Raw genomic sequence first — 57,671 nt, forward strand, 5'->3', positions numbered from 1 at the left:
CGGTCAGGCTCGTCTCTGCGACGTTGGTCGCGAGGATCACGCGCCGGCGGACGCCGGCCACGCGGCTGGGCTCGAACACGCGGTGCTGGTCGGCGGCGGAGAGGCGTCCGAACAGCGGCAGGACCTCGGTGGGAAAACGGTGCGACGCGTAGGCGCCGCGCACCGCGTCGGCCGCGTCGCGGATCTCGGCCTCGCCCGGCAGGAAGACGAGCACGTCGCCCGGCTCCTCGCGGTCGAGTTCGCGCAGCGCCGCGACGATGGCCGAGACCTCGTCCTGCTCCTCCGCCTCGGCGGTGTTGCCCGCGGCGGCGTCGTCGTCGTCACCGGTGGCCTCGTCGATCTGCGGCCGGTACCGGATCTCCACCGGATACGTACGGCCCGAGACCTCGATCACGGGGGCCGGTGTCGGCTCAGCCCCGCTTCCGTTCCCGGGGCTGGCGAAGTGTCGGGCGAAGCTCGCGGGATCGATGGTCGCCGAGGTGACGATGACCTTCAGGTCAGGACGCTCGGGCAGGATGCGGGCGAGATAGCCCAGCAGGAAGTCGACGTTGAGCGAACGCTCGTGCGCCTCGTCGATGATGATCGTGTCGTAGCGGCGCAGCAGCCGGTCGCGGTGGATCTCGTTGAGCAGGATGCCGTCGGTCATCAGCGCGATGCGCGTGGTGTCCGACACCTTGTCGGTGAAGCGCACCTTGTAGCCGACGAGTCCGCCGAGCTCGACTTCCAGCTCCTCGGCGATGCGCTCGGCGATCGTGCGGGCGGCCAGTCGGCGGGGCTGCGTGTGCGCGATGTTCGTGCGCCCGAGTTCGAGCGCGATCTTGGGCAGCTGCGTGGTCTTCCCCGACCCGGTCGCACCCGCCACGATGACGACCTGGTTGTCGCGGATGGCGTCGGCGATCTCCGCACGAGCGGCGCTGACCGGCAGCTCCGGGGGGTACGAGATCACGGGGGAAGACATAGCCCTCCATCGTATGCCGGTATTCGAGCCGTACGCACGAGACGCTGACCTACGATCGACGGATGAGCGATCCCCTCCCCGCCCTGCGCTGGTTCCACGAGTTCGGACGGGCACCGCGGATCCTCGGTCTCGACGTCGCCCGCGGGCTCGCGGTCCTCGGCATGGCGGGCGCGCACATCGGTGAGACCGAGACGTTCACCTGGTCGGATCCGACGAACTGGACCGAGGTGGTGCACGGGCGCCCCTCCATCCTGTTCGCCGTGCTGGCCGGCATCTCGATCGCGCTGATGACCGGTCGCAGCACCATCCCCGGCCCCGAGCGGATGCCGAGCATCCGGCTGAACCTGGTGGGGCGCGGCGCCGTCATCTTCGTGATCGGGCTCGCGCTCGAGATGCTGGGCACCTCGATCGCCGTCATCCTCACCCTCTACGGCTTGCTGTACGTCGCCGTCATCCCGTTCCTGCGGTGGCGTCCGCGGCAGCTCCTCATCGCGGCCGCGGTGCTCGCGCTGACCGGGCCGGCCCTGCTGGCGGTGATCGGCGCACTGGCGCTGTATCCGTACGGTGCGGGTGTGGGGTTCGCGCTGTACGGCAGCTACCCGATCACGGCGTGGTTGGCGATCGTGCTGGCCGGCATGGCGCTCGGGCGCCTGCACGTCGAGACGATGCGCACCGCCGCGGTGACGCTCGGGGTCGGCGTGGTGCTCGCGGTCACCGGCTACGGGCTGGGCGCGCTCGGGCAGGCGATCGGCATCGGAGACGCCGGGTCGGCGGAGAAGGGCATCAGCGCCGCCGGATGGGCGGGTTACCCCGAGGCGCTCGCGGCGACCGATCCGCTGGGCTCAGCAGTCGTCGCGTTCTTCGCCGTCGAGGCCCACAGCGGTGGCACCGCCGAGATCCTGGGGTCGGGCGGCTTCGCGCTCATCGTGATCGCCCTGTGTCTGCTGCTCAGCAGGCCGCTGCGCTGGGTGTTCCTCCCGCTCGGCGCGCTGGGCTCCATGCCGCTGACGGCATACACCGCGCACATCGTCGCGCTCGCCCTGATCTGGGGGCCAGCGACATCCTTCGTGAACAACGGGGTCTGGGCAGGGCTCTCGCTGATGCTGATCGTGGGCTGCACCGTGTGGTCGGCGTTCATCGGCCGGGGGCCGCTGGAGCGACTGGTCGGGCACGCCGCGTCGGCCATGGCGGCGACCCCGCGTGTCGGCAGCCGGTCGTAGGCTGGACGACATGACCACTCCTGCACTTGAACTCAACGACGGAAATTCGATCCCCCAGCTGGGCTACGGCGTCTTCAAGGTGCCCGCAGAAGAGACCGAGCGGGCGGTCAGCCAGGCGCTGGAGATCGGCTACCGCCACATCGACACCGCGGCCATCTACGGCAACGAAGAGGGCGTCGGCGCGGCCATCGCCTCGTCGGGCATCGCGCGCGACGAGCTGTTCATCACCACCAAGCTCTGGAACGACCGCCACCACGGCGACGAGCCGAACGCCGCGATGAGCGAGAGCCTGGGCAAGCTCGGCCTCGACGCGGTCGACCTCTACCTCGTGCACTGGCCCGCGCCCGAGATCGGCGACTACCTGCACGCGTTCACGAAGCTGATCGAACTGCGTGACGCGGGGCTGACGCGCAGCATCGGCGTCTCGAACTTCCTCGTGCCGCACCTCGAGCGCGTGGTGGCCGAGACCGGCGTCACGCCGGCGATCAACCAGATCGAGCTGCACCCGGCGTACCAGCAGCGCGACGTGGTCGCCTGGGCCACCGAGCACGGCATCAAGATCGAGTCCTGGGGCCCGCTCGGCCAGGGCAAGTACGACCTCTTCGGCACGCCCGCCGTCGCCGCGGCGGCTGAGGCGCACGGCGTCACGCCCGCACAGGCGGTGCTGCGCTGGCACCTGCAGAAGGGCATCATCGTCTTCCCGAAGTCGGTGCGCCCGGAGCGTCTGCGCGAGAACCTCGACGTCTTCGGCTTCACGCTGACCGACGCCGAGATCGCCGCGATCGACGCGCTCGACCCCCTCGACGGCTCGGGTCGTGTGGGCTCGCACCCCGACGACGTGAACTGACCTCCGGTCCACATGACGCCCCGTGTCGCTCTCCGCGACACGGGGCGTCGTCGTGAGTACGTTCAAGGCATGACAGCTCGCTACCGCGTCGTGGCCGTGTCAGGATCCCTGCACGAGCCGAGCAAGACCACCGCCCTCGTCCGCGCCATCGCGGCGGCCGTCGCCGAGCGCGCCGAGGTCGATCTCGAGGTGATCGAGCTCACGCAGATCGGTCCTCAGCTCTCCGGCGCGCTGCGTCGCGACCAGCTGCCGCCGTCGATCGAGGAGAAGCTGCGCGCGATCGAGACCGCCGACCTGCTGATCGTCGGCAGCCCCGTGTACCGCGCGTCCTTCACCGGGCTCTTCAAGCATCTGTTCGACTTCGTGGGTCAGTACGACCTGGTCGGCAAGCCCGTGCTGCTGGCCGCGACCGGCGGCGGCGAACGCCATGCCCTCATCATCGAGCACCAGCTGCGCCCGCTGTTCGCGTTCTTCCAGGCGCTCACGCTGCCGATCGGCGTGTACGCCAGCGACACCGACTTCGCCGGCTACGTAATCGAATCCGAGGTGCTGCACGCACGCATCGCCCTCGCCGCCGAGCGGGCACTGCCCCTGGTCGGCTACGCCGCGTCGCGCCCCGTGGATCTGCTCGTCGGCTGAGCCCGCGCCCGCTGGCTCACCAGCCGCCCGGGGCGTAGCGTTGAGGGATGACCAATCGACTCGGCGACACGCTCAGTCCCTACCTCCGCGCACACGCCGACAACCCGGTGGACTGGTTCCCGTGGGGTCCGGAGGCCTTCGCCGAGGCGCAGCGCCGCGACGTGCCGCTGCTGATCTCGATCGGCTACTCCACGTGCCACTGGTGCCATGTGATGGCGCGCGAGTCGTTCGCCGATCCGGCGACCGCGGCGGTCATCAACGCCGGCTTCGTGGCCGTGAAGGTCGATCGCGAGGAGCACCCTGACGTCGACGGCGCCTACATGGCCGCGGCCTCCGCCTTCACGCAGAATCTCGGATGGCCGCTGACGGTGTTCGCGACGCCGCGGGGTCGCACGTTCTACGCCGGCACCTACTTCCCTCCGGTGGCGCGCGCCCCGCTGCCGTCCTTCGGTGAGGTGCTGGCCGCGGTGGGCGAGGCATGGACGCTACGCCGTGCGCAGGCCGAGGAGTCGGCGGACGCAGTGACCGAAGCGCTGTCGCGCGCGGCCGAATCGACGCCGTCCGAGCTGCCAGCCGCATCGGTGATCGCCGCCGCAGCCCAGGCGATCGCCGCGCGGGAAGACGCGCAGTACGGCGGCTTCGGCGGTGCGCCGAAGTTCCCGGTGGCCTCCAGCCTGCGCTTCCTGCAGACCCCGCTCGTGCGACGCGAGGCTCCGGATGCCGCGGCATCCGCCCACCGTGCACTCGCGGCCATGGCGCACTCCGCCCTGCTCGACGACGTCGACGGCGGCTTCTTCCGCTACGCGACCCAGCGCGACTGGTCGGTGCCGCACTACGAACGCATGCTCACCGACAACGCCCAGCTGCTCGATGCGGCGCTCGCCGACGGCGATGACGACACCGCTCGGGGCATCGCCCGCTTCCTGCTGGCGGTGCTGCAGCGCGAGGGCGGCGGCTTCGGCGCGGCCCAGGACTCGGAGTCGTGGATCGACGGTGAGCGCAGCGAGGGCGGCTACTACCTGCGCTCGTCCGACGACCGTGCGGCGCTTGCGCCCCCGGCCGTCGACGGCAAGGTGATCACCGCGTGGAACGGCCTGGCGATCGGCGCGCTCGCGCGGGCAGGGTCGGCGCTCGGTCGGCCCGAGTGGATCGATGCCGCGGCATCCGCCGCCGAGGCGGTGCTGCGACACAACCGGGGACCCGACGGCACACTCGTGCGCGCATCGCTCGACGGCGCGGCATCGACCGCCATCGCGACCGCCGCTGACCTCGGGCTGCTGGCCGACGGCCTGTTCGCGCTCGCGGTGGCCACCGGCGGATCCGCGTGGGCGTCGACCGCCCGCGACCTCCTCGACGAAGCGCTGCAGGGTGGCCGCCTCGATCCGCTGTTGACGCAGCACGGCATCGCCGCGTCGCCGGATCAGACCGACGGCGATCTGCCTTCCGGGGCCTCGGCCCTGGCCGCCGCCGCGCTCGCCGCCTGGCGCCTGGGCGCGGGGGAGCAGTATCGCGACACCGCCGTGCGGATCGTGCGCCAGCACGCCACGCGGGCATCCGAGCAGCCCTTCGCCCACGGCACCCTGCTCCAGGTCGCGGCCGGACTCGTCGACCCGCCACGGCAGCTCGTGGTGGTGACCGATGCCCCGCGCGGAGCCCTCGCCGCCGCGGCCCGCCGTGCCGACACCGATGTGACGGCCGTGGTGACTCCCGCGCAGGCGCGCGACTTCGCCGCCGCCGGTTTCGAGCTCTTCGAAGGCAAGGCCGAGGCGTCGGAGCGGGCGTTCGACTGCCGGGCCTTCGTCTGCCACCTGCCGGTGAGCGACCCCGCAGCCGTTCCGGTCCAGCGATGACGGGTCCAGCGATATCGGCGGAGTCGACCGCCACCGCCACCACCCGGGGGCTGCACCCGGGGCTGACGCGTCGCCAGATCTCGATGATGGGCCTGGGCGGGGCGATCGGCGCCGGGCTGTTCGTCGGCTCGGGTCAGGCGATCGCCCTCGCGGGCCCTGCGGTGCTGGTCTCGTACCTCGTCGCGGGCGTCATCGTCATCCTCGTGATGGCGATGCTGGCCGAGATGGTGGCCGCTCGTCCCAGCTCCGGGGCGTTCAGCTCCTATGCGCAGAAGGCGATGGGGCGCAGCGTCGGCAGCGCGGTCGGGTGGCTGTACTGGATCCAGCTGGTCGTGGTGATCGCCGCGGAGGCGACGGGTGCCGCCGGCATCATCGCCGGCTGGGTGCCCGGGGTGCCGGCGTGGCTCTGGGTGCTGGTCTTCGTGGTGGCGCTCACGGCGGTGAACCTGTTCGGGGTGCGCAACTACGGCCGTTTCGAGTTCTGGTTCGCGGCGATCAAGGTCGCGGCGATCATCGCCTTCCTTGTCGTCGGCGTGTGTGCGATCGTCGGTCTGATCCCCGGCGTGCCCGCGAGCGGGATCGGCAACCTTGTCGACAACGGCGGCTTCGCCCCGAACGGCATCACGGGTGTCGCGGCGGCGCTGTTGATCGTGATGTTCGCGTTCGGGGGCACCGAGGTCGTCGCGATCGCGGCGGCCGAGTCCGATGACCCCGCCCGCAACATCCGCCGCATCGTGCGCGAGGTGCTCGTGCGCATCCTGGTGTTCTACCTCGGCTCGATCTTCGTGATCGTGGCCGTGCTCCCGTGGGATGCCCCGGCCGTGCAGGACGGCCCGTTCTCGGCCGTGCTCGCCACGCTCCGGCTGCCCGGCGTCGATCTGGTGATGTCGCTCATCGTGGTGATCGCGTTGCTCTCGGCGATGAACGCGAACATCTACGGGGCATCGCGCATGGCCTTCTCGCTGGGTGAGCGTCGGCTCGCACCGCAGCTCATCACGCGCACGAGCGGCGCGGGCGTGCCGTCTGTGGCCGTGCTGTCGTCGGTCTCGTTCGGCTTCGTCGCCGTCGGGCTCAACGGGGCGTTCCCCGACGTGGTGCTGCCGGCGCTCCTCAACGTCGTCGGGTCGACGATCCTCATCATCTGGGCGGCCACCGCGGTGTCGCAGCTGATCCTTCGTCGGAGTGCCGACCGGGCGGGGGAGTCCCTGCCGATGCGCATGTGGGGGTTCCCCTGGCTGTCGTGGCTGTGTCTCGCCCTGCTGGCCGGAGTGATGACGCTGGCGATGATGGACCCGGGCGCCCGTGTGCAGCTGCTGCTCACGCTCGGACTCACGGCGGCGCTGGTCGTGGTCGCGCGCCTCACTCGGCCCGCCGAGCACTGACCGCACGCGATCACAACGCTGATCCGCGAGGTCAGATCCAGCCCGGCAGCCAGTTGTGCAGGCGCCAGAAGTCGTACGGCACGCTCATCCCGGTCCACAGCGGCAGATAGAACGCCGAGACCAGCAGCACGACCGCGAGGAAGATCATCACGGTGCGCTCGCCGGCCTGTCGCCGGGGCAGCGGATCCTCGCGACGCCCGGCGATGATTCGCAGCGCCAGGGCGAGGGCGATGACGAGGAACGGCATCATCGCCACCGTGTAGAACTGGAAGATCGTGCGCTCGGGGAACAGCAGCCACGGCACGTAGGTGGCGGCGAGGCCGACCAGCGGCAGGCTGACCTCGGGGCCGACCGGGCGTCGCACCACCCATCCCCGCACGAGCAGGTACAGAAGGAACACGGCGGCGGCGACGCCGAAGTACCAGATCAACGGGTTCGGCACGCTGGTGATCACGGCGATGCAGTGGTCCACGCCGCAGTCCTTCGCATCGGACCCGACCCAGATCGCGGTGGGGCGCAGCAGGAACGGCCACTCCCAGGCCGCGCTGGCGTAGGGGTGCCCGCTGTTGAGGCCGACGTGGAAGCCGAGCATCGACTGGTGGTACTTCCAGAGCGCCACCAGCGGATTCGGGTCGCTCTGCCGGTCGTAGCCGCCGGCGGTCACGAACCATCCGGTCCAGCTGATCACGTACACCGCGAGCGCCGGAAAGACCAGCAGCACGAACGAGACCGGACCCTGGCGGAACGCCGCATCGGTGGGCCAGAGCGTCACTCCGCGCCGACGCCGTGCCAGCGCATCGGTCACCACGACGTACAGGCCGAAGACGGCGAGCGCATACAGCCCCGACCACTTGACCGCGCAGGCTGCACCGAGTGCGAGGCCTGCGGCGAGCAGCCACGGGCGTCGCCAGAGCACCGGACCCCAGAGCGGGTCGGGGGAGTCGGGGTCGAGACGCTCGAGCAGCGGGAGGGTGCGCCGACGGTCGAGCAGCAGGAACAGCACGCCCAGCAGGAGGAAGAAGGTCAGGATGCCGTCGAGCAGGGCGATCCGGCTCAGGACGATGCTGAGCCCGTCGACGGCCAGCAGCGTGCTCGCGACGGTCGCGGTGACGATCGATCCGGTGAGCAGGCGCGTGATGACGAACACCAACAGCACCGATGCGGTTCCGAGCAGCCCGGTCGCCAGCCGCCATCCCATGCTGTCGTCGGGTCCGCCGACGGCCATGCCCAGCGCGATCAGCCACTTGCCGAGCGGCGGATGCGCGATGAACGATCCCGTCTCCGACAGTGGCAGGTCGCGCAGGGTGATGAAGGCCTCGTTGGCGTTCTCGCCCCACGTGCCCTCGTAGCCGAGCGTCCACAGCGACCACGCGTCTTTGACGTAGTAGGTCTCGTCGAAGGCGAGCTGATGCGGGTGGCCGATGTTCACCAGGCGCAGGACCGCAGCCAGCGCCGTGACCAGAAGCGGAGCCAGCCAGCGGATGACGCGGCTTGACCGCGCGTCGTCGACGAGTCGATCCCGCCACTGTCCGTACCGTGTCAGCCGTGCGTCAGGAGCGGGCAGCAGAGGCACGGGAGCGGTCACCGGTCCAGCCTAGACAACGCGCATAAGCTGAGCGGGTGATCATCCTCGCTGCCACCCCGATCGGCAATCTCGGCGATGCGTCTCGCCGCCTGATCGAGGTGCTCGAGAACGCCGAGATCGTCGTCGCCGAAGACACCCGCACCACGCAGCGGCTCCTGCAGGCGCTGCAGATCAGCAACCGCCCCCGCCTGATCGCCCTGCACGATCACAACGAGAAGCAGAAGGCCGCGGAACTCGCCGCGCTCGCGGCCGAGAACGACATCATCGTGATGAGCGACGCCGGCATGCCGACCGTGAGCGACCCGGGCTACGGTCTCGTCGCCGAAGCCGTCGCGCAGGGCGTCACGGTGACCGCGATCCCCGGTCCGAGCGCGGTGCTGATGGCGCTGGCGATCTCGGGGCTGCCGACCGACCGCTTCACGTTCGAGGGGTTCCTTCCGCGCAAGCCGGGGGAGCGGCGCACGGCGCTGCGCGCACTCGCGGGCGAGCCCCGCACGATGGTCTTCTTCGAGTCGCCCGGACGCCTGGCCTCGACCCTCGCCGACATGGGAGGGGCGTTCGGAGACGAGCGCCGCATCGCGGTGTGCCGCGAGCTGACCAAGTTCTACGAGGAGGTGCGTCGCGGCACGGCATCCGAGCTCGTCGCGTGGGCCTCGGAGGGCGTCAAGGGAGAGATCGTGGTCGTCGTCGAGGGCGCCCCGCGCCGGGAGTACTCGGCCGAGGATGCTCTGACGCAGGTGCAGGCGCTCGTCGCCGACGGCATCCGGCTGAAGGACGCCAGCGCCGAGGTCGCCGCCGCGACCGGACTCTCCTCCCGTGATCTGTATCAGGCCGCCCTCGCGGCCCGCCCCCGGAGGGAGGGCCGCGCGTGACGAAGCGAGCGACGGTGTACGACGTCGCCGAGCGCGCCGGCGTCTCGATCGCGACGGTCTCGCGCGTGCTGCGCCAGCCCGACGCCGTGCGCCCGGCGACGCGCGAACGCGTGCTGCAGGAGGTCGCCGAGCTCGGCTACGTGCCCAGCGGCAGCGCCCGTGGCCTGGCTGAGCGGCGCACCGGCGTGCTGGGGCTGTACTTTCCCGCGTTCGATGCGGCCGAGGAGGCGCCCGACCTCGACGTGCTCGCCCCCGAGCACGCGGCGAGGGCTCCGTTCACGATCGTGCGCGATGCGGACGAGTCGGGTGAGGGGCATCCGACCCTGCTCTTCCTCGACGAGGTGCTGCGCGGTGCGGAGCTCGAGGCCTGGAAGCAGAGTTTCGTACTCATGATCGGCGTGGGGCGCGACGACCCCACGCGCTCGACGGTGCGCGACATGGCCGGCCGGGTCGACGGGCTGATCGTGCTCGCCGAGAGCGTGCCCGACGACGTGCTCGCCCGCCTCGCGCAGCGCATCCCGGTCGTGGTGCTGTCGGGTCCGCCCCGCGGCGACCGCTACGACCACGTCACGGTGAGCAACGCCGAGGCGATGGCCGAGCTCACACGGCAGGTGCTGGCGCAGTCCGATGCCGCGCGTCTCGCCTTTCTCGCGGGGCCTGCGAACTCGCCCGACGGGGTGCAGCGCCGCGAGGGATTCTCGGCGGCGGTGGTCGCCGCGGGCATCCCGCTGGAGTCGGTGACGATGCTGCAGGGCGACTTCACCCGCGCGTCCGGGCGCCGAGCGGTGCAGTCGCTGATCGCGTCGGGGGCGCCGTCCGCGCTGATCGCCGCGAACGATCAGATGGCTTTGGGCGCGCTCGACGCGTTCCGCTCCGCCGGGGTGCGTGTGCCCGAGGACGTACTCGTGACGGGCTTCGACGGCATCGAGGCGGCGGCGCTGTCGCAGCCGGCACTGACCACGGTGCGCCAGCCGATGATCGACCTCGGTCGGGCGGCGGTGCAGCTGCTGGCGCGGCGGCTGGAGCACCCCGACGCCGAGCCCGAGACCGTGCGTCTGCCGCTCGAGCTGCTCATCCGCGAGAGCTCCCAGCGCCCCGCGTGAGCTCTCCCCAGCCTCGGCGACGGGGTTGCGGACCCGGAATGTATGCGCTTACAATCGGATCACGGCCCCGGCCGCAGAGCGCCCCGAACACGTGGTGCTCTTTCATGACAGAGACGACATGAGGTGGCAGTGTGGCGAAGACGCACATGCTCCGACGCTGGCGGAGAGCCGCGATCGTGGGGTTGGCGGCTGCGGCCGTCGTGCTCAGCGGATGCAGCATCCAGATCACGTCGCAGCCCGATCCCTCGATCGGCGGTGACACGATGCTCATCAACGCGGACAAGGGAAACCCCTTCTTCACGCGGAACTTCAATCCCTATCTCACCAACACGCGCACCGCGTCACGGTGGATCTACGAGCCGCTGATCCTGGTCAATCCGCTCGACGGCACGCTCAACCCGTGGCTGGCGACGGAGTGGGCCCAGCCCGACGCCCGGACGATCATCATGACGATCCGCGACGACGTCGAGTGGAGCGACGGCGAGAGCCTGACGCCCGACGACGTCGCCTTCACGTTCCAGCTGCTCAAGGACAACCCCTCGCTCGACATCAAGGGCGCCTGGCAGCACCTCGCGAGCGTCGCGACCGAGGGCGACGACGTCATCCTGACGCTCCAGACCGACGACGCGCCGTCGCTGTCGATCCTCGGCCAGACGATGATCGTGCCCGAGCACCTGTGGTCCGGCGTGGGCGACCCCGGCACGTTCCGCAACGAGGAGCCGGTGGGTACCGGACCGTTCGTCCTGGGCAACTACAACGACCAGCAGTACTCGATGGACAGGAATCCCGAGTACTGGCAGGCCGACTCGATCGAGATCGAGCACATCATCCTCCCCGCGACGAACTCGCAGCTCGACACCGTCAGCCGCGGCTACGACTGGGCGTACTCCTTCATCTCCGACGTCGAGGGCACCTGGGGCGCCGCCAACGAGCACAACTCCTGGTGGTTCCCGCCGGGCGGCGTGATCGGTCTGATGCCCAACCTCGAAGTCGCCCCCTTCGACGACGTGAACGTGCGCCGCGGCATCGCGCTCTCGCTCGATCGCGAGGAGATCGCCGAGACCGCCTCCGAGGGATACATGGAGCCGGCCGGACAGACGGGCCTGGTCCTTCCCAACCAGGAGGAGTACCTCGACCCGAGTATCCCCGACCAGGGCATGATCACGCAGGACACGGATGCCGCGCTCGCGGCCTTCGGCGAGGCCGGATACACCCTTGACGGAGATCGCCTGGTCGGTCCCGACGGGCAGCAGCTCGAATTCGCCCTCACCACCGCGAACGGCTTCACCGACTGGACGCGCGCCGCCCAGACCGTGCGGAGTCAGCTCGCCGCCGTCGGCGTGAAGGTCACCCTCAAGCTCCCGCAGCCGGCGGGGTACCAGAGCGCGATCAGCAACGGCGACTTCGAGATGGCGATCGGCGGCATGGGCAACGGCGACGTCTACCAGGCGTACAACAACCTGCTCTCGAGCGAGTTCTACGTGCCGTCGGGGGAGGCGACCTCGAACAACTTCCAGCGCTACCGCTCCGACGAGGCCGATGCGCTGCTGGCGGAGTACCGCGAGACCGTGGACCCCGCCCGTCAGACCGAGATCGTGCAGGCGCTGCAGGGCATCGTCTACGACGACCTGCCCGTGATCGGCATGTACTACGGCGGCATCTGGGGTCTTTTCAGCGATGCGAAGTTCACCGGGTGGCCCACCGAGGACGACCCGTACATGATCCCGCAGAACTACGACTCGGCGCCGCTGATGATCTTCACGCGGCTCGAACGGGCGACGGGAGACGACCGATGAAATACGTCCTGCAGAAGGTCGGCCTCTTCGTGCTCACGCTGTGGGCGGCGATCACGCTGAACTTCTTCCTGCCGCGGCTGATGCCCGGCTCGCCGGCCGACGCCGCGATTGCGAAGCTGTCGCAGAACGGCCCGGTGTCCGATGCGACGCGTCGGGCGATCGAGGCCCAGCTCGGGGTGCCGACGGGATCGATGTGGGACCAGTACGTGTCGTACCTCGGTCAGGTCGCCCGGCTCGACTTCGGCGTCTCGTACACGTTCTACCCGCAGAGCGTCTCGAGCATGGTCTCGACCGCCCTGCCCTACACGATCGGCCTGGTCGGCATCGTCACCGTGCTGGCGTTCGTGATCGGCACACTCATCGGTGTCGCGGCCGCCTGGCGCCGCGGCACCTGGCTCGACTCGCTGCCGACGCTGACCGGATCGTTCCTCAGCACGTTCCCGTACTTCTGGACCGCACTCCTGCTGCTGTTCTTCCTGGGCTACGTGCTGCACTGGTTCCCGACGACCGGCGCCTACGCCGCGACGACCACACCCGGCTTCACGGGCGAGTTCATCGCGGACCTCGCCCGGCACGCGGTGCTTCCGGCGCTGACGATCCTGCTGACGTCGCTGGGCGGATGGATCATCGGCATGCGCAACGCGATGATCAACACGCTCGGCGAGGACTACGTGACCTTCGCCGAGGCGAACGGCCTGCACGGGCGCACCATCGCCCTCCGGTATGCCGCGCGCAACGCGATCCTGCCGAACCTCACCGGCTTCGGGCTGACGCTCGGCGGCGTGGTCGGCGGGTCGATCCTCGTGGAACAGGTGTTCGGCTATCCCGGCATCGGATACCTGCTCTTCAACGCCGTGATCGGGCAGGACTACCCGCTCATGCAGGCGCTCTTCCTGATGATCACCGTGAGCGTGCTCATCGCCAACTTCCTCGTCGACATCCTGTACGGCGTGCTGGATCCAAGGACCCGCCGATGACCTCCACGCAGAACGTCAAGATCCCCACCGACCGCATCGCAGCGCCCAGCCCGTGGCGCGCGTTCGCCCGCATGGTCGGCACCCTCTGGTCGAACGGCAAGGCGCGACTGGGGCTCTGCATCCTCGGCCTGTTCGTGCTCGTGGCGGTGTTCGCTCCGCTGCTGGCGCCGTACGGCCCGAAGGACAACAGCTTCGAGCGCAACGCCGACGCCTCCTGGGCGCACTGGCTCGGCACCACCGCCGCCGGTGAAGACGTGCTCAGCCAGCTGATCTTCGGCGCGCAGATCAGTCTGCTGGTCGGCTTCGCCGCCGGCATCCTCTCGACGATCGTCGCGGTGCTCATCGGCCTCAGTTGGGGGTACATGCGCGGCTTCGCGGGCGAGGTCGTCGGCTTCATCGTCAACCTCTTCCTGGTCATCCCCGGACTGCCCCTGATGATCGTCATCGCCGCGTACCTGCAGAACGGCGGCATCCTGATGATCATCGCCGTGATCGTGGTCACCGGCTGGGCGTGGGGAGCGCGCGTTCTGCGCAGTCAGACCCAGTCGCTCCGGGGCAACGACTTCGTCACCTCGGCGCAGTTCTCGGGCGACAGCCGGGCGCGCATCGTGTTCCGCGAGATCCTGCCGAACATGACCTCGATCATCGCCGGCACGCTCTTCGGGGCGGCGACCGCGGCGATCCTGGCCGAGGCCGGGCTCGAGTTCCTGGGCCTCGGCGACTCCAGCATCGTCAGCTGGGGCACGATGCTCTACTGGGCGCAGAACTCCAACTCGCTGCTCACCGGCCAGTGGCTGCTGCTGTTCGCCCCCGGTCTGTGCATCGCGCTGCTCGCGCTGAGCCTGACGCTGATCAACTTCGGTGTGGATGGGATCTCCAATCCGCGCCTGCGCGAAGGGAAGGGCCGATGAACGCCATGGAATCCCCCGAGATCCTCCTCGACGTGCAGGGGCTGTCGGTCGAGTACGCCTCGCCCGGCACGACCCCGGTCACCGCCGTGCACGACGTGTCGTTCACCCTGCGCCGCGGAGAGTTCGTCGGCCTGGTCGGCGAGTCCGGATCGGGCAAGTCGACGCTCGGGTTCGCGCTCACGCGGCTGCAGAAGCCGCCGGCGCGGATCAGCGGCGGACGCATCCTGTTTTCCGGACGCGACATCCGCGAGCTCGACGCCGAGGAGCTGCGACGACAGCGCCAGGGCGGGTTCGCGATGGTGCTGCAGTCGGGCATGAACGCGCTGAACCCGGTGCGCACGGTCGGCGCGCACTTCCAGGACATCTTCGCCGCGCACGGGCACGTGCCCCGCGATGCCCGAGATGCCAGGGCGCGGGAGCTGATCGGCAAGGTCGGACTCGATGCCGCGGTGCTGGCCCGCTATCCCAGTGAGCTGTCGGGCGGCATGCGCCAGCGCGCGTCGATCGCACTGGCGCTGTCGCTCGAACCGCAGCTGATGGTGTTCGACGAGCCGACGACCGCGCTCGACGTGCTCGTGCAGCACGCGGTGATGGACACGATCCGTGACCTGCAGCGTGCCGAGCACTTCACGGCGATCCTGATCAGTCACGACCTCGGCATCGTCCTCGAGGCCACCGACCGCGTGATGGTGATGCACGAGGGCCGCATCGTGGAAGACGCCGCGAGCCGCGACATCCTCGAGCGTCCGCAGGACGAGTACACGCAGATGCTGCTGAGCCACTACGCCGATCCGCGGGCCGAGACGATCTCGATCCCGGGCTTCGTCGACCTGGGCACCCGTCGCCGCGAGGGGCGCTCGCGCACGGACGTGACCGAGACGATGCCCACGGTCTCGCAGCGCGACACCCGCCGTGCCGACGCCGCGATCGTGGTCGAGGGCGTCTCGAAGCGCTATCCGGCCCCGCGTCGGGGCGAGCAGCCGGTGACCGCGGTCGACGACGTCTCGTTCCGCCTCGAGCCGGGTGAGGCGCTCGCGCTGGTCGGGGCCTCCGGCTCGGGCAAGTCGACCATCGCGAAGCTGATCACCGGGGTCGAGAAGCCCACGGACGGCACGGTGCGATTCGGCGACGTCGACGTCGCCTCGCTTCGCCGGAAGGGCCTGCGCGATCTGCGCAAGGACGTGCAGATGGTGTTCCAGGATCCGTATGCGGCGCTGAACCCGCTGCACACGGTCGAGTACGCGCTCAGCCGCCCGATTCGCAACTACACGCCGTTGCGCGGAGCGGAGGCCCGCGCGCGGGTGCTCGAGCTGCTCGAGACGGTGGGCCTGACGCCGGTCGAGCAGTTCGCGGCGAAGCTGCCGCACCAGCTCTCGGGTGGCCAGCGCCAGCGCGTGGTCATCGCCCGGGCGCTGGCGAGCGACCCGCAGGTGCTGATCGCCGACGAGCCGGTGTCGATGCTCGACGTCTCGCTGCGCGCCGGCGTGCTGGCGCTGCTGGAGGACCTGCGCGAGCGGTGGGGCATCAGCATGCTCTACATCACGCACGACCTGCTCAGCGCCCGCCTGGTGACCGAGAACATCCTGGTGCTCAACAGCGGACGCGTGGTCGAGCGCGGCGAGACCTCGGCGGTGCTCCAGCATCCCGAAGACCCGTACACCGTCCAGCTGCTGGATGCCGTTCCCAACCCGGCCCGGCTCCGATAGCCGCATCCGACTTTCACCCGACCTCGAGAGAGAGGAGCATTCGTGCTCACATTCCCTGACGGCTTCCTCTGGGGCGCCGCGACCGCAGCCCACCAGGTGGAGGGCAACAACACGACCAGCAACTGGTGGACCATGGAGCACGCTCCGGGGTCGTCGATGGTCGAGCCCTCCGGTGACGCGGCCGACCATTTCCACCGCTACCCAGAGGACATGCGGCTGCTGGCCGACGCCGGGCTCAACTCGTACCGCTTCTCGCTGGAGTGGGCGCGCATCGAGCCCGAGCGCGGCTTCGTCTCGCGGGCCATGCTCGACCACTACCGCCGCATGATCGACACCGCGCGCGAGAACGGTCTCGACCCGACGGTCACGCTGATGCACTTCACCGTGCCGCAGTGGTTCCAGAAGGACGGATTCTGGCGGGCGGATGACGCGGTCGACCTGTTCTCGCGCTATGTCGAGACCGTGCTGCCGATCCTCGACGGCGTCACCTACGTCTGCACGATCAACGAGCCGAACATCGCCGCCATGCTCGCCGGGGGAGAGGATGCCGCCAACCTCGTCGCCTTCGGCCTGCCCAACCCCGACCTCGCGGTGGCCGACACCTTGCTCGAGGCGCACCACCGGGCCTCCGACATCCTGCACTCCGTGCCGGGGGTTCAGGCCGGCTGGACGATCGCGACGCAGGCCTTCCACTCCACCGGCGAGCCCGGTGCCGACGAGATGCTGGCCGCGTACGGTGATCCGCGCGACCACTGGTACCTCGACCAGTCCGCCGGCGACGACTTCGTGGGCGTGCAGGCGTACACCCGCACCTTCATCGGTCCCCAGGGCCCGATCCCGGTGTCCGACGACGTCGAGACCACGCTCACCGGGTGGGAGTTCTTCCCCGACGCTCTCGAGCTCGGCGTGCGCAGCGCGTGGGAGCGCAGCGGCGGGGTGCCGGTGCTCGTGACCGAGAACGGCATCGCGACCGCCGACGACACCCGCCGCATCGCCTACACCCAGGGCGCGCTCGAGGGCCTGCACCGCGCGATCTCCGACGGCGTCGACGTGCGGGCGTACCAGCACTGGAGCGCGCTCGACAATTACGAGTGGGCGAGCGGATTCGCCCCCACGTTCGGCCTGATCGGGTTCGACCACGAGACCTTCGCGCGCTCGCCGAAGCCGTCTCTGGCGTGGCTGGGAGAGGTGGCTCGCCGCAACGGGCTCTGACACCGCCTCCGACCCCCTGCCGCGGCGTACGCTCAGAAGATGGAGCACGTCGAACGCACGCCGCGGCAGGACCGAGTCCGGGCCGCGGCGGCAGGACTGGCCGCGGCGACCGCGGGGGTGGGCGTCTCCGAGCTCGCCGCCTCCCTGATCGCGCCGGGCGCGAGCCCGTTCGCTGTCATCGGCGGCGGACTGATCGACCTGGCGCCCGCGTGGGCGAAGGACACCGCGATCGCGCTGTTCGGCACGGCCGACAAGGTGGCCCTGCTCGTCGGCATCGGCGTGGTGCTCGCGGCGGTGTCCGCGCTCGCCGGGGTGCTGGAGCTGCGCCGCCCCGGGCTCGGCGCGGCGCTCTTCGGCCTGCTGGGTGCCGTCGCCGTCGTGGCCGCGCTCACCCGCGCCGACTCCGGCCCCTACGCCTGGGCTCCCGGCATCCTCGCCGGTGGGCTGTCGGTGATCTTCGTGCGGATGCTGACGCGACGACTCCGTCCGATCGCCGGATTCGCGCCGGACGGCGACGACCGCCGACGCTTCCTGCTGTGGACCGTCGGCACCGCGGCGGCCGGGCTGATCGCACTGGCGGCCGGCAACATCGCCCGCGGCGCGAGCCAGTCGATCGAGACGGTGCGCACGGCGCTGCGGCTCCCGAAGCCGGTCCGTGCCGCAGCGGCCGTCCCGCGCGCCGCCGAGCTCGACATCCGCGGTCTCGCGCCCGTCGTCACCCCGACGACGGACTTCTACCGCATCGACACCGCTCTGGTGATCCCGCGCGTCGACCCGGCCGACTGGTCGCTGCGCATCCACGGCATGGTGGATCGCGAGGTGGTGATCACCTGGGACGACCTGCTGGCTCTGCCGATGACCGAGGCGTACGTCACGCTCGCGTGCGTGTCGAACGAGGTCGGCGGGTCGCTGATCGGCAACGCCCGCTGGTTGGGGCATCCGATCCGCGAGCTGCTGGCCCGCGCGGGCGTGCAGGCCGATGCCGACATGGTGCTCTCGACCTCGGCCGACGGGTTCACCGCCTCGTCGCCGCTGGAGGCGCTGACCGACGACCGCGACGCGCTGCTGGCGGTCGGCATGAACGGTGAGCCGCTGACCCTCGAGCATGGGTTCCCGGTGCGCATGGTCGTGCCCGGACTCTACGGCTATGTCTCGGCGACGAAGTGGGTGACCCAGCTCGAGGTGACGCGCTTCGATCGGGCGCAGGCGTACTGGACCCCCCGCGGGTGGTCCGAGCGCGGACCGATCAAGCTGCAGTCACGCATCGACGTGCCGCGGAGAGGCCGTGCGGTCGAGGCCGGCGACACGGTGATCGCGGGCATGGCGTGGCATCAGCAGACCGGTGTCGCCGGCGTCGAGGTACGCATCGACGACGGGCCGTGGCGGGCGGCCGAACTCGCCGACGCCATCTCCGCCGACACCTGGGTGCAGTGGAGCCTGCCGTGGACGGCTGAGAGCGGGTCGCACTCGATCGAGTGCCGGGCGCTCAGCGTCGACGGCGACACGCAGACGGATCGGCCCGCGGCCCCCGCGCCCGACGGTGCGCAGGGCTGGCATCGCATCGACGTCTCGGTCAGCTGATCCGGCGCGATCACGCCCCGCATCGCGCCTAGAATCGTACGCATGCCCGCAGGCGAATCGTTCTACATCACCACGCCCATCTACTACCCCTCCGACGTGCCCCACATCGGTCACGGGTACACCTCGGTGGCGGTCGACACGCTCGCGCGCTGGCACCGCCAGGGGGGCGATGACACGTGGATGCTCACGGGCACCGACGAGCACGGCCAGAAGATGCTGCGCGCCGCCGCCGCGAACAGCGTCACGCCGCAGGAGTGGGTCGACAAGCTGGTCACCGAGGCGTGGTTCCCGCTGCTGAAGACGCTCGACGTCGCGAACGACGACTTCATCCGCACGACGCAGGAGCGTCATGAGGAGCGCGTGAAGAAGTTCGTGCAGGCGATCTACGACCGCGGCTACATCTACGCCGGCGAGTACGAGGCGCTGTACTGCGTGGGCTGCGAGGAGTTCAAGCCCGAGTCCGAGATCCTCGACGGCACCGGCGCGTTCGAGGGCCTCAAGGTCTGCGCGATCCATTCGAAGCCCCTCGAGCTGCTGCAGGAGAAGAACTACTTCTTCAAGCTGAGCGAGTTCCAGGACCGCCTGCTCGACCTCTACAAGACGCAGCCCGACTTCATCCGTCCCGAGTCCGCCCGCAACGAGGTCGTCTCGTTCGTGCGGCAGGGCCTGAAGGATCTGTCGATCTCGCGGTCGGCGTTCGACTGGGGCATCCCGCTGCCGTGGGACGAGTCGCACGTCATCTACGTGTGGGTCGACGCACTGCTCAACTACGCCACCGCGGTCGGCTACGGCGACGACGACGAGACGTTCGCGCGCCGCTGGCCCGCGTACCACGTGGTCGGCAAGGACATCCTGCGGTTCCACGCGGTGATCTGGCCCGCGATGCTGATGGCCGCGGGCGTCGAGGTGCCGAAGGGCATCTTCGCGCACGGCTGGCTGCTGGTCGGCGGCGAGAAGATGTCGAAGTCGAAGCTCACCGGCATCGCGCCCACCGAGATCACCGATGTCTTCGGATCCGACGCATACCGCTACTACTTCCTCTCGGCGATCGCCTTCGGGCAGGACGGCTCGTTCTCGTGGGAGGACCTGTCGGCCCGCTACCAGGCCGAGCTCGCCAACGGATTCGGCAACCTCGCCTCGCGCACGATCGCGATGATCGAGAAGTACTTCGACGGCGTCGTGCCCGAGGCGGCCGAGTACAGCGAGAAGGACCTTGTGATCCAGAAGCTCGTCGCGGATGCCGCCACGAATGCGGATGCCGCGATCGAGCAGTTCCGCATCGACGAGGCGATCTCGTCGATCTGGACGGTCGTCGACGCGCTCAACGGATACATCACCGAGAACGAGCCGTGGGCGCTGGCGCGCGACGAGGAGCAGCGGGGCCGCCTGGGCACCGTGCTCTACACCTGCGCCGAGGGTCTGCGTGCTCTCGCGGTGCTGCTGTCGCCGGTCATGCCGCAGTCGACCGAGAAGCTGTGGGGCGCGCTCGGCGCCGCCGACGCTCTCGGCGTCCTGCAGGAGCAGCCGGTCCGCGAGGCGGGAGTGTGGGGCGTGCTGCGCCCCGGCACCCGGGTGAGCGCGCTCGCGCCGCTGTTCCCCCGCGTGGAGTCGACCGTCTGAGTCATGCCCGAGAACACGGCCGGCACTTACGTTCAGGGGCGCTCCGGAGACGGACGCAAGGATCTGCGCTACCCGGCGGCTCCCGAGCCGCTGGCCGTGTCGGTCTATGACAATCACGCGCATCTCGAGATCCTCGACGGCGACCAGCCGCTTTCGCTGACCGAGCAGCTCGATCGGGCGCAGGCCGTGGGCATCGCCGGTGTGGTGCAGGCGTCGGGAGATATCGAGTCGTCGCGGTGGGCGGTCGAGGCCGCGGCATCCGACGCGCGAGTGCTCGCGGCCGTCGCCATCCACCCGAACGACGCGCCGGCGTACGCCGAGGCCGGCCGTCTGGATGAGGCCATTGCGGTGATCGACGAGCTCGCCGCCCACCCGCGCACCCGCGCGGTGGGGGAGACGGGGCTCGACTTCTTCCGCACGGAGCCTGCGCGGCGCGGTCCGCAGTTCACGTCGTTCGAGGCGCACATCGCGATCGCGAAGAAGCACGGCATCGCGATGCAGATTCACGATCGCGACGCCCACGACGCCGTCCTCGAGACGCTGACCCGCGTGGGTGCTCCCGAGACGACGGTCTTCCACTGCTTCTCCGGTGACGACGTGATGGCGCGGATCTGCGCAGATGCCGGATACCACCTGTCGTTCGCCGGCAACGTCACGTTCAAGAACGCGCAGAACCTGCGCGATGCGCTGAAGGTCACGCCGCTGGATCGGATCCTGGTCGAGACCGACGCGCCGTTCCTCACGCCGGTGCCGCTGCGCGGTCGTCCGAACGCGCCGTATCTCGTGCCCCTCACGGTGCGCTTCATGGCCGCCGAGCTGGAGCTCGAGGTCGACGAGTTGTGCGCGCAGCTGGCCGCGAACACCCTGCGGGTCTACGGCTCCTTCGACGCCTGATCGCCCGACGCCTGATCGCCCGGGCTGGCGTTCACGATCTGCGAGATCGGCTTCCACACCACCAGCAGCGTCAGGGCGGCGCCGACGAAGGCGAACCACCAGGGCGCCGTCAGCCCCCAGATCTCGGCGATCACGCCGCCCAGCGCCTGGCCGATCACCATGCCGCCGAAGACGCCCACCATGTTCACCGACGCCACGCGGCCCTGCAGTTCGGCGGGCACGAGCCGCTGCCGCACGGTGGTCGAGATCGTGCCCCAGACGAACGCGTACGCGCCGAAGAAGAACATGATCACCAGAGCGACCCAGCCCGCCGTGGTCAGCGCGAAGGCCAGGTGCATCAGCACCTCGAGCGACAGCACCACCCGCATGAGCGTGGCGAACGACACGTGCCGCTCGAGCCAGCCGAAGCTCAGCGTGGCGAGGATCCCGCCGGCGGCCGACGCCGTGGTGAGCGCGCCGTAGCCGACGGCCCCCATGTTCAGATGCTCGGTCGCGTAGAGCACGAGCACGCCCCACGGCGCCGCCCAGGTCACGTTGAAGACGAGGATGATCAGCACCAGCATCCGCACCGGGGGATTGCGCCACAGCCACCGGAGCCCCTCGGCGATGTCGGTGTGGACCGGGGTGCGCTCGGTTGTCTCCCGGGGCGGAACCGGCGTCTTCGCCATCTTCGAGATCAGCACGATCGCGAGACTCACGCACACGACCTCGAGCAGGAACGGCCAGGCCGTGCCCGCGGCGAAGAGGAAGGCGCCCAATGGGGGGCCGGCGAACTGATTCGCCACCAGATACCCGGCCTGCAGCCGCGCATTGCCGATGCCGAGATCGGCGGGCTTCACGAGCATCGGCAGCAGCGTGCTGCCCGCCGTGTCGACGAACACCTCGGCGGTGCCGTAGAGGAAGGCGACGGCCAGCACGATCCCGATGTTCGCCGTGCCCGTGACCAGGAACACGCACAGGGCCAGGAGCACGACCGCGCGGGCGGCGTTCGCGAACATCACCAGGCGGCGGCGGTCGAACCGATCAGCGATCGCGCCGGCGTGCAGCCCGAACAGCAGCCAGGGCAGAAACTGCAGGATCGCGCCCGCGGCGACCAGGATCGGCGACGACGTCATCGACGCGATCAGCAGCGGTGCGGCGGCCAGAGCGACGCCGTCGCCGACGTTGCTGGTCCACGACGAGGCCAGCAGCCACCGGAAGTCGGTTCCCATCCGCCGCGGAGCGACGAGTTCACCGAGGGAGGGCATCACAGCAGACTAGTGACAGTAGGGGACAATGGAGCAATGACTGTCACCCTGCTCGGCGCCTCCGAGATCCGCCGCCTCGCCGCCGAGCTCGACGTCACCCCCACGAAGAAGCTCGGACAGAACTTCGTGGTCGACGCGAACACCGTCCGTAAGATCGTCCACGCCGCCCGCGTGCAGCCGGGAGAGCGCGTGGTCGAGGTCGGACCGGGGCTCGGCTCTCTCACGCTCGCGATCCTCGAGGCCGGGGCATCGGTCACCGCCGTCGAGATCGACCACCGCCTCGCCGCTCGCCTCGCGCAGACCGCCGCGGAGCATGGGGCGGCCGACGGACAGCTCACCGTGGTCGACGCCGACGCCCTGCGCATCACCGAACTGCCGGGCGACCCGACCGTGCTCGTCGCGAACCTGCCGTACAACGTCTCGGTGCCGGTGCTGCTGCACTTCCTCGAGAACTTCGACCACCTGCAGCGTGGTGTCGTGATGGTGCAGGCCGAGGTGGCCGAGCGGATCGCAGCGAAGCCCGGGTCGAAGATCTACGGCTCCCCGAGCGTCAAGGCCGCCTGGTACGGAAAGTGGCGGCTGTGCGGCACCGTGTCGCGCCAGGTGTTCTGGCCGGTACCGAACGTCGACAGCCTGCTGGTGGGCTTCGACCGCTCCGCGGGGGAGCGCGGGCCCGAAGACGAGCGGCGCCGGACGTTCCAGATCGTCGATGCCGCGTTCAACCAGCGCCGCAAGATGCTGCGCCAGGCCCTGTCGGGACTGTTCGGCACGTCTGCCGCGGCATCCGAGATCCTGACCGCCGCCGGTGTCGCCCCGACCGCACGCGGCGAGGACCTCACCGTGGAGGACTACCACCGCATCGCCCAGCACGCCAGGGCTCTGAGCGAGATCGCCGCCAGGGACTAACCTGGCACGGTGACCGACTCTTCGCGCTTCCGCCCCGACGTCCCCGAGCTGCACCGTCCGTACACCGCGGACGAGAGCCGTTACCAGCAGTTCGCCTACCGCCAGGTCGGCTCGTCCGGCCTGTTCCTTCCGCCGATCTCCCTCGGGCTGTGGTGGAACTTCGGCGACAACATCCCGCTCGACGACCAGCGCGCACTGCTGCGCCACGCGTTCGACCGCGGAATCACGCACTTCGATCTGGCCAACAACTACGGCCCGCCCTACGGCTCGGCCGAGAAGAACTTCGGGCGCATCTTCGCCGAGGACTTCCGCCCGTACCGCGACGAGCTGATCATCTCGTCCAAGGCCGGGTGGGACATGTGGCCCGGGCCTTACGGCGACTTCGCGAGCCGCAAGTACATCCTCGCCAGCGCCGAGCAGTCGCTCACGCGGATGGGCCTGGACTACGTCGACATCTTCTACTCGCACCGGGTCGACCCGGTCACGCCCATCGCCGAGACCGTCGGCGCGCTCGACACGCTCGTGCGTCAGGGCAAGGCCCTCTACGTGGGCATCTCGTCGTACAGCGCCGAGCGCACGCAAGAGGCGGTGGCCGTCGCGAAGGAGCTGGGCACGCCGCTGGTCATCCATCAGCCCGCGTACTCGATCCTCAACCGCTGGGTCGAGGACGGACTGACCGACACCCTGCGCGACCACGGGCTCGGCGCGATCGCGTTCACGCCGCTCGCGCAGGGGCTCCTCACCGACAAGTACCTCGGCGACGGGACGGCCGACCGTGCGCAGCAGCGCGGCTCGCTGCCCGACGGTCCGCTCGCCCCCGAGGCCGTCGAGACGCTGCGCTCGCTGAACGAGGTGGCCCGTGAGCGCGGACAGTCCCTCGCGCAGCTCGCCCTGCAGTGGACGCTGCGCAACCCGGTCGTGGCATCGGCGCTCATCGGTGCCTCTCGGCCCTCGCAGCTCGACGAGAACATCGCCGCCGTGAACGGCCCCGAGCTGACGTCGGAGGAGCTGGCACGCATCGACGAGCTCGCGGGAGCCATCGACGTCAACATCTGGGCGCAGTCCTCGGAGTTGTGACGGTTCTCGGATCATGAGCGTCTCCGCCACGAACGAGTCCGTGCACGTGCGGGCGCCCGGCAAGATCAATCTGTACCTGGGCGTCGGCGGTCGGCACGATGACGGCTATCACGCGCTCGCCACGGTCTTCCAGGCGGTCTCATTGTACGAGGACGTGATCGCCCGTCCGGCGCACGATTTCTCGCTCACGGTCTCAGGAGTCGATGACGCCGACTCGGTGCCGCTCGACGACCGCAACCTCGCGATGCGCGCGGCCAAGCTGCTTGCCGCGGCCGCGGAGTACGACGGAGGAGTGGCGCTCGAGATCCGCAAGAGCGTGCCCGTGGCCGGCGGCATGGGCGGCGGGTCGGCTGATGCCGCGGCCGCGCTCGTGGCGTGCGACGCGCTCTGGGGCACGGCGCTCTCGTCGACCCGGATGCACGACCTGGCAGCGCGCCTGGGCGCCGACGTGCCGTTCGCGCTGCACGGCGGCACCGCGGTCGGCACCGGGCGGGGCGATCAGCTGAGCCCGGCGCTCGCGCGGGGGCGCTTCGACTGGGTCCTCGTCACCAGCCCGCACGGCCTGTCCACGCCCACCGTCTACGGCCGGCTCGATGCACTGCGCGACGCCGAGGGCGTCCTCGCCGACGATCCGCCGCTGTCGCTCGACGTGCCGATCCCTCTGCTGCAGGCGCTTCGAGCCGGAGACCCGGCGCGGCTGGCCGACAGCCTCTCGAACGATCTCCAGGTGGCCGCCGTGTTCGAGCGTCCCGACCTGGAGGAGACCATTCGGATCGGCGTCGACGCCGGCGCGCTGCACGGAATCGTCTCGGGCTCCGGCCCCACCGTCGCCCTGCTGTGCGCCGACCCCGAGGCGGCGCAGGATGTGCAGTCCGTCCTCCAGCGTTCCGGTCGAGAGGCCCTCCATGTGCACGGGCCGGTGCCGGGCGCGCGCATCATGTCGTGACAGCCGACCGCTGAGAAGCGGACAGGTGAGAAGCGGACAGGTGAGAATCGGACAGGTGAGAAGCGGGCAGCCCCTCCCGAGATCTCCGGTTCCCCAACCGGCTCTCGAGAGGGAGCTCGCCACAAGGAACGTGGCAGTCTGCCTCACATCAGTGGGTCAGCGCCCCAGACGCTTCCCCGTGTAGCCCCAGCTACTGAAATGACAATACAGACACTTTGCTTGTCCCCCAAATGGGGGACACGGAAAGTCGCTGGGAGTTTGCTGGACGTTTCCAGGCGAGGGTCGGAGAGAGGCGCTTGAGGTGGGTTTCCAGAAGATGGACCCAGGTCAGGATCGCCGAGAACCCGATCGCCTCGAAGACCGTGAGGTTGATCAGGCCGGAGGCCATGGCCCCCATGGCGACGATCATGCTGGATCCGGCGACGATCGCGAGGATGTTCAGCGCGCGCGACAGCGACCGCAGGAACATGCGGTGCACGATCAGCAGAGCGGCGAAGGAGAGCAGCATTCCGTTGGCCGCGGTGTCGTGCACGACCTTGTCGAGCGACAGCGGGAACACGCCGATGCCGGTGAGGCTGAGCCCCAGAAGTGCGACGAAGAGCGGAACCACGCGAGCTGCGTGGCGCTGTCGTACGTCATCGACGGAGAGGGAGCGCATCAGCCAGAGCCGCATCATCACGCTGGACACGGTGATCATCGCGCCTGCGGCGATCACTCCGGCGTTGAAGAGCACAGCGGAGAAGTCGTCTGTCATGCCGAGGCGGCTGAAGTACAGCTCCCACCATCGGGGGTCGGTGGTCGTCACGGTCGCAGCGATGATGCCTGCACAGAGCAGGGTCGCTGCGGTGAATGTCAAAAACGCTCTTCGGGGGGCGCTCATGGCTTGTCCTGTCGCCATACGCTCGACGGCCGGCCAGGACGAGGGAGAGAAAGTCCGCTACGGGCGAGCGTGTCATCGGGTGCGGAGCTGAAACAGACCGCTTCTTACCGGCCAGTCTAGCGATAACCTCCGGGTCGCACCCGATTTCTCTTTTCGTTGGACATGCGCCGACAGGCCCGTGATCACGCGCATCCGCGCCCGTCGAGCACACCGGTGGTGTGCATCACGACGATCCGGCGTACATAATGAGTGACAGATGTGACCGTGCACATGCGAGGAGGCTGCGATGTCCAGCGGCTCCGACCGTGCCCGGCTGCCGAGCATCCGCGATGTCGCGAGATTGGCGGGCGTCTCGCACCAGACGGTCTCGCGGGTGCTGAACGATCACGCCAGCATCCGTCCCGAGACGAAGGCGAAGGTCCTCGACGCGATCTCGGTACTGGACTACCGGCCCAACCTCGCCGCCCGCGCTCTGGTCACCAGCCGGTCGAACATGCTGGGCATCCTCTCGGCCACCATCGGGGAGTTCGGGCCCACCTCGTCGATCGCCAGCATCGAGGATGCCGCGCGCGAGGAGGGCTACTCGGTCTCGACGCTCAACCTCTCGGCGACGACTCCCGAGGCGATCGGCAACGCGGTCCGCCAGCTCGCGCGAGAGCACGTCGACGGAATCGTGGTGCTCGCACCGCAGGTCCGCGTCTTCCATGTCCTGCGCGGCATGGACGTCTCGATGCCGTTCGTGACACTCCAGACGGCGGCGGGCTCAGACGGCCTCAGCCTCTCGGCCGACCAGGTGGCGGGCGCCCGAGCGGCCACCGAGCACCTGATCGGCCTGGGGCACAGCGACATCCTGCACCTGGCCGGACCACAGGACTGGATCGAGGCGGAGTCGCGCATGCGCGGCTATCTGGACGCGCTCCGCGAGGCGGATCTGCCCACGTTCCCGCCCATCCGCGGCGACTGGACGGCCGACTTCGGCTACTTCGCGGGTCAGGAGCTGTCGCGTCGGCGGGACTTCACCGCGGTGTTCGCCGCGAACGACCTGATGGCGATCGGCCTGCTGCACGGCTTCCGTGACGCGGGGGTGCGCGTGCCGGATGACGTGAGCGTCGTGGGCTTCGATGACGTGCCGGTGGCAGCCCATGTGGCGCCCACCCTGACGACCGTGCACCAGGAGTTCCCGGAGCTCGGGCGTCGAGCCGTCACGATTCTGCTCGCGCAGATCCGCGGGGAGGCGGTGCCGACGTTCGGCCCGCTGCAGACGACGCTGCGCCTGCGCGAGTCGTCCGGATCACGGTAACGACACGAAAACTGGGAGCGGACTTGACAGAGCCCGTTTCCCATTGGACGATGTAATCCAATGTGAACGGTCACATCGAAGGTGACCGCACGTCGCGAGGAAGATCCGTGAGCACCACTGCAACGTTGCCGACTGTGTCAGGCCCGATCCTGGAGATGCGCAGCATCACCAAGGAGTTCCCGGGGGTGAAAGCCCTCTCCGACGTCTCGATCACCGTGCGCGCCGGCGAGATCCACGCGATCTGCGGGGAGAACGGCGCTGGCAAGTCGACCCTGATGAAGGTCCTGTCCGGCGTGTATCCCGCCGGCACCTACGAGGGCGACATCCTCCTGTACGGCCAGGAGCAGCGCTTCAAGGACATCGCGGCCAGTGAGCAGGCCGGCATCGTGATCATCCACCAGGAGCTCGCGCTGATCCCCGAGCTGTCCGTCACCGAGAACATCTTCCTCGGCAACGAGATCCGCCGCTTCGGTCGTATCGACTGGCAGGCGCAGAAGCAGCGGGCGCTCGAGCTCCTCGCCCGCGTCGGGCTGAACGAAGACCCCGACGTCGCGATCAAGACGCTCGGTGTCGGCAAGCAGCAGCTGATCGAGATCGCCAAGGCCCTGAACAAGGACGTCAAGCTCCTGATCCTCGACGAGCCCACCGCGGCGCTCAACGAGAACGACTCGCAGCACCTGCTCGACCTGATCCTCGGGCTCAAGGCCAAGGGCATCGCGTCGATCATCATCAGCCACAAGCTAAACGAGATCGAGCAGATCGCCGACGAGATCACCATCATCCGCGACGGCCGCACGGTCGAGACCCTCGACATCTCCCGCGGGGAGATCAACGAGGACCGCATCATCCGCGGCATGGTCGGGCGTTCGCTCGAGAGCCGGTACCCCGACCGCACCCCCGAGATCGGCGAGGTGTTCTTCGAGGTCAAGGACTGGTGGGTGCAGCACCCCACCGTGTCGGAGCGCATGGTGGTCAAGGGCTCGAGCCTCAACGTGCGTCGCGGCGAGGTCGTCGGCATCGCCGGGCTGATGGGCGCCGGTCGCACCGAGTTCGCGATGAGCATGTTCGGTCGCTCCTACGGCACCTTCCTCTCGGGGACGATGACCAAGGACGGCCAGGAGATCTCCCTGCCCGACGTCGCCGCGGCCATCAGGCACGGCCTCGCGTACGTGAGTGAGGACCGCAAGGTTCTCGGGCTCAACCTGCTCGACACGATCAAGCGCGCGACGGTGTCGGCGAAGCTCTCCAAGATCGCTCGCCGTGGTGTCGTCGACCCGCGCGCCGAGTACGCGATCGCGGAGCAGTACCGCAAGGCGCTGCGCATCAAGACCCCCACGGTCGAAGAGGGCGTCGGCAAGCTCTCCGGCGGCAACCAGCAGAAGGTCGTGCTGGCGAAGTGGATGTTCACCGACCCCGACCTCCTGATCCTCGACGAGCCCACCCGCGGCATCGACGTCGGCGCGAAGTACGAGATCTACGCGATCATCAACGAGCTCGCCTCACAGGGCAAGGGCGTCATCGTCATCTCCAGCGAGTTGCCCGAACTGCTCGGCATCTCCGACCGCATCTACACCGTCTTCGAAGGTCGGGTCACCGACTGCATCCCGGCCGACCAGGCGACACCCGAGGCCCTCATGCGCAGCATGACCTCCGCGACTCAGAAAGCATCCGCATGACCACCGAATCCACCCCCGCCAAGAGCGGATTCCACTTCAAGGACGTCAAGAAGATGTTCGGCGGAGGGCAGTCGACGCTGCGCCAGTTCGGCATCCTCGGAAGCCTCGTCGTCATCCTCGTCGTCTTCCAGCTGCTGACCTGGATCTTCAAGGGCCAGGGGCTGACGCTCTCGTCGGGCAACCTGATCAACGTCGTCAACCAGTACTCCTACATCCTGATCCTCGCGATCGGCATGGTGATGGTCATCATCATGGGTCACATCGACCTGTCGGTCGGATCGGTCGCCGCGTTCACCGGCATCATCGTCGCCAAGGCGATGGCCGACTGGAACCTCCCTTGGCCGCTGGCGATCCTCCTCGGCCTCGGCGTCGGCGTGCTGGTCGGTGCGTGGCAGGGCTTCTGGGTGGCCTATGTCGGGGTACCGGCGTTCATCGTGACGCTGGCCGGCATGCTCTTCTTCCGCGGTGCGAACCAGTGGGTCGGCGACTCGCAGTCGATTCCCGTGCCGCAGGGCTTCAAGGTCATCGGTGCCGGATACCTGCCCGAGATCGCCCTGCCGCTGCCCTTCAACATCCCGACCATGCTGCTGGCCCTCGCCGGTGTCGCCTGGATCGTCTTCTCCGAGCTGCGTCTGCGTCGCGCTCAGCGCAAGATGGGGTCGGAGATGGCCCCGACGTGGGTCAGCATCACCAAGGTCGTGCTGATCTCGGTCGTCATCCTCGTCGCCGGCTGGCTGTTCGCCACGGGTCGTGAGGGCACCAGCTTCCCGATCTCGGGCGTCATCCTGCTGCTGCTCGTGATCCTCTACACGTTCATCACCACCAACACGGTGTTCGGTCGTCACATCTACGCGGTCGGCGGCAACCGCCAGGCAGCGCGTCTGTCTGGTGTGAAGGACCGCTGGGTCGACTTCTTCGTCATGATGAACATGTCGGTCCTCGCCGCTCTCGCCGGCATGATCTACGTCTCCCGCGCCACGGCGTCGGGCCCGCAGGACGGCAACGGCTGGGAACTCGACGCGATCGCGTCGGTGTTCATCGGCGGCGCCGCCGTCTCGGGCGGTATCGGAACGGTGATCGGCTCGATCATCGGTGGCCTCGTGATGGCCTTCCTCAACAACGGACTCGCGCTGCTCGGTGCCGGTGCCGACGTCGTCTCGATGATCAAGGGCCTCGTGCTCCTGCTCGCGGTCGGCGTGGACGTCTGGAACAAGCAGCAGGGCCGCCCCTCGCTCATCGGGTTCATGACCCGCCGCTTCGGCCGCCAGGAAGACCCGGCGCTGCAGACCTTCGAGCCCAACAAGACCTACCAAGCCCCACCCGTCGACAAGACGAGCGGAAAGTAGGGGTCCGGTCGCGTGGCCCACGCGCGATGAGACCTTCACACACCAGAGAAAGAGATCACATGAAGAAGATTCTTCTGTCGGCGACAGCGATCGTCGTCGCAGGCGCCTTCGTCCTCACCGGTTGCTCGTCGGAGCGCGGCGGTGACACGGGTTCGGGATCCGGCGAAGAGGCCGCAGCAGGTTTCGACGCCGGAGCGACGATCGGTGTCGCACTGCCCGACAAGACCTCGGAGAACTGGGTCCTCGCGGGCCAGCTGTTCACCGACGGTCTCGAAGAGGCCGGCTTCAAGGCGGACGTGCAGTACGCGCCGGCCAGCAACACCGTCGCCGAGCAGCAGAACCAGATCCAGGCCATGGTCACCGGTGGTGCCAAGGTCATCATCATCGGCGCGAAGGACGGCAAGCAGCTGTCCACGCAGGTCGAGGCCGCTCGTGACGCAGGCGTCGCGGTCATCGCCTACGACCGTCTGATCGAGAACACCGAAGCCGTCGACTACTACGTCGCCTTCGACAACTTCAAGGTCGGCCAGCTGCAGGGTCAGGCTCTGCTCGACGGTCTCGAGGCCCGTGCGGGTCACGAGGCTCCGTACAACATCGAGCTCTTCTCGGGCTCGCCGGATGACGCGAACGCTCCGGTGTTCTTCGACGGTGCGATGGACGTGCTCCAGCCGGCGATCGACGACGGCACGCTGAACGTCGTCTCCGGCCAGACCGAGATCGCCCAGACGGCGACCGAGGGCTGGAAGGCCGAGAACGCACAGCGTCGCATGGACTCGCTGCTGACCTCGTCGTACAGCTCTGAGGTCCTCGACGGCGTCCTCTCCCCGAACGACACGCTTGCCCGCGCCATCATCACCTCGGTGCAGGCGGCCGGCAAGACGGTTCCGGTCGTCACGGGTCAGGACTCCGAGGTCGAGTCGGTCAAGTCGATCATGGAGGGCATCCAGTACTCCACGATCAACAAGGACACCTCGCTCCTGGTGGAGCAGACCATCAAGATGGTCGGCCAGCTCCAGAAGGGTGAAGAGGCTGATGTCAACGACACCGAGCAGTACGACAACGGCGTGAAGGTCGTCCCGGCGTACCTGCTCGACCCGATCATCGTCACGCAGGAGAACGCGGCCGACTCGTACAAGAACGTCCCGAGCCTGCTCGAGATCGTCGAGTCCTACAAGTAACCAGCACACCCTCACTGAGGGCGAATGAGAGCCGCCCGGGTCACTCGACCCGGGCGGCTCTTTCGTCGTCCACCACGGTGAGCGCGAGTTCGCAGAACATCGACTCGGCCCACGAGAACCAGGGGCGCGAGAACGCGGATGGATCGTCGACGTCGATGCTCTCGTGCACGTGGCCGGTGCCGGCATCCGTATCGGCGATCATCTGCAGCAGCCGGATGCGGTCGTCCGGCGTGCCGACGAGACCCTCGACTGCGAGGGCGATCGGCCAGACGCGGCGGTCGCGTGTATGCGGACTGCCGATGCCGCGCAGCGCCGATCCGGTGAACCAGTACGGGTTCACCGGGCTCAGGATGACATCACGTGTGGCCTCCCAGACTCCCCGATCGACGACGGTCGGCGCGAGCAGGGGGAGGGAGAGCAGCGAGGGGGTGTTGGCGTCATCCATGATGAGCACGCCACCCAGGCCGTCGACCTCGTAGGCGTAGATCGGGTATCCGTCCGGCCCCGCCACGATGCCGTGTTCGCGGATGCCGGTGATGAGGTCGTCGGACAGCGCACGCGCGTCGCAGGCCAACATCGCATCGCCGAGCACTTCAGCAGCGATCTGGGCGATCGAACGCAATGCTTCGGCGGCGAAGAGGTTGGCCGGGATGTTGTAGCCGTAGGTGCACGCGTCGTCGGACGGACGGAAGGCGCTCCAGGTCATGCCCGTCTCTGCGACGGCGGATCCTCGGCCTCCGCGAGGCAGCGTCTCGGTCGGGATGGTGGTCTCGCGCGCGAACCGATACGACGAGGCCTCGTGGTGCTGCTCGGCGCGGAGCTGATCGACGATCGTGCGCAGCACCGCGTGCGAACGGGCATCGAGAAGGAACTCGGTCCGTCCCGTCCGCCGCCACAGTGCGTGTGCGAGCGTGACCGGGTAGCAGAGGCTGTCGGTCTCGTACTTCTGCTCCCAGACATGCGGGTCGTCGCAGACGTCATCCGGGTCGTAGTGCGCCCCGGTCGGTCCGTCGTTGAAGGCATTGGCATAGGGGTCGTGCGCGATGAAAGCGAACTGTCGTCGCACCACCTGCTCGACCAGCTCCGCCAGCTGCGGGCTGCTCTCCATGAAACGCAGATACGGGGTGAGTTGGGTGGTCGAGTCGCGAAGCCACATCGCCGCAATGTCTCCGGTGATGACGAACACCTGTCCCTGCGCGTCGACGCCCACCGTGTCGGTCAGCGTGCGCAGCAGTGCGCCCTCGACGAGGTCTCCGATGTGTGCGCCGCAGGATCGGCGAACCTCGGCGGCGGCGTCGCTCAGCAGTCGTCGCGTGCGGGAGTCGGGAGCGAAGGCGGTCAGCGTTCCCATCCGGTGCACCCTTCTTCATCGGCGACCCGAACGACCACGGCATCGGCGGGCGGATCGTGGGTGGACGCCGTCCAGGCGAGCACCTCGACGGGTGACGCCTCGGGGCGACCGTGAGCCCAGGAGCCGAGATCGTCGAGACCGAGGGAGAAGCGGACGACCGTGCTGGCTCTCGGCGGAACACTCGCGCGCTGCACGGCGAGCAGGGTTCGCCGGCGTGGACGGATGCCGAGCTCGTGCCGTCGTCCGTACAGAGGCACGGCGAGCGCTATCGCCGCATCCGAGGTGTTGACGAGGTCGGCGGTGAGCGTGACCGCGGCTCCTTCGCCGAGCGCACCCGTGGTGATCCGGGGCTCCGCCGGTCGCAGCACGACGGAGACGGACGCGGGGGCGCCGGTTCCCAGGAGCGCACCCGCCGGGTGGCGAGCGTCGATGTAGCCGCGCGCCGTCTCTCGGCGTTCGTCATGCGCGACGGGCAGCACCCCGTCGGTCGCGGGGAACGTGGCCGGAAGCCGCCCGCCGCCGATGCCGGTCGCGATCACCTCGACGATCGCCGCGCCACCGGCCGGCCCGGGGAACGGAGCGACGATCAGCGCGTCGGACAGTGCGGTGAGCGGCTCGAGCGGCCGCGGCCGGCCATCGATCAGCACAGCGATCACGAGGGGAACACTCGCGCGGGCGATGCGGAGGAGTTCGAGTTGCGCCTCCGGCAGCGCGAGGCGGGAGAGATCGACCCCCTCGCCGTTCGTCGTGTCCGGCGCCGGGCCGTCGATCGCGCCGTTGTCTGCGAACTCGTCGTCGTAGCGGCGCCGGCTCGTGCCGCCGAGCACGATGACGGCGGCATCTGCGCCGGACAGCGCCGCCCGCGCGCGTGTCATCGCCACGTCGGAGATCTCCGAACGGTGCGATGCCCCCGTCGCGTGACGCACGCGATCTCTGCCCTGCCTGGCCACCAGCGCCGAATACACCGTGGACGCGTCCGGATCGTCGGCAGGTCGCGGCGGCGTGTAGTCGCCGAGCTGCCCGTCGAGGTCGTCGGCGTTCGGGCCGATCACCGCGACGACCGCCGAGTCGCTCAACGGCAGCACGCCGGCGTCGTGAACGAGCACGCAGGATTGTGCCGCGGCACGAGCGACGAGCTCGATGAACTCGCGCGGGGTTCCGGGGCCGTCTGCATCCACGGGCTCCGCATCGTCGAGGAGCCCCACGCGCTGCTTCAACGCGAGCACTCGATCGGCGGCTCTGGTCACGTCCTCCTCGTCGAGGAGGCCGCGCTCGATCGCCTCCTCCACGTGGGTGAAGGCCTCATCCCACAGGCTGAGATCGACCCCGGCTCGGATCGCGATCGCCGCTGCGCTCGCGGCATCCGGTGTGCTGTCACGCAACCGATCGACGGCCGTGCCATCGGCCATCACGATGCCGTCCCAGCCCCAGTCCTCGCGAAGCGTTCCGGTGAGGAGCTCGCGGTTCGCGGTACACGGGATGCCGTCGATGTCGTTGTAGGCGGCCATGAACCCCGCCACGCCGGCGCGAGCAGCCAGGTGAGCGGGGCGCAGATGGATCTCGCCCAGCTCCCGTCGTCCGAGAGGAGCGCCGGAGCCGTTCCGTCCGCCGATCCCGGCTCCCTGCCCCGCGAGGTGCTTGGCGACGACGGCGACGTGGCCGGCACCGATCCGTCCTTCGGGTCGGTGCCCCTGCATCCCTCGCACCGTCGCCTGCATGAGGGCTCCGGCGAGCGCCGGATCTTCGCTGAAGCACTCCTCGGCGCGCCCCCAGCGCGGATCGCGCAGCATGTCGAGCCCTGACACCAGCGCCACATGAGCGCCGCGTCCACGCGTCTCGGTCGCGACGTGCGCGGCGAGCTCCTCGACGAGGCCGACGTCCATGCCCGCACCCAGGGCGAGGTTCACCGGCAGGGTCGTGCCGCCCAGCGCCATCAGGCCGTGCGGCACCTCCTCGACGAAGAGGGTCGGGAGTCCGGAGCCGTGTGCGCGGATGTACTCCTGCACGGCCTGATACGCCTCGGCGCTGCGGGCCGGCGGGATGCCGTTGCTCCATCGCACCTGCGACCATGGGTCGGCGCGCAGAATGCCGTAGATCGCGCCGATGCCGCCCCAGCGATCGACCTCTCGCCGCAGCACATCGGTGATGCGCGGGGCGCCGTCGATCCACCGAACGGCCTCCCACCCCTTGAGCCGCTGGTTGATCTGGCCGATGCGCTCGCGCAGCGGCAGACCCGCGGAGGACACGGCGGATGTCGGGGTCATCCCTTGATCGCCCCCGATACGAGCGCTTTCTGCATCTGCTTCTGCAGCACCGTGTAGACGAGGTATACCGGCAGCAGCGTGAGCAGGGTGCCCGCCATCAGCACGCCGTAGTCCGTACCGGCATCGACCTTGAGGGTCGGAAGGGCAACCTGGATGGTGCGCTGAGCGGTGTCGGGACCGATCAGGATCAGGGGATAGAGGTACGCGTTCCAGAACGACAGGAAGTTCAGCAGCAGCACGGTGGCGATCCCTGGGATGCAGATGGGCAGGTAGACCTGACGCAGCACCTGCAGCGTGGTTGCGCCGTCCATGGAAGCCGCCTCCTCCAGCTCGCGCGGAATCGTGCGCATGAACGCCGTAAGGATGACGATCGACAGGGGGAGGGCCGTGGCCGGCAGCAGCAGGATCACGAACGTGCGCGTATGGAAGAGACCGACCGAGGCGGCGAGCAGGAACGTGGGAAACAGCGCCGCGAACGCCGGGATCAGGAACCCGAGGTTGAAGACGTTCTCGATGACCCTGCCGACCCGGCCCTGTGCCCGGGCGAGCGCGAACGACGCAGGGAGCGCGAGCAGGAGCGTCAGCACGAGCGCGCTGACCGTCGTGAGGGCCGAGTTGGCGATGGCGAGTCCCAGATCCGCCTGACGGAACGCGGTGGTGAAGTTCGAGAAGTCCCAGGTCGTCGGCAGCGCCAGCGGCGATTCGAAGATGTCCTCGTTCGTCTTGAAGGACGAGGAGATGAAGTAGTAGAAGGGGATGAGCAGGATGGCGGCATACAGCCAGGCGAGCGTGCCGCTGGCGAAGGTTCCGACCCGATCACGGAGGGGGAGGACGGTGCGTGTGGTCATGAGAGTCTCCATCGTCCGATCAGTGGGTGGCGCGCAGGGTGCGACGGATCAGCCACATGCCGATCAGTCCGAGGACGAACAGGATCACCCCGACCGCTTGGCTGTAGCCGAGGTTCGTCTCGACGAACGCCTTGCTGTAGATGAGGTACGACAACGTCATCGTCGATGTGCCGGGGCCACCCTGCGTCAGCAGCAGCACCGTCTGAGCGGAATTGAACAGCAGCGACAGGAACTGCAGCATCGTGACGACGCCGATGAAGTCGCGAGCGATGGGCCAGTACATCTGCCAGGCCACCCGCCAGTCGCTCGCGCCGTCCACGCGTGCCGCCTGCACGATCTCGCTGTCGACGCCGTCGAGGCGCGCGGCGATGAGCACTGCTGAGTATCCGATCCCGCTCCAGAGCTCGACCGCGATGATCGCGCCGAGGGCGGTGGCGGGGTCAGCAAGCCAGGCGTTGCCCTGAAGCCCCAGGGGCGCGAGCAGCCCGTTGACCAGGCCATCGGGGTTGAGCATCGCGTAGAACACCATCGCCGTCGCCGGTGCCGAGATCAGCGCCGGAATGAAGAGGAGATAGCGCAGGACGCGGTGTCCTCGCGGCTTCTGCACGACGTAGAAGGCGAGGAGGAAGGCCAGCACGATCATGATGGGCAGCCCGACAACGATCTGGACGGCGGAGTTTCCGAGCGCTGCCCAGAACGTCGCATCCGAGAAGACGGTTCGGAAGTTGTCCACGCCGGCGAAGGTGGGGGTCTCCAGCATGCCCGGCCAGCGGAGGAACGCGATCACGAAGATCGCGACGACCGGGCCGATCATGAAGACCGCGTACCAGATGAGTGCGGGGAGGGCGAAGCCGGGGAAGCGCTCACGCAACGGGGAACGGCGCGGCCTGCCGCCATTCAGTGGTGCGGTGACGAGCTGTTCGGTCGTGGGGGAGGGAGCGAGCGCGGTCATGATGTCCTTTCGGGCCCTCAGGCCGCGTCGTACGCTTTTTCGAACCGGTCGATGATCTGGTCGGCGGACGCGCTGCCGTAGGCCATCGCGGTCGCTCGGATCATCGGTTCGAAGACCGCATCCGGAATGAGCAGGTCGGGGAGCGTCACCGGAGTCACCTGGTCGGTGGTGAGTTTCGATGCCTGCGCGACCAGCGGGAAGTCCTTGCTGACGACGTCCGTGATCCGGTTCATGTCGCGACCGGAGCCGAGGATGAACTCGGTCGTGACCTCCGGCGAGTACAGGTTCTGGATGAAGGGCTTCAGGAGGTCGAGCTTCTCTGCACCGTTCGCGCTGATCCAGATGCCGTGTCCGTTGTAGCTCTGGATGACGGTCGGATGCTCCACGACCCCGCCGCGCGACGGCTTCGGCCAGCCGCCGACGACGACCTCTGCCGCGCGTTCGGCGGGGACGAGGGACAGGGCGGACGACATGGCCGGGACGATCGCGGCCTTGCGCGTGTTGAACTGCGTGAGCTCGGAATCGGAGGTGTAGCCCTGCACGTTGTCGACGAAGACGCCGGCGTCGCGGAGCTCGACGAAGTGCTCGACGCCCGCGACCGCCCCTGGGAACTCGGAGAGCTTGCCGGTGGAGAAGACCTGGGCGACCTCGTCCCTGGTGAGGAAGCCCTGCAGGATCTGCAGGAACATCTTCTGTCCGCTCCAGTCCGATCCGCCGACGGTCACCGGGCCGATGCCCTTCGAGCGCAGCGCGTCAGCGACGGCGATCAGGTCATCCGACGTCATCGGCACGTCGACGCCGGCCTCTGCGAGCAGGCCGGTGTTGAACGACACCGGCCAGTTGGTCCGGGTGAAGGGGAACGCGCGCAGATGGCCCTCTTCGTCGGTCCACTCCTCGAGCGCCTCGGGGATGATCTTGTCGCGGAGGCCCCACTCGTCTAGCAGATCCTCCACCGGGATCGTGGCGCCCAGCCGCGTCCAGGAGAGCGTGCGGCCCTGGAGGTTCACCATTGCGATGTCGGCCTCTTTACCCGCGAGAGAGCTCGTCTCGAAGACGATCGGCAGGTCGGAGCCGTTCTTGAGGAGAGCGACCGCTCGGTCGGTCTCGCGGGAATAGGCGGCCACCACGTCGGAGAAGACCTGGGCGCCGGAGACGGCGCCGCTCAGCTGCGTGTGCACGGAGATGGATCCGGGGATCCCGGATGCCGGCACGAGGGGCCCGCACCCGGTGAGCAACGGGATCATCACGCCGCCGCCGATCACGGTGCCGAGGAACGTGCGTCTGCTGATGCCATCGGTCATGAGACCTCCTGAGAGCTGCGGTGCGTCGGGGGAAAGATGTCGTCACGTCGTGCGCTTGTATAGCGGTACACATCAACGTGCGATTAATGTATACCGCTTTACAAGAGAGGGTCAACCCCCTAATCTCGGTCATGATGAACGACAAGAAGCCAGTACGCGCGACCATCGCTGCGGTCGCCGCTCGCGCCGGGGTCTCCCCGTCGGCGGTGTCGCATGTGTTCAACGGACGCCCGAATGTGTCGACGGCGACCGAGGCCCGGATTCGCCGTGCCGCTGACGAGTTGCACTGGCGGCCGAATTACGCGAGCCGCAAGGTGAGCGGTCGTGGCGGACGCAGTCTCGGCCTCGTCGTGACGCGGTCCGGCGACACGTTCGAGCGCGATCCCTTCTTCATGCGGCTGATCGCAGGACTCACGGAGCCACTCGCCGAGATCGGCTGGTCGTTGTCGCTCACCCTCGTGCAGGGCGCTGATGAGGAGCGCGTCTACCGGGAGTGGTGGAGCGAGCAGCGGGTCGACGCGTTCCTTCTCGTCGATATCCGCGACGACGACCCCCGGATCGGGCATGTCCGCGACCTGGGAGCGCCCGCCGTTTTGCTCGGAGCGCCTGTCGATGACCAGGTCCCGGCGGTCACCGTGCACGATGACGCCGCGTATGAAGAAGTTCTGGCGCACCTGGCGGCTCTCGGTCACCACACGGTCGCCCGCGTGAGCGACTCCCCGGGACTGGTGCACTCGGGCGACCGCGACCGTCGCTTCGTCGGGGCAGCCGAACTGCGCGGCATGATTCCGATGGTGCTGAACTGGGATCCGTCCGCCGCGGACCCCGTCGCCGATGTGCTTCAGCGCTCCGGAAGGACGACGGCTCTGCTGGTCGACAGCGAGGCGATGGCGGCGGAGATCATCGCGCATGCGCCGGAGCTCGGCGTCCGTGTGCCCGAGCAGCTGTCCGTCATCGCGTGGGAGGACTCGTGGGTGTCGACGCTCGTCCGTCCCCGCCTCACCGCGCTCGATGCTCCCGTCGAGGAGAGCGCGAGGACCGCGGTGAAGCTCCTGGAGAAGTTGGTGAACGGCGAGGAAGCCGTGTCGCAGACCGTGTCGGCGCGCCGTCTGATCGTGCGGGAATCCACCGCCCAGGCGCCGACGACAGACAAGGCCGCTGAGCGAGAAGGATGACTGAACCCGTGACTGACCACACTCCGCGCTTCGGAGCGAACTACACGCCTTCCCAGGACTGGATGTTCCAGTGGATGGGCATCGATGCCGATGTCGTGCGCGGCGATTTCGAGGCGTTGGCCGGACTCGGCCTCGACCACGTCAGGGTCTTCCCGCTGTGGCCGGTGCTGCAGCCGAACCGTACGTTGATCCGACGCAAGGCGCTGGACGACATCTCTCTCGTCGCCGATATCGCCGCGGAGTTCGAGCTCGACATCGCGGTGGACGTCATTCAGGGGCACATGTCGGGGTTCGACTTCGTTCCCGCATGGCTCGTCAACTGGCATGAGGGCAACATGTTCGTCGACGAGGCCGCCATCGGGGCGCAGGCTGCGCTCGTCGCCGCCGTCTACGATGCGGTGCGGGATCGGCCGAATCTGATCGGCCTGACGCTGGGAAACGAGCTGAACCAGTTCCAGCTGCCCAATCCGGCGGCGATGCCGGCCGACAGTGATCAGGTTGCGCACTGGCTGACGAGCCTGTTGGAGGCTCCCGTCGACCGGGATCCGCGTCACCTGCTCACTCACAGCGAGAACGATCATCTCTGGTATCGGGACGAGCATCCGTTCCTTCCCGTACACGCCGCGCGGCTCGGCGACATCACGACCGTGCACTCCTGGATCTTCAACGGCACGGCGAAGCGCTACGGCGGGCTGTCGCCGCAGTCCGTCCGTCATGCGGAGTGGATGATCGAGCTGTCGAAGGCGTTCGCGACGGACCCGGAGCGCGAGGTGTGGTTGCAGGAGGTCGGTGCGCCTTCGATGAACCTGGCCGACGCCGAGATGCCCGAGTTCGCCGCCAGGACCGTGGAAGCGGCGCTGTCGTCGCCGGGGTTGTACGGCATCACCTGGTGGTGCTCGCATGATGTCTCCCGCTCGCTCGGTGACTACAAGGACCTCGAATATTCGCTCGGACTCCTCGACGTGGACAACACGGTCAAGCCGCTCGGCCGTCGGTTCGCCGAGCTCATCGCCGACGCGCGGACGAGTGCGGCGGCTCGCGTCGTTCCTCGTACAGTCGGTGTGGTCGTCGATGTGGATGAGCACGACCTGCCGGTCTCGCGCGCAGACCTCGCGCCCGGCGGGGCGGTGTTCGAACGCTGGCACGATCTGCGCGAGAAAGGCCAGCCTGTCACCGTGTTGACGTCCCGTACCGCGGCAGACCCGCGCGCGTCTGCTCGACGGGGCATCACCGCGGTGGAGACTGTGCAGCGTGTGTGATCTCCCGCCACCTCAGAACGGCGCGAGCGCGTCGTCGGCGGGGGTGAAGCGCACGGTGTTCTGCGGCGGAGGTTGGTCGATGTAGACGCGACCCGTCGGGCTGCGCCATTCCATGGTGCCGCCCTCGCGTTGACGCACAGCCCACGCGGAATTGTGTTTGAGCACGTGATGTCGTCGACAGAAGTGGGCGAGGTTGCTCGCACAGGTCGCTCCGCCGTCGGCGGCTGCGTGATTGTGATCGATATCGCACTTTCGGGCGGCCAATCCGCACGCCGGGAACCGACAGTGCTGATCCCGTGCCCGCAGGTGCCTCTTCAGCTGATCACCGGGTCGATATCGGTCGACGGCGAGCAGCGCTCCGCTGATGGGGTGCGTGAGCACTCGTTCCCATCCGGATGCCGCACCGGCAAGGCGCCGCGCCGTCTCGATGTCGAGGGGGCACATGCCGTCGAGCTCCGCCGGGGGAACGTCGCGGTGCGACGAGTTCTCACCCATCAGCGCACTCACCGGCACCGTCACTTCGACGCGCGCCGTGATCGCGCCGAGCAGTCCGTCGGCGCTGTCGTGTCCTGCGGGCGTTCCGGTGAGCACGAGATCGGCGATCAGGTCCGCCCGCAGCTGGTCTGTCGTGCGCTCGTCGCGGGCGCCGTCAGCCTCGGAGGCGCGGGCGTTCTCCTCGCGCAGCGTGTTCGCCATCTGCGACAACCGGTCGAACATGCCGTGCAGCAGCGCGGAGGGCCCGGAGACGCCCAGCTCGGACATGCCGTCATCGAGATCCTTGACCCAGATGCGCCGCCGCTCGCGGGCGTCACGATGACGATCGGTCACGGAGCGGGCCTGATACTTCTCGGCGATCCGCCGCGCCAGCCGGCGCAGCCGATTCGGCGACTCCCTCTCGGCGACGGGAAGGACCTCGGCGGCGTAGTCAGCGCGGTCGATCGGGTCGTCGAGGTGCGACCCCGCCTCGACGATCACACGGCCGTGCGCGGCACTGATGCGCCCGGCGCCCTGCGCCTGCCAGACGGCGGGGAAGTCCTCCACCAGCCGCGCGGCGACGGCCATGCGCCGCTCGATCGTGCGGTCGCTCAGGCGCTGGGCAGCGCCGATCTCGGCGGCGATGGAGCGCGTCGCCACATCGCCGTAGTCGGGGTGGTCAGCCCGCTGGGCGATCTCCATGCCGAGACGCGATGCCATCGCGAGCAAGCCGTCGCGGGCCGCCTGCATGCTGCTGATCGTCTGCTCAGCCGCCTGCAGGCCGGCCACCAGATCGGCGAGCATCGCCGTCTGGGAGTCGGTCGCATCGAGCATCTCGGTCATGACGTCAGTCCATCACCAACCACCGACATTCGAAGAGAACTTCGGGCGTGCCCCGCACGCGCCATCTGACCTCGCCCTAGGCCCAGACCGGGTCGTCGGGATCGGGGGAGTCTGTGCCGTCGGCGTCGGTCATGATGCGCGCCTCAGCGATCCACGACGTCAGAGCGCCGTCGTGGAGGAACGCAGGTCGTGGCGTGCCGAGCAGATCGGGGGTCGTCACGATGTCCAGCGGCTCGTCGCTCGCGAAGATGACCACATTGCCGAGGGGCCCTTCCTCATCCTGGGGTTCTGCGTCGAGAACGACAGCGACGTGATCGAACACGGTGCGCAGGGTCGCGGCCTGTCGCCGTGAGTACTCGAACGGGTGCCCATCGAGGAGGTTCACGGCGACAACGCCCCTTGCTGCGGAGCGCGCGGCGACCCGGCGGTAGAATTCCTGGCTGGCCACGCGATGCCGGATGACGGCGGCATCCCAGAGATCGACGACGGTGAAGCGCGCATCCACCCAATCGGTGTCGGTGGCGGTGCCACCCGTCTCCGCGGCGCCGAACCCGGGGGACGGAGACGACGGCACCGACGATGGCATCTCGCTCGGAAGCGCCGCGTCTGCGACCGTCCGCGCATCGCCGAAGATGACGCGTACGTCGGCGCCGGGAGGCAGCGGCAGTGCGGCGATCACTGCCGCGTAGAGCTCGGGCTCGAACTCGACCACGAGCTGAGGGGAACCGGGACGTGTGGCCTCGACGTAGCGCGCCAGGGTGAGTGCTCCGGCTCCCAGATGCACGGTGAACAGCGGCGCATCGGGCTCAGCGGCGGCATCGATCGCGCGGGCGATGTGCCGGGTGTAGTCATACTCGAGATCGGTGGGGTCGGTCATCGAGACGACGGACTGCGGAATTCCATCCACGCTGAGCTCGAAGCGACCGGCTCGTCTTCTCGACTGCACCAGCTTGGCCCTGCGATTGTCTAACGAGAGCGAGAACACCCGGCGATTCCATGGCACCCGTCGAGTTTAGGCGCGGCGCGAGAGGCCGGGCGATCACCCAGACCCACGCGACTACCCTGGAGACAACATGGCACATCTTCTCGGGGCAGAAGCCCTTCATCTCGAATATCCGACCAGGGTCGTCTTCGACTCCGTGACCCTCGGCATCGAAGAGGGTGACCGCATCGGCATCGTCGGCCGCAACGGCGACGGAAAGTCCAGTCTGCTGGGCATGATCGCCGGCATCAAGGAGCCGAACGCGGGCCGCGTGACCCGGCGCGGCGGCATCACCGTCGGTGTGCTGAGCCAGGCGGACACGCTCGCGGACGACGTCACGATCAGCCAGGCCGTCGTCGGCGACACACCGGAGTACGAGTGGGCCGGCGACGCGAAGACCCGGGACGTGATCGAGGGGCTGCTCACTGACCTGCCGTGGGATGCCGAGATCGGTTCCCTCAGCGGCGGGCAGCGCCGACGCGTCTCACTGGCCAAGCTGCTGGCGGGTGACTGGGACGTCATCGCTCTCGACGAGCCCACCAACCACCTCGACGTCGAGGCCATCACGTGGCTCGCCGGACACCTCAAGAGGCGCTGGTCCGCGAACTCCGGAGCGCTTCTGGTCGTGACACACGACCGGTGGTTCCTCGACGAGATCTGCACCGAGACCTGGGAGGTGCACGACCGCATCGTCGAGCCCTTCGAGGGCGGCTACGCGGCCTACATCCTGCAGCGCGTTGAGCGCGACCGCATGGCCGCGGCGACCGAGGCCAAGCGGCAGAACCTCGCCACGAAGGAGCTCGCATGGCTCCGCCGCGGCGCCCCCGCGCGCACGGCCAAGCCGAAGTTCCGCATCGATGCGGCGAACGAGCTCATCGCCGATGTGCCCGAGATCCGCGACAAGGTGTCGCTGCAGTCTCTCGCCGTCTCGCGGCTCGGCAAGGACGTGGTCGACCTGCTCGACGTCGGCGTCACCTACCCGCCCTCCGGCATCAACACCGAGGAGAAGGTCGTCCTCCGCGACATCGAGTGGCGCATCGCGCCGGGCGAGCGCACCGGCATCCTCGGTGTCAACGGCGCCGGCAAGTCGACGCTGCTCGGACTCATCTCCGGCACGATCGAGCCCACGGTCGGACGCGTCAAGCGCGGCACGACCGTGAAGGTGAAGACGCTCACCCAGCGCCTGGACGAGCTCACCGAGGTGTGGAAGGAGCCGGTGCGCGTGGTGATATCGCGCCTGCGCACCTCGTACACGATGGGCTCCGGCTCCAAGGCGCAGGACCTCACTCCCGGGCAGCTGCTCGAGCGCCTGGGCTTCGATTCCGCGCAGCTCTCCACACCGGTGAAGGACCTCTCGGGCGGCCAGCAGCGTCGTCTGCAGCTGCTGCTCGTGCTCCTCGACCAGCCCAACGTGCTGATCCTCGACGAGCCCACCAACGATCTCGACACCGACATGCTCGCCGCGATCGAAGACCTCCTCGACTCGTGGTCCGGCACGCTGATCGTGGTCAGCCACGACCGGTACTTCCTCGAGCGCGTCACAGATCAGCAGTTCGCGATCCTCGACGGCCACCTGCGCCACCTTCCCGGCGGCGTCGACGAGTACCTGCGTCTGCGTCACCTGCAGCAGTCCAACGCGGCCAAGGGGGCGGCCACCTCGAAGGCAGTGGCGACGGCCGCCGCGTCAGCATCGGCTCTCGACGGTGCGGCTCTGCGCGCCGCGCAGAAAGAGGTGTCGGCGCTGGAGCGTCGCATCCAGAAGCTCACGCAGCAGAACTACAAGGCCAAGCAGGCGCTCGCCGAGCATGATCAGTCCGACTTCGCGGGGCTGGGCGACGAGATGAAGGCGATCGGCGAGCAGGAAGCCGAGATCGAGCAGCTCGAGCTGCGCTGGTTCGAGCTCACCGAGGAGATCGGCTGATCCCGACTCCTCGTTCGTGAGGGGGTCTGTTCATCCTCCCTTCCGGGGAATACGGTGACAGTGCGATGCGCTGTGCTCTGGGCGGGCTCTGACGCCATCCGGTGTCGCACGGCATGAATTCCGCGGCATCCGGAGGTACATATGGAAGGTCTCGAGGTCACGGTCCTGCTCGGACTCACGATTCTCGCCGGCGCACTGCTGGCGCCGCGGATCCGTCTGGCGCTGCCGCTGCTGCTGGTGATCTTCGGGCTCGCGCTCGGTTTCGTCCCCGAGCTGCGCGAGGTGCAGCTGCCGCCCGAGACCGTGCTGCTGCTCTTCCTCCCGGTCATCCTGTTCTGGGAGAGCCTGACGACGTCGCTGCGTTCGATCCGCCGCGACTTCCGGTACATCCTGCCGATGAGCACACTGCTCGTCGTCGCCTCGGCGTTCGCGGTCGCCGGCATCGGCGTGCTGTTCGGGATGCCGTGGGAGATCGCGCTCATCCTCGGTGCCGCCGTCGCTCCGCCGGATGCCACGGCCGTCGCCGCGCTCGGACGCCTGCTGCCGCGTCGTATGTTCATGAAGCTGAAGGCGGAGAGCCTCACCAACGATGGCACTGCTCTCGTGCTCTACGCCATCGCCGTGTCTCTCGCCGTCGGGGGGCAGGTCACCCCGCTGTCGGTGACCGGCATGGTGCTGATGTCGTACGTCGGCGGTGTCGCCGCCGGTGCTGTGGTCGCGGCCCTCGGCTACCTGCTGCTGCGGCGCCTGTCGACCACCATGACGATCAACGTCACGCTGCTGCTGATCCCGTTCACGGCGTTCCTGCTCGCCGAGATCGTGCACGCGTCCGGGGTGCTGGCCGTCGTGGTCGCCGGTCTCGTGGTCTCGTTCGTGTCACCGCGCGTGACCACCGCGTCGTCCCGCCGGCAGACCGACGCGGTCTGGCCGTTCGGGGTGTTCCTGCTCAACGGTGCGCTGTTCGTGCTGATCGGCCTCGAGGTGCAGTACGTCGTGCACGAGATCTCGGCCGCGGCGATCGGTCGTCTCGTGCTGGTGATCCTGGCCGTGTGGGCGACGCTGCTCGTGGTGCGCTACCTCTTCCAACTGCTCAGCGCGCCGTTCCAGCGTTCGGGTGGACCCCGCCCGCCCTGGGGCCTGCGCGCCCGCGGCATGGCGGTGTCGACCGTCGCCGGCATGCGCGGAGCGGTGTCGCTCGCGATCGCGCTCTCGGTGCCCTCCACCATCGCCGACGTCGGGGGAGTGCAGGGACGCGACGAGGTCGTCTTCGTCACCGCGGGTGTGATCCTGCTCAGCCTGCTCGTACAGGGACCGCTGCTGCCCGCGGTGGTGCGCTGGGCGCGCATGCCCGTCGATCACGTCGAGGACGAGGAGTACGAGCTCGCCGAACGCGCCATCTCGGGTGCCGCGCTGGCGGCACTCGACGAGTTGGCCGTCGAGCACGGCGTGGGCCAGGAGGTGCGCGACCGCGTGCGCTCCGAGGGCTACCTCATGCTCGAACTCGCGAACGCGAAGGCCCTCGCCCGCGAGCAGGCGCTCGTCGACGCCGAGGCGCGGGCGCTCGACGACCTGCTCGACGAACCCGACCCGCTCGGGATCGGCGGCACACCGGCAGAGGGCGGAGACGCCGTGGGGCTTCCCTCGCCCGAGGATGCCGGTGAGGGCACCACCCTGCAGATGATCGCGACCTCCACCGACGTCGACATGCTGCAGCGCTCGCCGCTGATCCGCCACGAGGAGCACTCCATGCTCAAGCTCGCGCTCCTCGAACGAAAGCGCGAGGTGCTGCTCGGACTCCGTCGTGCCGGCACCGTCGACGACGTGATCGTGCGCCGCATCTCCGCCCGCCTCGACCTCGAGCAGGTGCGCCTGCAGGGCATCGAGGAGTTCGACTGATCGCTCGACACGCCCGGCGATCCGGGCTGTGACGCTGTGTGACACGTCGATTCTTCGAGCGCGCGGGGCCCTGCCTAACGTATTCGAGTCCCCCAGAGAGGAACCCCCTTCACATGTCTCGTCGCTCCACCTCCGTCATCGCCGCACTCGCGGTGGTCCCGCTCTTCGTCGCGCTCGCCGGCTGCGCCACAGCCTCCTCCGACGCCGGTTCCGGCGAGGGCACTCCTGAGGTCGTCAAGGTCGGCGTCGTCGGAAAGGGCGAACCCCAGTGGCCCGCGTTCGTCGACGCCGCGGCCGAGGAGGGCATCACGGTCGAGCTCGTCGACTTCGGCTCGTACGAACAGCCGAACCCCGCACTCAGTGAGGGCGAGATCGACCTGAACCAGTTCCAGCACATCGTGTACCTCGCCGACTACAACGTGAACTCGGGCTCCGACCTCACACCGATCGGCTCCACGGCCATCTACCCCCTCGGTCTTTACTCGACGAAGTACGACGACGTGAAGAGCATCCCGGAGGACGAGACCGTCGCCGTGCCGGATGACGCCTCGAACCAGGCACGTGCCCTTCTCGTGCTGCAGTCCGCTGGTCTCATCGAGCTCAAGAGCGGCGGCACGATCTTCTCCGACGTGGCCGACGTCGACACCGCGAAGTCCAAGGTCAAGGTCACCGCGCTCGAGGCTGCGCTCATCCCGACCTCGCTGCCCGACGTCGCGGCGGCCATCATCAACAACGACTTCGTGCAGGACGCGGGTCTGACCTTCGACGACGCCATCGCTCAGGATGACCCGGAAGACCCGAACGCGCTGCCGTACGTCAACATCTTCGCGGCGCGCGCCGATGACGCCGACAACGCGACGTACCAGAAGCTCGTCGAGATCTTCCAGACCGACGAGGCTGTGCAGGAGGGCCTCGCGGAGTCGTCCGGCAACACCGCGGTCGCACTGCAGACGCCGGCCGACGAGCTCGTCGCTTCGCTGGAGAAGGTCCAGAAGGACACCGAAGAGAACAAGTGAGCACGGCGGGGGCCACCCCGCTGATGCGAGAGAATCGGGTGGCGCGTCGTGCGTCACCCGATTCGTCTTTCCCGAGAACCAGACCGGAGCACACATGCCGATCGTGAGCCTGACGAACGTGTCGAAGGCCTATCCGTCGCGGACGCCCGGAGACGGCGAGATCGTCGCCGTCGACGACGTCACCCTCGAGATCGAGAAGGGCGACGTCTTCGGCATCATCGGATACTCGGGTGCCGGCAAGTCGACGCTCGTGCGCCTGATCAACGCACTCGAGCCCGCGTCATCCGGATCCATCCATGTCGACGGGGTCGACATCACCGCTCTCAAGGAGAGCGAGCTGCGCCGGGTGCGCGGCGGGATCGGCATGATCTTCCAGCAGTTCAACCTCTTCTCCTCGCGAAGCGTCAAGGCGAACATCGCTTACCCGCTCACGCTCGCCGGCTGGAAGAAGGCCGACATCGAGGCGCGCGTCACCGAGCTGCTGTCGTTCGTCGGTCTGTCCGACAAGGCGAAGGCGTATCCGGAGCAGCTGTCGGGCGGGCAGAAGCAGCGCGTCGGCATCGCGCGGGCACTCGCCACCGGCCCCGCGATCCTGCTCGCCGACGAGGCCACCAGCGCCCTCGACCCGCAGACCACGCACGAGGTGCTCGACCTGCTCAAGCGCGTCAACAGGGAGCAGGGCGTCACGATCGTCGTCATCACTCACGAGATGGATGTGATCCAGACGATCGCCACCAAGGTCGCCGTGATGGAGCGCGGTCGCGTGATCGAGCAGGGCGACGTGTTCGACGTGTTCTCGGCCCCGCAGAATCCGGCATCGCAGCGTTTCGTCGGCACGGTGGTGAAGGGGATCCCGTCGCCGTCGGAGCTCGCCGTTCTGCGCGAGCGACACCGCGGACGGCTGGTCACCTTCTCGTTCCGCGACGGCGACTCCTCGCAGGCGCAGGTGTTCCTCGATCTGGCCGGTGCCGGGCTCGACTTCGAGCTCGTGTTCGGCGGCATCAACGACATCCGCGGACGCGCCTTCGGCCACCTCACGCTCGCCATCCGCGGCGAGAGCGCGGCGATCGATCGCGCGCTGACCGCGATCCGCGATCGCGTTGAAGTCACCGAGATCGCCCGAGAGGAGACCCGCTAATGGATCGTCTGTTCGAACTCGGCCCGGAGTTCTGGTCCGCGGCCCTCGAGACCCTTTACATGACGTCGTTCGCGCTCGTGCTCGGTGGCGTGCTCGGTCTGGTCATCGGCATCATCCTCTACGTCACGCGCCCCGGGGGACTGCTGCAGAACGGCGTGGCCTCGGCGATCGCGAACCTCGCCGTCAACTTCTTCCGTCCCATCCCGTTCGTGCTGTTCGTGGCTGTCGCGCAGCCGTTCGCCCGTGCGGTGGTCGGCACAGGGATCGGCACCACCGCCGGGGCGTTCCTGATCGGACTCGCGGCCGCATTCGCCATCGGTCGCATCGTCGAGCAGCACCTCGTGTCGGTCTCGCCCGGCGTGATCGAGGCGGCACGGTCGATGGGCGCCGGCCCCTGGCGCATCCTGTTCACGGTCGCGATCCCCGAGTCCCTCGGACCGCTCATCCTCGGCTACACGTTCATCGTCGTCGCGCTGATCGACATGACCGCGATGGCCGGACTCATCGGCGGCGGAGGACTCGGCGCATTCGCGCAGATCTACGGCTTCCGTCAGTTCGAGCCCGTGGTGATGTGGGCGGCCATCGTGTTGATCGTCGTGTTCGTGCACTTCGTGCAGCTGCTCGGCACGCGCCTCGCACGCAAGATCATGCGCCGCTGACCGTCGACGGCCTCGGGAAGAGACCGCTCAGGAAGCGGCGGGAGCGTCCTGCAGGGTGCGAGTCGTCGTGAACACGCGATCCGCGCCCGTCAGAGGATCGATGAAGCGCAGTTCGCGCGCGAGCAGCTGCAGCGGCCGGGAGTGGTCGTCGGGCTCCTCGGTCAGCAGCTCGGGGTAGAACGCGTCGTTCAAGATGCCGATGCCGAGCGCTGCGAGGTGCACCCGCAGCTGATGCATCTTGCCGCTGTGCGGGCTGAGGCGCGTGTGCAGCACGCGGTCGTCGGCGTCGATCAGCTCGATCAGCGTCTCGGTGTTGGGCTCGCGGTCGGGATCCACCCGCACACGCACCTCGCCGCGGTTCTTCAGGATGTGATTGCGGTAGACCACGGGGAACGGCTGGCCGGCCACGGTCGGAGCCGCGGCATCCCACCCGGCGGGAAGAGTCGACACGGCCTCGTAGACCTTCTGCACGGCGCGGTTCTCGAACAGCGACTGGTACGCGCCGCGCGTCTCGGGGCGCACCGAGAACATCAGCAGGCCCGCGGTCGCGCGGTCGAGGCGATGGATCGGAGCCAGCAGCGGGTTGTCGAGCAGATTGCGCAGGCGCACCAGCGCGGAGTTCTGGAGGTACTTGCCGCCGGGCGTCGTCGGCAGGAAGTGCGGCTTGTCGACGACGACGAGATCGGCGTCCTGATGCAGCACCTCGATCTCGAACGGGATGCGTGTCTCGGGCGGAGGATCACGGTAGTACCAGACGAACTCCTCGACGCCTAGAGCCGTATGACGATCGAGCGGGCTCCCGTCGCGGCCGACGATGTCGCCACGGTCGAAGCGCTCCCGCAGGCCGTCGGCGTCGAGGTGGAAGAAGCGCTCGATCATGTAATCGGCCACCGTCGGCCACGGGCCCGACATCGGCACGTGCAGACGCGTGGCACCGACGCCGTCGCGCACGGGAAGCGGAGAGGCCATGGCCATCAGCGGAGTCCGCTCACGCGTCGAAGCTCAGGCTGAGTTTGCGCAGCAGCCCCGCCAGCCGGTCGCGATCACCGCGCGAGAGCGCCTGCAGCAGGTCGGCCTCGACGTCGACCAGGCGCGTGATCGCCGCATCGACGCGGATCCGGCCGTCGTCGGTGAGCGTCACCAGGATGCTGCGTCCGTCGTCGGGGTCGGCCTCACGCCGCACGAACTGCCGCACGACGAGACGATCGATGCGGTTGGTCATGGTGCCGCTGGAGACGAGGGTCTGCTGCAGCAGCTGCTTCGGGGAGAGCTGGAACGGCGTGCCCGCGCGACGCAGGGCCGACAGCACATCCCACTCCCACGGCTCGAGGTCGCTGCGACGGAACACATCACGACGGGCGCGATCCAGGTGGCGCGAGAGCCGGTCCATGCGCGACAGCACCTCGAGCGGCGAGAAGTCGAGGTCCGGGCGCTGGGTGTTCCACGCGCCGACGATCCGGTCGACCTCGTCGGTTGCACTCATCCGTTCATTATCGCGTGCGGGCGTCACCCGGGGCGACGACGGCGTGCGCCGAGGCTGACGGCAGCGCGAGGGTCATGAAGGTGCTGAGCGGATCGGGGCGGTACGAGCCGAACGCGGCGCACTCGGTGAAGCCGGCGCTGGCGTACAGCGCGCGAGCGGGGCGGAAGAAGTCCATGCTCCCGGTCTCGAGCGAGACCCGGCGGATGCCGCGTGCGGCGGCGTCGTCGAGCAGGAAGGAGAGCATCGTCCGCCCCAGTCCGCGCCCGCGCTGCGTCGGGTCCGTGCGCATCGACTTCAGCTCCTCGTGACCGTCGTCGATCGAGGCGAGCGCGCCCGTCGCGACCGGGCGCTGGTCGAGATACCCGGCGAACAGCCGCACGGCCGGCGTCAGCAGGCGCTCGAACGGCAGCGCGTGACGGCTCTCAGGAGGGGCGGTGTCCTCCATGTCGGCGTGGTGCGCGAGCAGGAAGGCGGCCAGGTCGGGCGTCGGGGCCTCGACGCGCAGGATGACGATGTTCACGGATCCCATCCTCGCCGCACCGTGTTTCGTGCGCATGTCGCCGGTGCCCGCGCCCGCCTGTTTCGTCGCGGCACCGGCGCGGATGCCCCGGCGTGGCAGAATTGACCGGTGGTGTCCGTGGACGCCGCATTCCGCCGTGGTGTAATGGCAGCACGACAGCCTTTGGAGCTGTTAGGTCTAGGTTCGAGTCCTGGCGGCGGAGCATGACAGGGAACAACCTCGCCATCATCATCCTCGCAGCGGGCCAAGGCACCCGCATGAAGTCGCGACTCCCCAAGGTGCTGCACCCGATCGGCGGACGCCCGCTGGTCGGACACGTGCTGACCACGGCCACGCGGCTGCAGGCGCAGCACATCGAGGTCGTCGTGCGTCACGAACGCGATCAGGTCGTCGCGGCGCTCGCCGAGGACTACCCGAACGCGGTCTTCATCGACCAGGACGACGTGCCCGGCACCGGCCGCGCCGTGCAGGTCGCGATCGACGCCCTGCCGGCCGACTTCGACGGCGACGTGCTGGTGCTCTCGGGTGACTGCCCGCTGGCAGACGCCGACACGCTCTCCGCGTTCCTCGCCGAGCACCGCGCCTCCGGCGCCCCGGCGACGCTGATGACCGCCGTCGTCGAGGACCCGCGCGGCTACGGTCGCGTCATCCGCGACGCCGACGGCGGGGTGGACCGCATCGTCGAGCAGAAGGACGCCAGCGACGACGAGGCCGCCGTCAATGAGATCAACGCGGGCATGTACGTCTTCCGTGCCGCCACGCTGCGCACGTACCTCCCCGAGGTCGGCGTCGACAACGCGCAGGGCGAGATGTACCTCACCGACGTGCCCGGACTCCTGCGCCGCGACGGCGATCGGGTCGCGGCATCCGTCGTCTCCGACGTGACCGTCACCTACGGCGTGAACGATCGCGTGCAGCTGGCCGAGGTCGGTCGCCTGTTGAACGCCCGCATCGTTCGCCGCTGGCAGCTCGCGGGCGTCACGGTCATCGACCCGACGACCACGTGGATCGATGACGACGCCACGCTCGCACCCGACGTCACGATCCTCCCGAACACGCACATCCTGCGCGCGACCACGATCGCCGAGGGCGCCATCATCGGCCCCGACACCACGCTGGTGGACTGCGAGGTGGGGGAAGACGCGATCGTCCGCCGCACCGACGCCACCCTCGCGGTGATCGGCGCGGAGGCGACCGTCGGTCCGTTCTCGTTCCTGCGCCCCAACACGGTTCTCGGCGCCCGCGGCAAGATCGGCGCGTATGTCGAGACCAAGAACGCCGAGATCGGCGAGGGCAGCAAGGTCCCGCACCTCTCGTACGTCGGAGATGCCACGATCGGCCGCGGAGTGAACCTCGGCGCGAGCACCATCACCGCCAATTACGACGACGTGCACAAGCACCGCACGATCATCGAGGACCACGTGCACACCGGCTCGCACACGGTGCTCGTCGCGCCCGTTAGGCTGGGTGCTGGCGCGAAGACCGGCGCCGGTGCCGTCGTCCGCAAGGACGTCCCCGCCGGCGCTCTGGCCATGACCGTCGCGCCTCAGCGCAACATCGACGGCTGGGTCGAGAAGAACAGGGCAGGAACGGGTGCGGCGGACGCCGCAGCCAAGGAACGATCGGCGGAATAGGCGAATATGGCTCGCAAGAAGAAGACTGTCGATCTGGATCGTGACAACGGGATCGCTCCCGGACTGGTCGCGAAGACCAAGAAGCGTCTCGTCGTCGCCGGCGGACGCTCGCATCCGCAGCTTCTCGCCGATGTCGCGGCGACGCTCGGCACCGAGATCGCACCGACCGAGCACCGCACGTTCGCCTCGGGAGAGATCTACGCGCGTTTCGAGGTCTCCATCCGCGGCTGCGACCTCTTCCTCATAGAGACGTTCGGCGAACCGGTCAACGAGTGGCTCATGGAGACGCTCATCATGATCGACGCCGCCAAGCGCGCCTCGGCCAAGCGCATCACGGTCGTCGCCCCGTACTATCCCTACTCCCGTCAGGACAAGAAGGGCCGGGGCCGCGAGCCCATCAGCGCACGCCTCGTCGCCGACCTGCTGAAGACCGCCGGCGCCGACCGGGTGATGAGCGTCGACCTGCACGCCGCCCAGATCCAGGGGTTCTTCGACGGTCCCGTCGACCACCTGTTCGCGAAGCCCGTGCTGCTCGATCACTTCCAGCGCACGCTGAGCCCGGCCGACCGCGAGGTCCTCACCGTCGTCTCGCCCGACATGGGTCGCGTACGCGTCGCCGACACCTGGTCCGACAGCCTCGGTGCGCCGCTCGCGATCATCCACAAGCGTCGTGACCCGAAGGTCGCCAACCAGGTCTCGGTGCACGAGATCGTCGGCACCGTCGAGGGCCGCGTCTGCCTTCTGGTCGATGACATGATCGACACCGGCGGCACGATCGTGAAGGCCGCACAGGCGCTGAAGGAGGCCGGTGCGCTGCGCGTGATCGTCGCCGCCACCCACGCGATCTTCAGCGACCCGGCGAATGAGCGTCTGCAGGACGCGGCGATCGACGAGGTCGTCGTCACCGACACGATCCCGCTCACCGAGTCCCGCCGCTGGGAGGGCCTCACGGTCCTGCCGATCGCGCCGTTGCTCGGTCGCGCGATCCGCGAGGTCTTCGAAGACGGGTCCGTCACGAGCATGTTCGGCGGCGACGCGTAGTCATCACGCATCACCTGGCTCGCGCATCACCAAGGCACAGCCCGCGCATAGAAGGCATCCCTAAGTTCGGGGTGACGACGCACCGTCGCCTGACACCGAGCCGGAGGACCATCATGATCCGCACGACCGTTCCGACCTCTGTCCGCAAGGGTTCCGCCATCGTCGGGATCGCAGGGCTCCTCGTCCTCGCCGGATGCTCCGGCACCTCCGACGCCGAGGACGCCTCCGCCCCCGCCGACAGCGGCACCAGCACCGAGTCGACCGACACTAGCTCGGGTTCCGACGCGGCAGCCGGTGACTACGCCGACGGCACGTACACGGCCGACGGCTCGTACCAGACCCCGGAGACCGTCGAGGAGATCTCCGTCACGCTCACGCTGGCCGACGGCGTCGTGACCGAGGTCGAGGTCACGGGCGACCCGCAGGCACCCGAGAGCACCCGCTACCAGGGCGAGTTCATCGACGGCATCTCCGATGAGGTCGTGGGCAAGCCGATCGACGAGCTGAATGTGACGCGCGTCGCCGGCTCCTCGCTCACCAGCGGCGGCTTCAACGACGCCGTCGAGTCGATCAAGGAGCAGGCGGCCGCCTGACGCCCGATCATGGCCACCTGGCAGTTCGACGCGATCGGCACCCGCTGGGAGATCGAGACCTCGACTGAGTTGAACGCCGATCACCGTGCCGGCGTGACGGCCGAGATCTCGCGCTTCGACCGGGAGTGGTCGCGCTTTCGCGAGGACTCCGACGTGAGCCGTCTGGGGAGCGCGGGCGGCATGCTCACCTCCCCGGACGCCGCGCCGATGCTCGACGCGTATCGCGAGCTCTCGACGGCGACGGGGGAGCGGTGAACCCGCTCGTCGCGGACAGCCTGAACGCACTCGGCTACGACGCGACGTACTCGCTCGTCGCCGGTGAGCCGGTCGTCGCCCCGGCCGGCTGGGAGCAGCGGCTCGCGTGGACGGATCACGCGGTGACGGCATCCGCTCCGGCTCTGATCGACGTGGGCGCGCTCGGCAAGGGGCGCCTGGTGGATCTGGTGTTCGCCGCTCTCGCCGACCTGCCCGGAGACCTCGTCGTGGATGCCGGCGGCGACATGCGCGTGCGCGGAGCCGCCGTCCGCATCGGCCTCGAGCATCCGTACGACGCCACGCGGGCCATCGGCGTGGTGAGCGTGCAGGACGGGGCGCTGTGCGCGTCGGCCGTCAACCGCCGAGTGTGGGGCGACGGGCTGCATCATGTGCTTGACGCCCGCACCGGCGCTCCCGTGCGCACCTGGGCGGCGACGTGGGCACTGGCCCCCGAGGCGATGAGGGCCGATGCGATCGCGACCGCGCTGTTCTTCGACGGTGGGCCGGAGCTTGCCGCAGCCTGGGGCGTCGACTGGGTGCGCATGTCGACCGACGGACGCGTGCAGCGCTCGCCCGGGTGCCCCGCAGAACTGTTCCTGGCCGGGGCGAACGCCTCGCGCCGTGGGTAGAACGAGAGAAGAGTCTCCCTGTGATCACCGCTTTCACCGCCGCCCGGCAGCGCGTCCTCGCGCTTCTGGGTGCACTGTCGATGTACCGGCTCGTGCTGTTCGCGCTCGCGGCGCTCGCCCTGATCGCGCTGCTGCTGTCAACACTCGGCATCATCGTCGCACCCACCCCGCTCGAGATCGTGGTGTCGTTCGTCGTGCTCGCCGTCGTCATCGCCGGAGTGGATGCCGCCGCGCAACGCGTGCTGCGGCTGCCGTGGCGCATCGAGTCGTCGCTCGTGACCGCGCTGATCCTGCTCTTCGTGCTGCGCCCGGGGTGGGAGCCCTCGGCGCTCCTGGGGCTGGCGGTGGCCGGTGCGGTCGCGAGCCTGTCGAAGTATCTGATCGCCTGGCGCGGGCGGCACATCCTCAACCCCGCGGCATTCGGGGCGGCCTTCGTGTCGATCCTCGGCTCGTTCGGCACGCTCGAGTGGCTCGGCACCTCGGCATCGTGGTGGGTCGGCACGCCCTCGCTGTTCGTGCCGGTGCTGCTGCTCGGTCTCGCGGTGCTGTGGCGCACCGAGAAGGTGCGTGTGGTCCTGGCGTTCCTCGTGATCGCGGTCGTCACCTCGGTCGTGCGTCAGCTGGTGCAGTCGCAGCAGTTCGACATCGCGTTCGACTTCGCCACCGCGGCGCAGTTCGCGCTGCTGCAGTCTCCGTTCCTGTTCCTCGGGGCGTTCATGCTGTCGGAGCCGCTCACCCTGCCGCCGCGGCGCTGGCAGCAGTACTCGGTCGCCGCGCTCGTCGGTGTGCTCGCGGGCTGGCCGATCTCGGTCGCGGGTCTCTTCACGCTCGGACAGGAGCGGGCGCTGCTCATCGGCAACCTGCTCGCGTTCGCGTTCGCGGTGCGGGGATCGGTGAAGCTCGTGCTCGAGCGGCGGGCGTTCGTCACCCCGACCGCACAGGAGCTGACGTTCCGCGCGCAGGGCACGGTGTCGTTCCTGCCCGGCCAGTACCTGGAGCTCGACGTGCCGCATCGCCGCGCGGATCCGCGCGGGACGCGTCGGGAGTTCAGCATCGTCTCGGCGCCGGCCGACCTGCCCACGGTGCGCATCGCCTACAAGAACGGCAATGCGCAGCATCCCTCGAGCTTCAAGCGGGCCCTGGCCGCCGCCGAGCCGGGGGCCAAGCTCGCGGTGACCGGAACCTGGGGCGACTTCCTCCTGCCGCGCTCCGATGCGCCGGTGCTGATGGTCGCCGCGGGGATCGGCGTGACCCCGTTCGTGTCGCAGTTGCGCCAGCTGCAGGCCACCGGACAGCAGCGCGACATCGTGCTGCTGTACGTGGCGGCCGAGGCGAGTGAGTTGGCCTTCCGGGATGAGCTCGCCGCGGCCGGGGTGCGCACCGTCGTCTTCACCCGTGACGAACCCGCAGACCTCCCGGTGCAGTGGACGTGGGCTGGGGGAGTGCGACTGGACGCCGACGCGCTCGAGCGCGCGGTGCCCGACATCGGCGCGCGTCACGCGTTCATCTCGGGTCCGCCCCGGCTGATCGCCGACCTCGCCCCGGCGCTGCAGAAGGCCCGCAGCCTCACGACCGACGCCTTCGCCGGCTACTGAGGCCCGCCCGCCGGCCCCGGGAGGGTGGATCTCGTGACCGACCGGATGCTGATCGTGGAGACCCCGCCCGGACTCAGGCGTCAGCGCCGTCGGATGCCGGGTTCAGGGGTAGCCGCACGGTGAAGGTCGTGTC

The 57,671-nt window shown here is 68.9% G+C and carries 48 protein-coding genes, 1 tRNA gene and 1 pseudogene (2 of these 50 cut by a window edge); 35 read left to right on the forward strand and 15 right to left on the reverse strand.

Going from position 1 to position 57,671, the window contains the following annotated elements; all coding sequences use genetic code 11:
- On the reverse strand, window positions 1-958 hold the start of the coding sequence (gene hrpA, locus AC2D10_RS17545) for an ATP-dependent RNA helicase HrpA (RefSeq protein WP_484709466.1). The gene continues 3,020 nt to the left of window position 1, outside the view; only the first 958 of its 3,978 coding nucleotides appear in the window; its start codon is at window positions 956-958; the stop codon falls past the left edge of the window.
- 62 nt (window positions 959-1,020) lie between these two features.
- On the opposite strand from hrpA, the gene AC2D10_RS17550 reads away from it, so the two are divergent.
- The 5 genes from AC2D10_RS17550 (at window position 1,021) to AC2D10_RS17570 (ending at window position 6,896) form a co-directional block, all read left to right on the forward strand.
- A complete protein-coding gene (locus tag AC2D10_RS17550) occupies window positions 1,021-2,178 on the forward strand; it encodes a heparan-alpha-glucosaminide N-acetyltransferase domain-containing protein (protein ID WP_484709469.1) in 1,158 nt (385 codons plus the stop codon).
- Between the two features lie 10 nt (window positions 2,179-2,188).
- Window positions 2,189-3,025 carry an aldo/keto reductase gene (locus AC2D10_RS17555; protein ID WP_484709470.1) on the forward strand — a complete coding sequence of 279 codons (837 nt, stop codon included), beginning with the start codon at window positions 2,189-2,191 and terminating at the stop codon, window positions 3,023-3,025.
- A gap of 69 nt (window positions 3,026-3,094) precedes the next feature.
- Window positions 3,095-3,664, forward strand: coding sequence for an FMN reductase (msuE, locus tag AC2D10_RS17560; RefSeq protein WP_484709472.1), 570 nt, complete (start codon window positions 3,095-3,097; stop codon window positions 3,662-3,664).
- A 47-nt stretch (window positions 3,665-3,711) separates the two neighbouring features.
- On the forward strand, window positions 3,712-5,514 hold the full coding sequence (locus AC2D10_RS17565; protein ID WP_484709473.1) for a thioredoxin domain-containing protein: 1,803 nt from the start codon (window positions 3,712-3,714) through the stop codon (window positions 5,512-5,514).
- Window positions 5,511-6,896, forward strand: coding sequence for an amino acid permease (locus tag AC2D10_RS17570; RefSeq protein WP_484709474.1), 1,386 nt, complete (start codon window positions 5,511-5,513; stop codon window positions 6,894-6,896). The genes AC2D10_RS17565 and AC2D10_RS17570 overlap by 4 nt, the downstream gene beginning before the upstream one ends.
- 31 nt (window positions 6,897-6,927) lie before the next feature.
- On the opposite strand, the gene AC2D10_RS17575 is transcribed toward AC2D10_RS17570, so the two are convergent.
- The gene (locus tag AC2D10_RS17575) at window positions 6,928-8,481 is read right to left on the reverse strand and encodes a dolichyl-phosphate-mannose--protein mannosyltransferase (protein ID WP_484709476.1); all 1,554 of its coding nucleotides are present in this window, start codon (window positions 8,479-8,481) and stop codon (window positions 6,928-6,930) included.
- 35 nt (window positions 8,482-8,516) lie between these two features.
- Between AC2D10_RS17575 and rsmI the strand changes: the two genes are divergently transcribed.
- From rsmI to AC2D10_RS17625, 10 genes are all read left to right on the forward strand, one after another.
- Window positions 8,517-9,353, forward strand: coding sequence for a 16S rRNA (cytidine(1402)-2'-O)-methyltransferase (gene rsmI, locus AC2D10_RS17580; protein WP_484709477.1), 837 nt, complete (start codon window positions 8,517-8,519; stop codon window positions 9,351-9,353).
- Window positions 9,350-10,456 (forward strand): LacI family DNA-binding transcriptional regulator, encoded by a 1,107-nt coding sequence (locus AC2D10_RS17585; RefSeq protein WP_484709479.1) that lies wholly within the window; start codon window positions 9,350-9,352, stop codon window positions 10,454-10,456. Before rsmI ends, AC2D10_RS17585 begins: the two co-directional genes overlap by 4 nt.
- 131 nt (window positions 10,457-10,587) lie before the next feature.
- Window positions 10,588-12,252 (forward strand): ABC transporter substrate-binding protein, encoded by a 1,665-nt coding sequence (locus tag AC2D10_RS17590; protein WP_484709480.1) that lies wholly within the window; start codon window positions 10,588-10,590, stop codon window positions 12,250-12,252.
- Window positions 12,249-13,229 carry an ABC transporter permease gene (locus AC2D10_RS17595; protein ID WP_484709481.1) on the forward strand — a complete coding sequence of 327 codons (981 nt, stop codon included), beginning with the start codon at window positions 12,249-12,251 and terminating at the stop codon, window positions 13,227-13,229. The genes AC2D10_RS17590 and AC2D10_RS17595 overlap by 4 nt, the downstream gene beginning before the upstream one ends.
- On the forward strand, window positions 13,226-14,140 hold the full coding sequence (locus AC2D10_RS17600; protein ID WP_484709482.1) for an ABC transporter permease: 915 nt from the start codon (window positions 13,226-13,228) through the stop codon (window positions 14,138-14,140). Before AC2D10_RS17595 ends, AC2D10_RS17600 begins: the two co-directional genes overlap by 4 nt.
- Before the next feature lie 5 nt (window positions 14,141-14,145).
- Window positions 14,146-15,846: an ABC transporter ATP-binding protein gene (locus AC2D10_RS17605; protein WP_484711872.1), complete on the forward strand. Its 1,701-nt coding sequence runs from the start codon at window positions 14,146-14,148 to the stop codon at window positions 15,844-15,846.
- Between the two features lie 42 nt (window positions 15,847-15,888).
- Window positions 15,889-17,058, forward strand: coding sequence for a glycoside hydrolase family 1 protein (locus AC2D10_RS17610; protein ID WP_484709483.1), 1,170 nt, complete (start codon window positions 15,889-15,891; stop codon window positions 17,056-17,058).
- 39 nt (window positions 17,059-17,097) lie between these two features.
- A complete protein-coding gene (locus tag AC2D10_RS17615; protein WP_484709484.1) occupies window positions 17,098-18,639 on the forward strand; it encodes a molybdopterin-dependent oxidoreductase in 1,542 nt (513 codons plus the stop codon).
- Window positions 18,640-18,681: 42 nt separating this feature from the next.
- The gene (gene metG / locus AC2D10_RS17620; protein ID WP_484709485.1) at window positions 18,682-20,259 is read left to right on the forward strand and encodes a methionine--tRNA ligase; all 1,578 of its coding nucleotides are present in this window, start codon (window positions 18,682-18,684) and stop codon (window positions 20,257-20,259) included.
- Window positions 20,260-20,262: 3 nt separating this feature from the next.
- On the forward strand, window positions 20,263-21,153 hold the full coding sequence (locus AC2D10_RS17625) for a TatD family hydrolase (protein ID WP_484709486.1): 891 nt from the start codon (window positions 20,263-20,265) through the stop codon (window positions 21,151-21,153).
- On the opposite strand, the gene AC2D10_RS17630 is transcribed toward AC2D10_RS17625, so the two are convergent.
- Window positions 21,132-22,400, reverse strand: coding sequence for an MFS transporter (locus AC2D10_RS17630; RefSeq protein ID WP_484709488.1), 1,269 nt, complete (start codon window positions 22,398-22,400; stop codon window positions 21,132-21,134). The two genes, AC2D10_RS17625 and AC2D10_RS17630, sit on opposite strands and share 22 nt — an antisense overlap.
- A 36-nt stretch (window positions 22,401-22,436) precedes the next feature.
- On the opposite strand from AC2D10_RS17630, the gene rsmA reads away from it, so the two are divergent.
- From rsmA to AC2D10_RS17645, 3 genes are read left to right on the forward strand one after another with little or no spacing between them, the layout of a single operon-like run.
- Window positions 22,437-23,306, forward strand: coding sequence for a 16S rRNA (adenine(1518)-N(6)/adenine(1519)-N(6))-dimethyltransferase RsmA (gene rsmA, locus AC2D10_RS17635; protein ID WP_484709489.1), 870 nt, complete (start codon window positions 22,437-22,439; stop codon window positions 23,304-23,306).
- A gap of 9 nt (window positions 23,307-23,315) precedes the next feature.
- On the forward strand, window positions 23,316-24,383 hold the full coding sequence (gene mgrA / locus AC2D10_RS17640) for an L-glyceraldehyde 3-phosphate reductase (protein ID WP_484709490.1): 1,068 nt from the start codon (window positions 23,316-23,318) through the stop codon (window positions 24,381-24,383).
- A 13-nt stretch (window positions 24,384-24,396) separates the two neighbouring features.
- Window positions 24,397-25,329 (forward strand): 4-(cytidine 5'-diphospho)-2-C-methyl-D-erythritol kinase, encoded by a 933-nt coding sequence (locus AC2D10_RS17645; protein WP_484709491.1) that lies wholly within the window; start codon window positions 24,397-24,399, stop codon window positions 25,327-25,329.
- Between the two features lie 190 nt (window positions 25,330-25,519).
- On the opposite strand, the gene AC2D10_RS17650 is transcribed toward AC2D10_RS17645, so the two are convergent.
- A complete protein-coding gene (locus tag AC2D10_RS17650; protein ID WP_484709492.1) occupies window positions 25,520-26,227 on the reverse strand; it encodes a DUF998 domain-containing protein in 708 nt (235 codons plus the stop codon).
- Window positions 26,228-26,495: 268 nt separating this feature from the next.
- On the opposite strand from AC2D10_RS17650, the gene AC2D10_RS17655 reads away from it, so the two are divergent.
- The 4 genes from AC2D10_RS17655 (at window position 26,496) to AC2D10_RS17670 (ending at window position 31,709) form a co-directional block, all read left to right on the forward strand.
- Window positions 26,496-27,509 carry a LacI family DNA-binding transcriptional regulator gene (locus tag AC2D10_RS17655; RefSeq protein ID WP_484709493.1) on the forward strand — a complete coding sequence of 338 codons (1,014 nt, stop codon included), beginning with the start codon at window positions 26,496-26,498 and terminating at the stop codon, window positions 27,507-27,509.
- A 155-nt stretch (window positions 27,510-27,664) separates the two neighbouring features.
- The gene (mmsA, locus tag AC2D10_RS17660; protein WP_484711873.1) at window positions 27,665-29,185 is read left to right on the forward strand and encodes a multiple monosaccharide ABC transporter ATP-binding protein; all 1,521 of its coding nucleotides are present in this window, start codon (window positions 27,665-27,667) and stop codon (window positions 29,183-29,185) included.
- The gene (gene mmsB, locus AC2D10_RS17665) at window positions 29,182-30,531 is read left to right on the forward strand and encodes a multiple monosaccharide ABC transporter permease (RefSeq protein ID WP_484709494.1); all 1,350 of its coding nucleotides are present in this window, start codon (window positions 29,182-29,184) and stop codon (window positions 30,529-30,531) included. Before mmsA ends, mmsB begins: the two co-directional genes overlap by 4 nt.
- A gap of 59 nt (window positions 30,532-30,590) precedes the next feature.
- Entirely contained in the window at window positions 30,591-31,709 is a 1,119-nt protein-coding gene (locus AC2D10_RS17670) for a substrate-binding domain-containing protein (protein ID WP_484709495.1), read from the forward strand.
- A gap of 40 nt (window positions 31,710-31,749) precedes the next feature.
- On the opposite strand, the gene AC2D10_RS17675 is transcribed toward AC2D10_RS17670, so the two are convergent.
- Genes AC2D10_RS17675 through AC2D10_RS17695 form a run of 5 tightly spaced genes read right to left on the reverse strand, consistent with a single transcriptional unit; the run spans window position 31,750 to window position 38,425 of the window.
- The gene (locus AC2D10_RS17675) at window positions 31,750-33,060 is read right to left on the reverse strand and encodes a glycoside hydrolase family 125 protein (protein ID WP_484709497.1); all 1,311 of its coding nucleotides are present in this window, start codon (window positions 33,058-33,060) and stop codon (window positions 31,750-31,752) included.
- The gene (locus tag AC2D10_RS17680) at window positions 33,048-35,324 is read right to left on the reverse strand and encodes a glycoside hydrolase family 3 protein (protein WP_484709498.1); all 2,277 of its coding nucleotides are present in this window, start codon (window positions 35,322-35,324) and stop codon (window positions 33,048-33,050) included. Before AC2D10_RS17680 ends, AC2D10_RS17675 begins: the two co-directional genes overlap by 13 nt.
- A complete protein-coding gene (locus AC2D10_RS17685; RefSeq protein ID WP_484709499.1) occupies window positions 35,321-36,172 on the reverse strand; it encodes a carbohydrate ABC transporter permease in 852 nt (283 codons plus the stop codon). The genes AC2D10_RS17680 and AC2D10_RS17685 overlap by 4 nt, the downstream gene beginning before the upstream one ends.
- Before the next feature lie 19 nt (window positions 36,173-36,191).
- Window positions 36,192-37,124 carry a carbohydrate ABC transporter permease gene (locus AC2D10_RS17690; protein WP_484709501.1) on the reverse strand — a complete coding sequence of 311 codons (933 nt, stop codon included), beginning with the start codon at window positions 37,122-37,124 and terminating at the stop codon, window positions 36,192-36,194.
- A gap of 17 nt (window positions 37,125-37,141) precedes the next feature.
- Window positions 37,142-38,425 (reverse strand): ABC transporter substrate-binding protein, encoded by a 1,284-nt coding sequence (locus AC2D10_RS17695; RefSeq protein ID WP_484709502.1) that lies wholly within the window; start codon window positions 38,423-38,425, stop codon window positions 37,142-37,144.
- Between the two features lie 131 nt (window positions 38,426-38,556).
- Between AC2D10_RS17695 and AC2D10_RS17700 the strand changes: the two genes are divergently transcribed.
- Both AC2D10_RS17700 and AC2D10_RS17705 read left to right on the forward strand, forming a co-directional pair.
- Window positions 38,557-39,600, forward strand: coding sequence for a LacI family DNA-binding transcriptional regulator (locus tag AC2D10_RS17700; protein WP_484709503.1), 1,044 nt, complete (start codon window positions 38,557-38,559; stop codon window positions 39,598-39,600).
- An 8-nt stretch (window positions 39,601-39,608) separates the two neighbouring features.
- Window positions 39,609-40,859, forward strand: a complete 1,251-nt coding sequence (locus tag AC2D10_RS17705) for a glycoside hydrolase 5 family protein (RefSeq protein WP_484709504.1) — start codon at window positions 39,609-39,611, stop codon at window positions 40,857-40,859.
- A gap of 12 nt (window positions 40,860-40,871) precedes the next feature.
- Here AC2D10_RS17705 and AC2D10_RS17710 read toward each other — a convergent pair whose 3' ends face one another.
- On the reverse strand, window positions 40,872-42,176 hold the full coding sequence (locus AC2D10_RS17710) for an HNH endonuclease signature motif containing protein (protein ID WP_484709505.1): 1,305 nt from the start codon (window positions 42,174-42,176) through the stop codon (window positions 40,872-40,874).
- A gap of 76 nt (window positions 42,177-42,252) precedes the next feature.
- Window positions 42,253-43,083 carry a spermidine synthase gene (locus AC2D10_RS17715; protein ID WP_484709508.1) on the reverse strand — a complete coding sequence of 277 codons (831 nt, stop codon included), beginning with the start codon at window positions 43,081-43,083 and terminating at the stop codon, window positions 42,253-42,255.
- A gap of 166 nt (window positions 43,084-43,249) precedes the next feature.
- On the opposite strand from AC2D10_RS17715, the gene AC2D10_RS17720 reads away from it, so the two are divergent.
- From AC2D10_RS17720 to AC2D10_RS17740, 5 genes are all read left to right on the forward strand, one after another.
- Window positions 43,250-45,079 carry an ABC-F family ATP-binding cassette domain-containing protein gene (locus tag AC2D10_RS17720; RefSeq protein ID WP_484709509.1) on the forward strand — a complete coding sequence of 610 codons (1,830 nt, stop codon included), beginning with the start codon at window positions 43,250-43,252 and terminating at the stop codon, window positions 45,077-45,079.
- A gap of 141 nt (window positions 45,080-45,220) precedes the next feature.
- Window positions 45,221-46,975 (forward strand): Na+/H+ antiporter, encoded by a 1,755-nt coding sequence (locus tag AC2D10_RS17725; protein WP_484709510.1) that lies wholly within the window; start codon window positions 45,221-45,223, stop codon window positions 46,973-46,975.
- 113 nt (window positions 46,976-47,088) lie between these two features.
- A complete protein-coding gene (locus tag AC2D10_RS17730; RefSeq protein ID WP_484709512.1) occupies window positions 47,089-47,991 on the forward strand; it encodes a MetQ/NlpA family ABC transporter substrate-binding protein in 903 nt (300 codons plus the stop codon).
- A gap of 94 nt (window positions 47,992-48,085) precedes the next feature.
- Window positions 48,086-49,129, forward strand: a complete 1,044-nt coding sequence (locus AC2D10_RS17735) for a methionine ABC transporter ATP-binding protein (RefSeq protein WP_484709513.1) — start codon at window positions 48,086-48,088, stop codon at window positions 49,127-49,129.
- A complete protein-coding gene (locus AC2D10_RS17740) occupies window positions 49,129-49,788 on the forward strand; it encodes a methionine ABC transporter permease (RefSeq protein ID WP_484709514.1) in 660 nt (219 codons plus the stop codon). The genes AC2D10_RS17735 and AC2D10_RS17740 overlap by 1 nt, the downstream gene beginning before the upstream one ends.
- 27 nt (window positions 49,789-49,815) lie before the next feature.
- On the opposite strand, the gene AC2D10_RS17745 is transcribed toward AC2D10_RS17740, so the two are convergent.
- The 3 genes from AC2D10_RS17745 to AC2D10_RS17755 are packed head-to-tail and all read right to left on the reverse strand — an operon-like array spanning window position 49,816 to window position 51,791.
- A complete protein-coding gene (locus tag AC2D10_RS17745; RefSeq protein WP_484709515.1) occupies window positions 49,816-50,757 on the reverse strand; it encodes a pseudouridine synthase in 942 nt (313 codons plus the stop codon).
- Between the two features lie 19 nt (window positions 50,758-50,776).
- Entirely contained in the window at window positions 50,777-51,271 is a 495-nt protein-coding gene (locus AC2D10_RS17750) for a MarR family winged helix-turn-helix transcriptional regulator (protein WP_484709516.1), read from the reverse strand.
- Window positions 51,272-51,278: 7 nt separating this feature from the next.
- Window positions 51,279-51,791 (reverse strand): GNAT family N-acetyltransferase, encoded by a 513-nt coding sequence (locus AC2D10_RS17755; protein ID WP_484709517.1) that lies wholly within the window; start codon window positions 51,789-51,791, stop codon window positions 51,279-51,281.
- Window positions 51,792-51,921: 130 nt separating this feature from the next.
- Between AC2D10_RS17755 and AC2D10_RS17760 the strand changes: the two genes are divergently transcribed.
- The 6 genes and pseudogenes from AC2D10_RS17760 (at window position 51,922) to AC2D10_RS17785 (ending at window position 57,538) form a co-directional block, all read left to right on the forward strand.
- Window positions 51,922-51,993: transfer RNA gene (locus AC2D10_RS17760), tRNA-Gln, on the forward strand.
- A gap of 1 nt (window position 51,994) precedes the next feature.
- Window positions 51,995-53,425, forward strand: coding sequence for a bifunctional UDP-N-acetylglucosamine diphosphorylase/glucosamine-1-phosphate N-acetyltransferase GlmU (glmU, locus tag AC2D10_RS17765; RefSeq protein ID WP_484709518.1), 1,431 nt, complete (start codon window positions 51,995-51,997; stop codon window positions 53,423-53,425).
- 6 nt (window positions 53,426-53,431) lie between these two features.
- Window positions 53,432-54,466 (forward strand): ribose-phosphate diphosphokinase, encoded by a 1,035-nt coding sequence (locus AC2D10_RS17770; RefSeq protein ID WP_484709519.1) that lies wholly within the window; start codon window positions 53,432-53,434, stop codon window positions 54,464-54,466.
- Between the two features lie 113 nt (window positions 54,467-54,579).
- Complete coding sequence (locus tag AC2D10_RS17775) at window positions 54,580-55,059, forward strand: FMN-binding protein (RefSeq protein WP_484709521.1); 480 nt, start codon at window positions 54,580-54,582, stop codon at window positions 55,057-55,059.
- Window positions 55,060-55,068: 9 nt separating this feature from the next.
- Window positions 55,069-55,943, forward strand: a pseudogene (locus AC2D10_RS17780) (FAD:protein FMN transferase).
- Between the two features lie 20 nt (window positions 55,944-55,963).
- Entirely contained in the window at window positions 55,964-57,538 is a 1,575-nt protein-coding gene (locus AC2D10_RS17785) for an FAD-dependent oxidoreductase (RefSeq protein ID WP_484709523.1), read from the forward strand.
- A 73-nt stretch (window positions 57,539-57,611) separates the two neighbouring features.
- Here the strand turns inward: AC2D10_RS17785 and AC2D10_RS17790 are convergent, their stop codons facing one another.
- Window positions 57,612-57,671, reverse strand: partial view of a sensor histidine kinase gene (locus AC2D10_RS17790; protein ID WP_484711874.1) — the 3' end only. It continues 1,416 nt past the right edge of the window; only the last 60 of its 1,476 coding nucleotides appear in the window; the start codon falls outside the window, past its right edge; the stop codon is at window positions 57,612-57,614.

The organism is Microbacterium sp. PI-SA-G (genome assembly GCF_057215335.1).

Coding starts and splice junctions, on each gene's coding strand:
- AC2D10_RS17550 (WP_484709469.1), top strand. CDS start 1,021: ATGAGCGATCCCCTCCCCGCCCTGCGCTGGTTCCACGAGTTCGGACGG.
- AC2D10_RS17555 (WP_484709470.1), top strand. CDS start 2,189: ATGACCACTCCTGCACTTGAACTCAACGACGGAAATTCGATCCCCCAG.
- msuE (WP_484709472.1), top strand. CDS start 3,095: ATGACAGCTCGCTACCGCGTCGTGGCCGTGTCAGGATCCCTGCACGAG.
- AC2D10_RS17565 (WP_484709473.1), top strand. CDS start 3,712: ATGACCAATCGACTCGGCGACACGCTCAGTCCCTACCTCCGCGCACAC.
- AC2D10_RS17570 (WP_484709474.1), top strand. CDS start 5,511: ATGACGGGTCCAGCGATATCGGCGGAGTCGACCGCCACCGCCACCACC.
- AC2D10_RS17595 (WP_484709481.1), top strand. CDS start 12,249: ATGAAATACGTCCTGCAGAAGGTCGGCCTCTTCGTGCTCACGCTGTGG.
- AC2D10_RS17600 (WP_484709482.1), top strand. CDS start 13,226: ATGACCTCCACGCAGAACGTCAAGATCCCCACCGACCGCATCGCAGCG.
- AC2D10_RS17605 (WP_484711872.1), top strand. CDS start 14,146: ATGGAATCCCCCGAGATCCTCCTCGACGTGCAGGGGCTGTCGGTCGAG.
- AC2D10_RS17615 (WP_484709484.1), top strand. CDS start 17,098: ATGGAGCACGTCGAACGCACGCCGCGGCAGGACCGAGTCCGGGCCGCG.
- metG (WP_484709485.1), top strand. CDS start 18,682: ATGCCCGCAGGCGAATCGTTCTACATCACCACGCCCATCTACTACCCC.
- AC2D10_RS17625 (WP_484709486.1), top strand. CDS start 20,263: ATGCCCGAGAACACGGCCGGCACTTACGTTCAGGGGCGCTCCGGAGAC.
- AC2D10_RS17630 (WP_484709488.1), bottom strand. CDS start 22,400: ATGCCCTCCCTCGGTGAACTCGTCGCTCCGCGGCGGATGGGAACCGAC.
- rsmA (WP_484709489.1), top strand. CDS start 22,437: ATGACTGTCACCCTGCTCGGCGCCTCCGAGATCCGCCGCCTCGCCGCC.
- AC2D10_RS17645 (WP_484709491.1), top strand. CDS start 24,397: ATGAGCGTCTCCGCCACGAACGAGTCCGTGCACGTGCGGGCGCCCGGC.
- AC2D10_RS17650 (WP_484709492.1), bottom strand. CDS start 26,227: ATGGCGACAGGACAAGCCATGAGCGCCCCCCGAAGAGCGTTTTTGACA.
- AC2D10_RS17655 (WP_484709493.1), top strand. CDS start 26,496: ATGTCCAGCGGCTCCGACCGTGCCCGGCTGCCGAGCATCCGCGATGTC.
- mmsA (WP_484711873.1), top strand. CDS start 27,665: ATGCGCAGCATCACCAAGGAGTTCCCGGGGGTGAAAGCCCTCTCCGAC.
- mmsB (WP_484709494.1), top strand. CDS start 29,182: ATGACCACCGAATCCACCCCCGCCAAGAGCGGATTCCACTTCAAGGAC.
- AC2D10_RS17670 (WP_484709495.1), top strand. CDS start 30,591: ATGAAGAAGATTCTTCTGTCGGCGACAGCGATCGTCGTCGCAGGCGCC.
- AC2D10_RS17675 (WP_484709497.1), bottom strand. CDS start 33,060: ATGGGAACGCTGACCGCCTTCGCTCCCGACTCCCGCACGCGACGACTG.
- AC2D10_RS17680 (WP_484709498.1), bottom strand. CDS start 35,324: ATGACCCCGACATCCGCCGTGTCCTCCGCGGGTCTGCCGCTGCGCGAG.
- AC2D10_RS17685 (WP_484709499.1), bottom strand. CDS start 36,172: ATGACCACACGCACCGTCCTCCCCCTCCGTGATCGGGTCGGAACCTTC.
- AC2D10_RS17690 (WP_484709501.1), bottom strand. CDS start 37,124: ATGACCGCGCTCGCTCCCTCCCCCACGACCGAACAGCTCGTCACCGCA.
- AC2D10_RS17695 (WP_484709502.1), bottom strand. CDS start 38,425: ATGACCGATGGCATCAGCAGACGCACGTTCCTCGGCACCGTGATCGGC.
- AC2D10_RS17700 (WP_484709503.1), top strand. CDS start 38,557: ATGATGAACGACAAGAAGCCAGTACGCGCGACCATCGCTGCGGTCGCC.
- AC2D10_RS17710 (WP_484709505.1), bottom strand. CDS start 42,176: ATGACCGAGATGCTCGATGCGACCGACTCCCAGACGGCGATGCTCGCC.
- AC2D10_RS17720 (WP_484709509.1), top strand. CDS start 43,250: ATGGCACATCTTCTCGGGGCAGAAGCCCTTCATCTCGAATATCCGACC.
- AC2D10_RS17725 (WP_484709510.1), top strand. CDS start 45,221: ATGGAAGGTCTCGAGGTCACGGTCCTGCTCGGACTCACGATTCTCGCC.
- AC2D10_RS17730 (WP_484709512.1), top strand. CDS start 47,089: ATGTCTCGTCGCTCCACCTCCGTCATCGCCGCACTCGCGGTGGTCCCG.
- AC2D10_RS17735 (WP_484709513.1), top strand. CDS start 48,086: ATGCCGATCGTGAGCCTGACGAACGTGTCGAAGGCCTATCCGTCGCGG.
- AC2D10_RS17740 (WP_484709514.1), top strand. CDS start 49,129: ATGGATCGTCTGTTCGAACTCGGCCCGGAGTTCTGGTCCGCGGCCCTC.
- AC2D10_RS17745 (WP_484709515.1), bottom strand. CDS start 50,757: ATGGCCTCTCCGCTTCCCGTGCGCGACGGCGTCGGTGCCACGCGTCTG.
- AC2D10_RS17750 (WP_484709516.1), bottom strand. CDS start 51,271: ATGAGTGCAACCGACGAGGTCGACCGGATCGTCGGCGCGTGGAACACC.
- glmU (WP_484709518.1), top strand. CDS start 51,995: ATGACAGGGAACAACCTCGCCATCATCATCCTCGCAGCGGGCCAAGGC.
- AC2D10_RS17770 (WP_484709519.1), top strand. CDS start 53,432: ATGGCTCGCAAGAAGAAGACTGTCGATCTGGATCGTGACAACGGGATC.
- AC2D10_RS17775 (WP_484709521.1), top strand. CDS start 54,580: ATGATCCGCACGACCGTTCCGACCTCTGTCCGCAAGGGTTCCGCCATC.